This is a genomic window from Helicobacter suis (assembly GCF_902196125.1).
Lineage (GTDB): Bacteria > Campylobacterota > Campylobacteria > Campylobacterales > Helicobacteraceae > Helicobacter > Helicobacter suis_B.
Genome location: NZ_CABIKG010000016.1, coordinates 1 through 40,495 on the forward strand (window position 1 = coordinate 1; position 40,495 = coordinate 40,495).

Genomic DNA, 40,495 nt, shown 5'->3' on the forward strand with positions numbered 1-40,495 from the left:
AAACCTTGTTGATCTAAGTTGTGGCTACCTTTATTACTTGCGGTTTTGTTAGTGCTAATTGGGTGTTGTTCATGGAAAAAATCTACTCCGTCATAACAAGTTGAATTGGTGTTAAACAAACCAAATACCATCGCGTTATAATGATCAATGATCAGATCGGCCATGCCCGCTACTTGTGCGCCCACAATACCTAAGCTATCGTATTTGATAATATCGCGATCCACTTTTATTGTGCTTTCCCAATTCTTTTTAGTAATGGTATAGCCATAGCCCTCAATGCTTTTTAATGTTCGCTCTCCAGTCCATTCACGCATACTAGGCAAAGTTGCAAGCCAGCGGTATTCTACCGTCATAGTGCCTGCCTGCACCTGTAATGCCACTTGTTCATACAACTTAGGTTTACTCTCAAGCGCGCGGGCAAACACGCCATTAAGGCTTTTACTCACTTGAGCTAACACTTGGGGGGTTAATTCCATGTTTTTCCTTTTATTGAAATTTAAGCCTAGTTTAGCGCGGCTTAAATTTGTGTTTTGCTTTTCTGTGCATAGTAGATTAAGCTATGATCCTCTAAATAGCCGCTATATTTAAGATTAAAGGTTACAAATCCACTTTTTATATCTGCCTCTAGGCTATTAATAGAAAAATAAGTACGCTTATTAATTAAGATCGCCATGTCCCACTCATACAGCGCGCTAACTATGCCTAAAGCATCTACAATCACCACACTAAAATAGGCATTATCTATATAAGGCATAGTTAATGGGTTAAGATCGCTAGTTACTTTATAAGTCGTATCCCACTGCACTTGGCGTACTTCTTTGGCTTGGCTTTCTAATAACAAAATCTCTTTAGAAAGTTGGTTAAATTGCCTTAAAAAGTCTAGCCGATAAGGCTTTAGCGTGTTTTTATTTAAAATCATGTGAGCTCCTCTAATTCTAAATCAAGATTAGCATGCGCTCTATCTAAAAAGTTAGCATCAATGGCGCGCAAGAGTCCGAAAAACTGCAAAGACTCATAAGCGTTTGAAAGAATAAAAATACTAGGCACACTTTTAAGATTAATGAGTAATTCAAGGGTTTTATCTAATTCTTTTAAGTCTAGTAAAAGCGAATATTTATAGGTTTTGCGCCTAAGTCCGGGTATAATATTGATATTGCCTTGATCGTCATTTTCAATCTTGCTAAAATCCTCTAAAGAGATAGAGCCTTTATACAAAGTTTGGCCAATTTCAACCATTTCACCGCAAAAAATCACACCCACAGAAATAAGGGAAGTATTTCCCTGATTGTTACAAAATTGTACATTCCACTTAATTACGCCGGTTTGTGGGATTATGATTCGCTCTAATAAACGCGCCCCAGTGGCAAAAAAATAGCTCTCTAAATTATCAAGTTCAACATCATAAGTATAAAAAATTTCATTATAAAAGCAATGATCGCCCTCAAACCCGCGCACAATAATATAATCACATTCAAAATTAGCCATGTAAAGCCAGCCATTGCTCAAAAATTCTATTTCAATGTTGCTTTTAGAGATGCCAGCTGTATTAATCGCGCTATCAAAGGGCGCCATGACATTATCCGCCCCAATTTGTTTAAAATCTGTAGCAAAATCCGGCGGGTTACTAATTTTTTCACACTCATAGATCACATTATCCACCCAAACCCGATCGCCGATGTTATAATCTTTTTCTTTATCATAGCGCGGGGTCTCATCTATTAATGTGTTTTTAAGAATTTCAATTTTTGATCTAATTAATACTTGCATTTGCACTCATTCTTAAGTCTAGCTCTTTTAGTCATATTCTTTACTGACAAGTCCTCAACTACTACCAACTCAAACTTTTCAGAAAGTTCGCTGATAATTTTGTGGTATCTATCCTCCTTTTGAGATTTAGATTTAGTAAAAATAGCGTTCAAAGAATTTTGGCATTTGTAAAAATTCCTCCCTAGTTTTATTTTAGCTTGCTTGGATTTTAAAAGTCTTTTGCTCTGTTTCCTTTGTAGTCTTTTAAAGGCAGCGTCGTACTTAGCAGTGCTGAAAGCCTTAGAATGTGTGGGGATAAGAGTCCCATTACTCAAGGCAATTGTCTTTATATTTAAATCCAAACCTATGGCTTTATCTTGGTGGCTCAAAGTCTTTAAGGGAGTAATGTCTTTCTGGTATTCTATGTTAAAACTCACAAAATAGCGCTCATTCAAACAAGAGAAGGTAATCTGTTTGATAGAACAATCTTTAGGCAAATCCCTAGACCAACGCACCTTGAAATCTTGATACATCAATCTTAAAATGCTTATTTTTGTCTTTGATAGAGTAGCCTTGATTATTCCAATTAAAACTTTGTTTGGCAATCTTGGAGTTTTTGAATCTAGGAAAGCCTCTATCCTTAAGAGTTAAAGCACTCAAGAGTGCTCTTTGGGCATTGATACGACTCTGTTGTGCCACTACACTAGAGAAACTCAAATCTCTTTGTTTTGGATGAAACCTGATTTTTGTGTCTAAGATACTAGAGTTTAACCATTGTCTTTGGCTTTTTTCTAGAGTCTTGTTAGTGTTGTATTGTTCTTGTTGTAAGTTTAAGCAGATATTATAGGCCTGGTTGTAAATGAAAAAATGGTGTTTAAGGAGTGTCTTTTGCTCTTGTGAGGGGCGATTTACACTTGCAGGCCTATAATAGCGTTAGCTAAAATCTCACTGCTCAACTTAGATTGACTGCCAGAAGTTCTAAACAACATTGTAGTATTGATTAAAAGTAATCTAACTGGACATGGTAGAATTTTATCCATTGCTTTAAGCTAAAATACCTTAGAATTTATTTCTGTTACAAAAGGGCGAAGAGATAGACAATCTACCCCACTCTATATTAGGGCTATACATGGATTCTAAGGAGCAAGACCTCCTCAAAGAGCAACTTTTCCACGAATTGTATTTAAAAATCCAAGAGAATCAAGCCAAATTAGAACAAGAAATGGCTAGTAAGATTGAAAGTTTGGCTTTATCACACCTAGATTTAAATAGTATATTTCGGATTGAAAGGCGTAATAGCGCTATGGCCTATAAACTTGTGGTGCTATTAAGTCTAATTAGTTTAGCTCTAACCGTTGCATTAATTATTCTCTTGCCGCTAAAACAAACCCAGCACCATTTTATTGACTTTGCTAACCAAGATAAACACTATGCCATTATCCAAAGAGCCGATGCTAATTTAGCTAGTAATGAAGCTTTAGTGCGCTCACTAGTAGGCCAATACATTTTAAACCGTGAATCCATTAACCACATTGACGATCAGAGTCGCTATGAGGTGGTTCGTTTACAAAGTAACGCGCAAGTTTGGCATGTTTTTGAAAGCCTAGTTGCCTCTAAAAATAGCATTTACACCGCCCCTAAAATGGATCGCGATATTCATATTATCAATATTGCCTTGCTTAAACGCTCTAAGAATCAAAACATCGCCCATGTACAAATTGTGGCTAAACTCTTTGATGCGGGGCAATTAATCCAGCAAAAGCGCTATAACATCGTGCTTAGCTTTACTTTCTTGCCCCCACCCTCTTTTGATACGACTATGATGCCTAAAAACCCGACTGGTTTTCAAGTTAGCCGCTACAGCGTAACTGAAATGCAAGACCTTAAAACCCTCAAACCCTAAAAATCTACGCTAATTCCTCTTTTAATAAAGTATTAACCATAGCCGGATTAGCATTTTTTAGATTTTTAAGCACCTGCCCAACAAAAAACCCTAAAAGTTTTTCTTTACCGCCTTTATAATCCTTCACCTTATCCGGGTTAGCCTCTAAAACCGTCTTAATGGTCTTTAAAATCACCTCTTGATCGCCCATTTGGGCTAATCCGCGCTGCGCAATAATCTGCTCAATATCTGCTATACAAGCCCTTTTTAGTTGCATAAGCGCATCTAAAATTTCCTTACCAGCCTTGCCTGAAATGTGCTTACTATCAATTAAGCGCACCAAATGGGCTAAAACTTGAGATTCTATAGGGCTATCTTGCAAACTCTGCTCGCCTTGCAAACGGCCTAAAAGTTCTACACTTAGCCAAGTAAAACTCCCCTTAGCGCTAGCCCCCTGCTCTAACATCGCCTCAAAATAACTAGCCATTTCTAAACTACTCACTAAAATATCAGCCTCCTCAGCTTTAAGCCCTAAATCTCTGATATAGCGCTCTTTTTTGGCTTCGGGGAGTTCTTTAATGTTTTGTGCCTCTTTTAAAAGTTCTGCTGGGATAAAAAGGGGCTTGAGATCGGGATCGGGGAAGTAACGATAATCTGCTGAGCCCTCTTTATTGCGCATGGATTGGGTGATGCCTTTGGCTGTATCAAATAAACGGGTTTCCTGCACCACCTCTTTTTCATAAGTCCCGCGCTCAAAGGCCTCTATCTGGCGCGCCACCTCATAATCAATGGCCTTTTGGATAAATTTAAAGCTATTGAGATTTTTAATCTCTACGCGCGTATAGAGTTTTTCCTCACCCTTAGGGCGAATAGAGACATTAGCATCGCATCTAAAATTACCCTCTTGCATATTGCCATCACAAATATCTAAAAAACACACAATACTATGCAATTTTTTAAGATAGCTAATTGCCTCGCTACTGCTGCGCATATCCGGGCAACTCACAATTTCTAAAAGCGGGGTACCTGCGCGGTTTAAGTCTACTTGTGAATACTGTGGGCTATGGATATTCTTCCCCGCATCTTCTTCTAAATGCGCCCGCTGTATAGCAATGCGTTTAATGCCTGCCTCTGTTTGAATATCTAAATACCCACAACTTACAATGGGCAATTCAAACTGAGAAATCTGATAAGCCTTAGGCAAATCAGGATAAAAATAGTTTTTACGCGCAAAAACACTATTTTGATTAATCGTTGCATTAATTGCTGTGCCAAAGGCGATGGCCTTTCTTACCGCCTCAATATTTAACACAGGCAAAGCCCCGGGCAGCCCTAAACACACGGGGCAGGTGTTGCTATTAGGGGCGTCTTTAAAGCTAGTAGGGCAGGAGCAAAATATTTTACTCTTGGTATTAAGCTGGGCGTGTACTTCTAACCCGATAATGGTTTCAAACATGGATTTCCTTATTTTAAAGATAAAGACATTTTACCACGCGCTATTTAACTTACTTTTAGGCGCACAACATGGCATAATGCGCTTATGCTATTTTCCATTTTTGCGGTTTTAATGCATGTCTATTAAAGAGGCGGTTGTTTTGCTTAACATGGGCGGGCCTAATAATCTAGCTGAGGTTAAGCTTTTCCTTAAAAACATGTTTGCCGATCCCTATATCCTCTCTTTTAAAAACCCTCTTTTGCGCAAAATTCTAGGGAGTTTTATTGTCAAAAACCGTCTACAAAAAGCCCAAGATATTTACAAACACATCGGTAATAAATCCCCCATTAACGATCTTAGCGCTAGGCTTACAAATTGTCTTAATACTTTAGATACAAACCGCCACTATACCTATGCTATGCGCTACACCCCTCCCTTTACCTCTATGGTTTTTAACGAATTAATCCAACAAGGTTTTAATTCTTTAGTGCTTTTTTCTATGTATCCTCAATATTCCACCACCACCACACAATCCTCTTTGCAAGAGGCTTTAAAAGCCCTAGAAACTTTGCATTTTTATCCTAATTTGCGCATTATTAATCGCTTTTATACCCACCCGCTTTATAACAAGGCCATTATTCAAAGCATCGCTAGGACCTTGCAAAATAGATCTGCAAAAGATTTTGTTTTAATTTTCTCTGTACATGGCTTGCCTGAGAGTGTGATCAAAGAGGGCGATCCTTACCAAGCCGAATGTTTACACCATGTAAGCCTTTTAAAGCGCTTGCTACTGCCCTTTAAATTTAAACATATTGAAATTGCCTACCAATCTAAAGTAGGGCCTTTAAAGTGGCTTGAACCTAGCACTGAGAGCATGATAGAACAACACCGGCGTAATAAAATTCTTATTTATCCTTTAGCCTTTAGCATTGATAATTCTGAAACCCTTTTTGAGTTACAGATTCAATATAAATTAGAGGCGCTGCGCTTGGCCGTGCCTGAATATTTAGTTTGTCCCTGTTTAAATGATGATTCTCTCTTTGCTAAGGCGATTTTAGAACTTGTACAAAACGCCCCGCCCCTAAGCCAAGATTTTAAGACAAAAGGCTACAATGTCTGCTTTAATCCACACCAAGAGGCTTTTAAATGCGTATAATTCTTTATTTTACTTTACCGCTTTTGTTATTTCATTTTAGTTTGGCTTCTGATGATTCGATTGATGAGAGCATGATTTCCTCAGGGGCGATCTCTCCAAAAAGTACGCTAGAGACAAGCAATAACTTAGATAAGCAAAGTTATGCCGGGCTAGAAGATGTTTTCCAAGATACCCGTATTATTAGCCCCCATGGCAAACATATGCTACTTATTTTTAGCAAAAATGGCTGTTCGTACTGCGAATTGCTCAAACAAGACTTAAAACACTATGCAGAGCTTAAAAACTACATCAAAACACACTTTAGCGCTTACTATATCAACACCAGCTATAGTAAAATGCATGATTTTAAAATCGGTACGCCTGAAAAACCCCGCGAATTAAAAGTACCCACCTCTGAGCTTGCCCAGATGTATGAGGTTAATTCCACGCCCACCATTGTTTTAGCCGACTCCACCGGTAAAACTATCTACGAACTCCCCGGTTACATGCCCCATGTCCAATTTTTAGCGGTTTTAGAATTTGTGGGCAATAATCTTTATCAGGGCATTAACGATGATAAAGTCTTTATCCAAAAACTACGCGCCTATATCCTCAAAAAAACAAGAGAATCTAAACATGCAAGTTAGACAAATCTTTGCATTCTTCTTTGGTTCTTTTTGGGTAGCCATTCCCCTTATTGTTGTATACGCCACCGCTTGTGCTATGGCCACCTTTATAGAAAATGATTATGGTACTCCTGCTAGCCGCGCTATTATTTATAACACTTGGTGGTTTAGCGCTTTGCATGTGTATTTGTTAATTGTGCTGATTGGCACGATGATCACTTCTAAAGCATGGCAAAGAAAGCGCTATATTAGTTTATTTTTCCATAGTTCGCTAGTGCTTATCATTTTAGGCGCGGGAGTAACGCGCTTTTTTGGCTTTGAGGCGACCATGCATATCCGTCAAGATCAAAGTAGTGATCGTATCCGAACAACGGATAGCTATTTAAATCTTAGTGTGCAAAGAAAAGATAGCCCCCCTTTGCATTTTTCGCTTAAAACTCCCCTCTCGCCCTTTTCTAAACATCTCCCTAATACTGAGGTTATGGTCTATGGTAAAACTCTACTCTTAGAACCCTTAAGTGTGCGCAAAATGACTCCAAATAAAAAAGATAACCGCGCCCTTTTAACAATTAAGCTAAGTTTTAATGGAGAAAGCCAAGTACTACACATCATAGGCGGGCATGAGATAGAAAGCCAAGATGCACAAGCAACTATTCAAGATTTACAAATTCGCCTTAATTGGGGTGTTTCAGAGCGTACACTACCCTTTAAATTGCATTTAAAACGCTTTGAATTAGAGCGCTACCCCGGTTCTATGAGCCCCTCTTCTTATGCCTCTGAAGTAGAGATTTTAGGCGTAAATGGCAAGGTGATTAAACCCTATAGAATTTTTATGAACCATGTTTTAGATTATGGCGGGTATCGTTTTTTCCAATCCTCCTACGATCAAGACGAAAAGGGCACTATTCTTTCAGTTAATCGCGATCCGGGTAAAAACATCACCTATGCAGGCTATGCCATGCTCATGCTAGGCGCGCTTTTGTTGCTTTTTAACAAAGATGGGCGTTTCCAAAAACTCTCGCGCTTTTTAAAGACCCAGCAAGTAGCCGGGATTTTATTAGCCCTTTTTCTAGGGTTTGGCTCTTATGCGCGTGCGCAGCAAGGCAAAATTGACATGCACGGGGGCAAGGAAGTTAAAACCCCTGTAGAAAACATGGCTAAGGTACAACCTAGTACAACGGCTCAAAGAAATACGCAGATTATTACGCGCATGAAAAATCTTAAAGCCCACTCTAAAGGCCAATTAGAAAGATTTGGCCGTTTGCAAATACAAGGCTTTGAGGGACGCATTAAACCCTTAGATACGCTTAGCATGGAACTTATCCATAAAATCACCCACCAAGATGGCTTTAAAGGCATGGATAATTTACAGGTGATGCTTGGCATGATGCTCTATCCAGATGATTATAAAAGCATTAAAATGATCTACACCTCCACGCCTAAATTGCGCACAATGATAGGTGTCCCTGCTAACCAAAGGCGGGTGGCTTTTTTAGATCTTTTTGGGCCCCATGGTTATAAACTCCAAAACTATGTAGAGGAAATCAACCAAAAAGCCCCTAAAGATCGCGATGAATTTGATAAAGATGTGTTAAAAGTTGATGAGCGCATTAATCTAGTCTACATGATTTTTAGCGGCTCAATTTTAAAGATTTTCCCCACCCATAAAGGCCAAATTTGGCTCGATCCAGAGGACGCGATTAAAAGTAACGATGCAACTTTAACCAAAGAGGCCACCCATTTTTTGCGCGCTTTATTTGTGGGCTTTGATGCGGGTGTGGATACGAATAAATGGCAAGCGGTTAATAAAACCTTAGAAGAGCTAGATGCCTATCAAAAAGCCCATAGCAATCTTTATTTGCCCGCCTCCAGAATTAACTCTGAAATCTTTTTAAACCACAGCAATTTTTTTCATTTCCTAATGGCCCCTTATTTATTGCTAGGTGTGTTTTTATTGGTTGTGGTTTTAGTCGCCACCTTTAAAAATAAACCTGTAAATATTTGGCTACACCGCGGTTTTTACACTGTGCTTTTGCTTTGCACACTAGCGCATACAGTTGGTTTATTATTAAGGTGGTATGTGAGTGGGCATTCCCCTTGGAGTAATGCTTATGAGTCTATGCTTTATATTTCATGGGCATCTACTTTGGCAGGTTTGATCTTGCGCTCTAATTTAGCCCTATGTGCTTCTAGCTTTTTAGCCGGCACAGCGCTATTTGTAGCCCATTTAGGTTTTATGGACCCCCAAATTAGTAATCTTGTACCCGTGCTTAAATCCTATTGGCTTAATATCCATGTCTCTATCATCACGGCTAGTTATGGCTTTTTAGGTTTATGCTTTATTTTAGGGTTACTCACTTTGCTTTTATTCTTGCTTAGAAGCCCTAAGAGATCACACATTGATCAAACCATTCTCTCCCTTAGTGCGATTAATGAAATGGGAATGATCATGGGGCTTTTAATGCTAACTGTGGGTAATTTTTTAGGCGGGGTGTGGGCTAATGAATCTTGGGGGCGCTATTGGGGTTGGGACCCTAAGGAAACTTGGGCGCTTATTTCTATTGCGGTTTATGCGGTGATCTTGCACTTGCGCTTTTTGCGCTTTGATTACATGCCCTATGTCTTTGCGAGTGCTAGCGTACTAGGCTTTTACTCTATTTTAATGACTTATTTTGGGGTTAATTACTACCTCTCAGGCATGCACAGCTATGCAGCAGGCGATCCTTTACCCATTCCTGCTTTTCTTTACCCCTTTGTGGCCTCTACTTTTGCGCTTGTAATTTTGGCTGGATTTAAACGAAAACTAGTCATGGCTAAGATTTAGTCTTGACTTTTAGCTATTTTCACACTACAATAGCCTTTTTCTCATTTTAAGCTTTAGTTCTCCCTAGCGAGGCTTGTAGTTGTTCAATCATCAGAAGAAGATAAGGATTTTAATGGCAGATCACCCTAAGCAAAAGACCCATACCCCTGTGAGTGGTTATCGCATTGAGGAGTTGCGCGCAAAACCCACAGAAAAACTGTTAGAAATTGCCAACGAACTAAGAGTAGAAAACCCGCAGGAATTCAAACGACAAGATTTGATGTTTGAAATCCTTAAAAATCAAGTGAGTCAGGGGGGTTATATTCTCTTCACAGGCATTTTAGAAACAGCGAACGAGGGTTATGGATTTTTGCGCGGGCTAGATGGGAGTTTTTCAGATAACCAAAACGATACTTATGTAAGCCACTCCCAAATTAAACGCTTTGCGTTGAGAAACGGCGATATTGTAACCGGCCAAGTACGCGCCCCAAGAGATCAAGAAAAATACTATGCCTTGCTTAAAATTGAAGCGGTTAATTACCTCCCCTTAGATGAAATTAGAAACCGCCCGCTTTTTGACAACCTCACCCCGCTTTTCCCCACAGAACAGCTTAAATTAGAGTATGAACCTAATAAGGTAACCGGACGCATTCTTGATCTGTTTAGCCCAATGGGTAAGGGACAGCGCGCGCTTATTGTAGCCCCGCCAAGAACGGGCAAAACCGAACTCATGAAAGAACTTGCCCATGGGATTGCACATAACCACCCTGAGGTTGAACTCTTGATTTTACTAGTAGATGAGCGCCCCGAGGAAGTAACCGACATGCAAAGAAGTGTGAAGGGGCAGGTGTTTAGCTCTACTTTTGATTTGCCCTCAGCTAATCATATCCGCATTGCTGAATTAGTGCTAGAGCGGGCTAAGCGCAAAGTAGAAATGGGAAAAGATGTGGTGATTTTATTAGATTCTATTACAAGGCTTGCACGGGCTTATAATGCTATCACACCCTCAAGCGGGAAAGTTTTAAGCGGGGGCGTAGATGCCAATGCCTTACATAAACCCAAGCGCTTTTTTGGGGCGGCACGCAATATTGAAGAGGGGGGGAGTTTAACTATCATCGCTACAGCTCTTATTGAAACAGGATCGCGCATGGACGAGGTGATCTTTGAGGAATTTAAAGGTACGGGTAATAGCGAAATTGTACTAGCCAGAAGCATTTCAGATAGGCGTATTTATCCGGCCTTTGATGTGCTTAAATCCGGCACGCGTAAGGATAATATTTTGTTAGGCAAAGATACGCTTACTAAGGTTTGGGTGCTTAGAAATGTGATGCAACAAATGGATGATGTAGAGGCGCTTAATTTCATTTACTCTAAAATGCAAACCACTAAGGATAATCAAGAATTTTTAAGGCTCATGCAGGAAGGGTCTTGAGGATCGGGGTTTTTGATAGCGGGGTGGGCGGGCTAAGTGTCCTTGAGAGCCTGCTTAAAGCCCGCCTTTTTGATCACATTATTTATTATGGCGATACGGCACGCGTACCCTATGGCCCTAAAGATCCGGCCACTATCCAAAAATTTTCTTTAGAAGCTTTAGATTTTTTCAAACCTTATCAAATTGACATGCTTATCGTGGCTTGTAATAGCGTGAGTGCGTGGGCTTTGCCACAGATGCGCAATCAAAGTACAATCCCTATTGTAGGGGTGATAGAGGCTGGGGTGTTATCCGTTCTTAAAAAAACTTCTCAAAACCAGCCCATTTTAATATTAGGAACTAAAGCCACTATTGCCTCAAATCGCTATGAAAAAGAATTAGGTACACATGGTTATAAAAATGTGCAAAGTTTAGCCACAGGGTTATTTGTGCCCTTAATTGAAGAGGGGGTTTTAGAAGGCCCGCTTTTAGAGGCTTGCATGCTGTATTATTTTAAGGATTTAAAGCGCGCGCCTTGTGTGGTGGTTTTGGGCTGTACGCATTTTCCTTGGATTGTTTCAAGTTTGAAGGGTTATTTTTTAAAGCGCTTTGAAAACCCTTGTGAGTTTGTTCACTCCGGCGAGGCCATTGTAGAGTATTTGCAAGAAAAATATAAACTCATATCAAGAAATCAAGAAAGTAATTTAGAACTCTTTGCAAGCGGAGATGTTAGTCTTTTAAAACAATTAGCCCATTCTTTAAAATCAAAACAAATAGGCGTAGGAAGCCAGCCAGTAGTAAAAATCCATGCTTAAGAATTTATTATTAACCGCGTTAATTTTGCCAAAAGGAATCTTCACCCCTAACTCTACGCGGTGTTGTTTGTCTATGGTGCTACCAAACCCCACATCTAAAACCCCATTATAGCCCATGAAACTACGGTTATCTGTAGAGCTCACTAAAGTATGTGCCCCTTGAAAATAGCCTAGCCCCACCCCTATATAAGTGCCAAAGGCGTATTTAGATTTGTGGTAAAAATCATTGACCATATCTACATGTAAGCCTACAAAAGAGGAAACTAGCGTATTAAAGGCGGTGGGTTTAATAGCCATGAGATATTCAATTTGACCTCTTAAGGAAATATAGGGGTTAAAATTGCGCTGATAGCCCCCCTTAAGCCCCCAGACAAAGGAATTAATCCAAGATTCTTCATTGGTGCGATAGGTAGCAAAGCCCGTTGTAGCCCCGATAAAAATTTGATTTTTAATTAAGGGCTCTGGCTTGTTTTTACTAGCTGCTATTAAAGCGCTAGCTAGCAATAAAGCGCTAAACAGCCCTCTCATTTGCTACCTGTGGAATTGGAGGGTTATCCTCTTTGGATTTGGATTTAGCCCCTAAAGATTTAATTGGCTTGTTATCCTGATAGAATTTTTTAAGCTTATCATCAATGGGCGCAATGAGCCGGTAGAAAATAGGCACTACAAGCAAGCTAAGTAAAGTTGAGACAATAAGCCCGCCACTCATAGCAATGCCAATAGGGGCTTTCATCGCCGAACCTTGTCCTGTAGCTAAAGCTAAGGGCAACATGCCAAAAACCATAGCAATGGTGGTCATCAAAATAGGGCGCAAACGCGATTCGCCTGCTAAAATAACAGCCTGCTCAATGCCATACCCTTCTTTGCGCTTTTCTTTGGCAATATCAATAATTAAAGTGGCATTTTTACCCACCATTCCGATAAGCAAAATCAAGCCCATTAAAGAGAACATGCTCATAGGTTGGTGGACTAAACCAAGCGCAAAGAAAGCCCCTGAAAAGCTAAGCGGCATGGTGATCATAATGATCAAAGGCTCAAGAATAGACTCATAGAGTGCGGCTAAGATCATGTAAATGAGAATAAAGGCTGTAGAAATAGCCGTTCCAAAGGCAACGCTGTTTTCTTGGACTCTTTCTGATTGTCCTGTAAAAGCAAAGAAAACATTTTTTACAAGCCACTTATCTTTATGCGCCCTAACTTGGTTTAAAAGATCGCCCAAACTCGCCCCCCCAGCAGGTCTAGCTAAAACGGTAACACTGCGCTGGCGGTTGTAGCGGGTGATATTAGCTGGGACTTTACGCGTAATGATTTGAACTAGCCCATCTAAAAACATCAATTTACCATCTTTATTTTTAACCTGAATGCGCTTGATGTCCTCTTCGCTCATCTTTTTATTAGAGGGTACGCGGATAATGATGTCATATTCCATGCCATGCTCTTTAAAATAACTCACACGGTTAGACCCTGAAAAAGCATTGTTAATTACTGAGGCAATACTTTGGGCAGTTACGCCGTATTTAATCGTGGCTGCACGCAAAACCCGTAACTGAAACTGGGTTTGATAATCTGAGGTGTTGGTGTGATAACCGGCTACTTTGCCCTTAAGTTCCGGGCTTTCTAATAAGAATTTTCGTAGGTTTTCCACGGTTTGATCCACAAGTTTTTGATCAGAGGAATAAATATAAACCTGAAAAGCAGCGTTATCCCCACCCCCAATAAGGGGAACTTCACTTGCATTAATAGAAACTAAATCTTTGGCTTCAGGTAGGGCGCGTAGTTTGTTGCGCATCTCTTCCATGATCACAAATTGGTTACGCTTGTGGTGTTCTTTAAGTTGGACATAAAATTTACCCTTAAAGGTGCTTTGGATATTCCCATAACCTATTTGCATAGAATCAAACTCTACATCTGGATCGGCATCAATGACTCGTTGTAAGGCTTTCATTTTTTGCAACATATGCTGTAAACTAATATCTGTATCTGCTTTCACCCAGATATAAAACCTACCCCGATCCTCTTGGAGTATAAATTCCATTCCTAGTTTGCTAGCTACGCGTACAGAACTAACAAAAATCCCGGCCACTAGTAACAAAATAATGAGCTTGTGGTTTAAAATCCAACCTAAAAGTTTGGCGTAGAGTTTGTCCATTTTTTGGAAGAAGGGCTCAGTGAAGTTATAAAACGCGGATTGTTTGGAATTAACTAAAATAGAGCTAAGCATAGGAATAACCGTAACCACTACGATATAAGAAATCGCAATAGCTAGCGCCACTGTAATCCCAAAGCTTTTAAAAAAGCGCCCCGACATGCCTGTCATACTACCCACAGGGATAAACACGGATAAGAGCATAGCCGAGATAGCGATAATAGCAAAGGCAATTTCATGCACGCCTTCATAGCTAGCCGTCTTTTTATCCATGCCTGATTCAAGCTTTTTATGGATATTTTCAATCACCACGATCGCATCATCAATAATAATCCCAATAGAAAGGGTAAGAGCAACCATAGTGAGCATGTTTAAAGAAAAGCCCATCCAGTTAACAAGGGCAAAAGTTCCCATGATGGAAATAGGGATACTCATCGCTGAAACAAAGGTAATTGAAAAGCTACGCAAAAACATAAACACCACAGAAACGGCTAAAATCCCGCCTAAAATCAAGTCAAATTTAACATCTTCAATAGAGTGGCGGGTGTAGCTTGTGGTGTCTAAAAAGGGGCGTATATTATAGCCTGGGCTAGCTGCGCGCATGGCATCCATTTCTTTATAAATGGCATCTACAATTTTAATTTCATTAGCCCCAGCGATTTTTTGCACTTCTAATACAATGCCGGGTTCATTCCCATAACTAGCGTAAGTAATATCTGTATCAATGCCCTTTTCAATAGTAGCAATATCGCCAAGCCGGACATTGCTTCCAATCTGGATATTGGCAATATCGCTAAGTTTGTAACTATTACCATCTACTAAAATCGCATAATTCCTAGTCTTACTAATGATCTTGCCCCCGTCCATTTCAAGGTTTTGGGTATTAAGGGTGTTGTAAAGATCATTAAAAGTTAGCCCGTATTTGTTCAAAAGGGTTGGATCGGCATAGATACGGATTTGTTTTTCCTGATAGCCATTAAGCTGGACATTTCCCACGCCCTCAACCTTTTGTAGCATGGGTTTGATCACATTTTTAGCATGATCGTTAAGTTCGGCTAAGCTTTGGGTTTTGCTGCTTAAAAAGATTGAAAGAATGGCCTGCCCGCTAGTATCTACTTTATCAACGGTGGGTTTTCTAATATTAGTATCATTAAAAGTAACAGAGGAAACCTTGTTAATCACATCATTAACCGCCACTGTGATAGGTTTTTCAAGCACAAATTCAATCGTAACCACACTGACATTAAGCGCGCTATTAGAAGTTACCTTTTTGATTCCATCAATCTCCATTACGGCTTCTTCAATCTTATCTGTTACCTTACTCTCAACAATGTCTGCGCTTGCCCCGGGGTATTGGGTTTTAACCACCACAATAGGATAATCCACATTGGGAAAGAGCGCTACGCTAATTTTCTTTAAGGCCATAGTCCCAAAGAAAACAATCATGAGCGCAAACATCAAAGTTGTAATGGGTCTTTCAATTGCTATTTTATACATGGCTACTGGATAAACCCATCCCCAAAAGTGCCCGGTACAAGAGAACTATTAGCCGGCAAAAGCGCCTCAGCGCTTACTTTGCGGGTACTTGCATCAATGGTAGGGTAAATTTTAGTGATGCGTACGCGTCTTTTCTCAGGTTTGCCATCAATGCTATAAATAAAAGTATCTCCTACTTTTACTTCGGGTAAGTATTTAGAGTCAAATTGCAAGACAATTTTAGATCGATGGCTAACTAGTCTAAATAACACCGTGCTATTAGCACTCATTCCATCGCCTAACTCAATATTTTTACTCGCAATCACCCCATCAAAGGGCGCTCTTAAAATTGTCTTTTCTACAATTGAATCAGCATAATTGCGATCAAAGCCTAATTTCTTATAATTAGAATAATAACTATCTAAGGTGTTTCTATCAATGGCTCTTCCAATTTTTTGGTAGCGCTCATATTGCTTTTGGGCAAAGTCATACTGCTGGATAATGGAAGCAACCTGCGATCTTTTATCCCTATTGTATAAAGTTAAGAGAATATCCCCTTTTTTGACCTTACTACCCACATCTACATAGATCGCATCTACAATCCCTGCAGAATCTAAAGTTAAGTTAGCATCTTGGAGGGCAAGTACATCAAAAACGGCATACACTTCTTTAGCACTAAGCCCTATCACCAATGAAAAGATCATTAAAAGTATTTTCATCTTTCTCCCTTAGCGTACATAATTTTGGATTTCATGCCCACTATAAAAAATATAGTTGGCCTTTTGCATTTCGTAGTTATTTAGCGATTGGTTATAAACCACTTCTGCATCAAAACGAGTCCTTAAAGCCCTAAGATAGGTGGTAAAATCCACCAAATTAGCCGCATACCTTCTTTTAATGCTATCATAAGAAATAGTGGCTGATTTTAAACTAGCCTCTGAGCTGCGGATTCGATCCATAGCCATGTATATAGATCTGCGATAAAGCTCCTCATCTTTTTGTTGCTCCATTTTTTTATACATGAGGGTTTTTTCCTGTGATAGTTGGTTTAAGCGCACATATTGTTTTTGTAAACTCAACCCAATATCGCTTAAAATATTCAAACCCACCACAATCCCTACAGTGTTTTGTTGTTGTGGGAACAAGTTTCCAAATCTATTATCCTTACCACGGGCAAATGCCGGTTTTTGGATATAGTATTGCCAGTCATCATTAATATCCACCGTAGGGTAGTAGTTGAGTGCCTTATTTTGATAACTAATTGCTGTAATTTGTTCTCTAAGGGCGCGTAGATCTGCTCGTTCTCTGAGTGCAAAAGAGGGTTGGAGAATAGTAGTACGGCGCAAAGAGTGGATTTTACTATTAGTCAAGTATTCTAAAGTCAAGCGGTTTTGCTCAATAGAAAACTGTATATTAGTAATATCATTCTCGCTTAATGCGCTTTGTGCTTTAGCACTCTCTAATTCATCAATGGCTACCAAACCCTGATCGTATAACCGTCTAATGCGTTTAAGATTAGACTGTAACTCGGCTAATCTTTCTTTATAGGCCACTAGTTGTGCCATGTTGTTAAAATATTGGTAATACTGCTGTACCACTTGTAAATAAATGCTTTGCTTGGTGTATTCCATATTAGCACTACTAGAACGGTAAGAAGCCGCTTGTTGTTTAACGCCATTAACATCGCTAAAACCATTAAACAAATTTAAGGTTAGATTTGTGTTGAGTAACTGCATGCTATAGTTAGGATAAAAAGGCGTGTTTCTGTCGCGGTGGTTAAAGGTGTAATTGCTGCTTAAAGTTGGCAAAAACTTAGCCTTAGCAATGGCGTGGTTTTTAAGCGCTTGTGCTACCTGTAACCTTGCGGCTTGGAGTGAGTAGTTGTTATTAGCATTTTTAATTAAATCTGCCAAACTTAGCGCATTCCCCTCTGTAGAAGCAAAATTATGATCTTCTAACCTTTCTAATCGTTTTAAATTAAGGTTAAAATCTTCTTCAGGCTGGGGTTGATACCTTTGGAGCTCTAAAGCCTGCAAGTGCAAACAAGTCAAGCAAGCTAAAAGAGCCCCCCATGCTCTCTTTTTATATGAATGTAAACTCATCGCAAACTCCATATTTTGTTGTTATCTAAATTGCTGTAATTATTAAATAATGTGGTGTCCTTGGCGGGATTTGAACCCACGGCCTTACGATTAGGAATCATACGCTCTATCCAACTGAGCTACAAGGACCCTTCATAAGACTAACCAAATGGCCTAAAGTTGTAGAAAGCACAACTCTAGGGGATAAAACTTAAAGTTACTTCTTCTTACTAGACTTTGTACCTTTGCTAGATTTTTCAGAAGATACGATGTCTTTTAAGACCTTGCCGGGCTTAAATTTAGGCACCATTTTATCTTTAGTCATGTAAGTTTTATCACTCCCGGGTACTTTCCCACTCTTGCCCTTTTGTAAAGCCACTTCAAATTTACCAAACCCCACTAATTCCACACTTTCATGGGTGCTAAGGGCTTTTTGTACGGCCCTAACAAACCCATCTAGGGCAAACTCTGCATCTTTTCTGCTATCAAAGGACCCTGCCTCTTTCATCAATTCTACAAACTCTGCTTTTTTCATTGATAATCCTTTCAAGTTGTTCTGTATTGGCTATAAGGAGGACGCATTATACTACAAAAACCCAAAAAACCCATAAATCTAGCCAATCCACACTCCATTAAAACTTATTAAAAAATAGGCATAGGCTTAAGAGCCCTACAAGCTACCTATTTGTATGATAATTTTTAGTTAAATTATAAGGGGCGTTATTGTTACAAATAGCTATCAATGGGACAGGTAGGATTGGTTTGTGTGCAAGCCGTATTGTGGGTAGCAGGGAGGATATAAAACTAGTAGCCCTTAATTCTACCTGTGATACCCCTACTTTAATCCACCTTTTGCGTTTTGACTCTTTGCACAGACCCTCCCTCCCTATAGAAATGCTAGATACAGATTATATACGCATTGGAAACAGCCAACGGGTGCGTGTCTTCCATGAAAGAGATCCGGCTAAACTTAACTTTAACCCCGCAACTTTAGTTTTAGAATGCACAGGGCAATTTAACGATTTAGAACTCTCTAAAATCCACCTTAAAAATGGAGTAAGACAAGTTATTATCTCTGCCCCAGCTAAAAATACGCCTACTTTTGTTTATGGAGTGAATCACACAAATTATACCGGCCAATCTGTGATCTCTAATGCCTCTTGTACCACTAATGCCCTAGCTCCTTTACTCCATGTTTTAGATAATCAATTTGGTTTAGAACATGCCCTTATGACAACTATTCATAGCTACACTAACGATCAAAATCTCTTAGATTCTAAACATAAAGACCTACGCCGTGCCCGCGCTGCAGCGCTTAATATTATTCCTACCACTACAGGTGTGAGCAAGGCCATTGCTTTAATTTTGCCCCATCTTAAAGATAAGATCAGTGGTTTAGCTTTGCGCGTACCTACCCCAGATGTTAGCCTTGTAGATTTAAGTTTTGATACCCGTTTAGATTTAAATTTAAATACCCTCCATACTTGTTTACAAGAGGCTAGCCAAACCTACCTACAAGGTATCTTAGGCATTGATTTAGACAAACGGGTTTCTAGCGATTTTATCGGATCGCCCTTTAGTGCTATCTACATTTTAGATCAAAGCCTAGTTTTAGGTAAGCGCCATGCCAAAATCCTCGCTTGGTATGATAATGAAATGGGCTATAGCCATAGGTTAGTGGATTTAGCTCTATATATTCATTCTAAAGGAAGCGCATGCTAGCTGGTATTAAAAAAATGCAAGAGGTATTAGGAATCCAAGATGTGGATTTACAAGATAAAAGGGTGCTTATCCGTGTAGATTTTAATGTCCCCTTAGATAAAAACCTAAATATCACAGAAGATACTAGAATGCGCGAGAGTATCCCTACGATTAACTATTGCATGGATAATGGGGCAAAATCAGTTGTTTTAGTAGGGCATCTAGGACGCCCTGAGGCTAAGATAGAGGGGCAAAGAGAGGAGAGATTTTCCTTTAGCCACCTGCTTAAACGACTTGAACGGCTTTTAAATAAGGAAGTGTTATTTGCCAATTCGCCCAAAGAGGCTAAACAACTTTTAGATACCCAAGATCGTCCCATTATTCTAGTGGAGAATCTGCGTTTTTATAAAGGCGAGAAAAATAACGATCCAGCCTTTGCTAAGGAATTAGCCGCTTTGTGTGATATTTATGTCAACGATGCCTTTGGTACAAGTCATCGCAAACACGCTAGTACTTATGGCATCGCTGCCTTTGTACCCCTTAAAGTAGCCGGCTTTTTACTTAAAAAAGAGATTAATTCCTTTGCTAAGGCTTTGGCTAACCCTTTAAGACCCGTGCTTTTAATTGTTGGCGGGGCTAAGGTGAGCTCTAAACTTACCCTTTTACATAACATTTTAGAGCGGGTGGATAAAATTATCATCGGTGGGGCGATGAGTAATACCTTTTTAAAGGCGCTAGGGTATGATATGCAGGCCTCTTTAGTGGAGGAGGATTTAATTGAAGAGGCTTTAGGGGTTTTAAAGAAGGCTAAAGAGCGAGGTGTTCGGGTTTATTTGCCTGTAGATGTGGTGAGTAGTACGCATTTAGAACACACCGATCAAGTACAAATCACCCCCGCGCAAGATATTGCACTTAATCATATGACTGTAGATATTGGCCCGGCTACTTCTAAACTCTTTTCTTTAGTGATCCAACAAAGCCAAACCATTATTTGGAATGGCCCACTTGGGGTTTATGAAGTGCCCCTTTTTAGCCGCGGATCGTTTCAAATCGCCCATAGTATTTCTAATACCTATGCCTACTCTTTAATAGGCGGGGGCGATACTATTGATGTGTTAACCCGTGCGGGGTATAAAGATAGCGTGAGTTTTATCTCTACTGGCGGGGGGGCGAGTTTGGAACTTTTAGAGGGCAAAATTTTAGTTGCCTTTGAGGTGCTTGATCGCAAATAGGAGGCAGGCATGGTCAATGTTTTTGCCAAAAACAACCATTTAGTCCAAATCCATGTTTTTAATAGTTTTGCTACCTTCCCTTTAGAAGAAGGTAGCATTTTATGGTTTGAATTGATCAACCCTACTGCTGCAGAATTAGACTGTATTGCTAAAAATTACTCTCTTGATATAAGCAACCGTGAAGAATTAGAAAAAAGTACGATGACTAAGTACTTTGAAAACAGTACTTCCATTACAATCAATACTTTTTTTATCCATAAAGACGATCCTTTAGCCTTCCACACAGAGGCCATCACTTACTTAATCGCAAATAATATTTTATTTACAATTTATGATGGCGATTGTAATTTGCCCATTTTTGAGGATATGCAAAAACGAATCTTAGCCAGTCCTAAAAAATTCCAAGATGGGTTTGATGTCTTGGCTAAAATCTTAGAACTTTATTTTGAACAGGGGGCAGATTGTTTAGAAGAGATAAACCGCGAAATTAGTACTTTGCGTAAGCACATTGTCTTAGAGCAAGAAGAACTTAACCACGGAGAAATTTTAATCACTCTCTCATTTTTGCAAGAATTTAACATGGAATTGCGCGATTCACTCTTTGATAAACGGCGCATCATCACCACTTTACTTAAAAGCAATAAAGTAGATAGCGAGACTAAAAAAGATTTTATGATCATTCTTAAGGATTTTAGCTCTCTAGTGGATTTTAGCACAGCTAATCTCAACGCTTTAGATAATATCCAAAATCTTTTCACTTCACAGGTTAATGTGGAACAAAATAAAATCATTAAGCTTTTCACTGTGGCTACGATGGCGATGATGCCCCCTACTCTGATTGGTACGATTTATGGAATGAATTTTGAGGTGATGCCAGAACTTCGCTGGGAATTTGGCTATCCTATGGCGATTGTGGCGATGGTGATCTCTACAATTTTGCCCATTCTTTATTTTAAAAAGAAGGGTTGGTTATAGTGATTGTACAATCAAAAGAGCCAACACCACACAACCTAAAATAAAGGCGCTAACAATTCCCTTTAAATTCTTGTATTTTAAAACCATTAAAAGCCCGCTGGCATAAAATAAACACAAAAACACCCCAAAGGCAAAACCCAGAATCACAAGAGGTTTACCTGCCCTACCCTTGTGTATTTGCATAAGTACCCCTAAAAAATTACGCTTAATGCTTGTAATGGTGCTGGTATTGCCCTGAGAACTTAAATTAATCTCATAACTAGCTGTACCAATCACTAAAGCCCCTCTGCGCTTTCTAGGCTCAATCTTAGAGGGTAGGGGGATTTTATTTTGTTTAAGAAAATTAAGCAAAAAATCTAATTCTTCTTTAGCAGAAACAAAGGGCACTTGCCATTTTTTAATCTCTGCCCCACTCTCTGATTTAACATTTAAAAAGAAAGCAAGCCCACTGATAACAAATAGCAAAGCCATAGGCAAGAAAAATACACTAGCATGCATATGAAAAAGACGCGCCCATTTGGTACTCATAAAATAATATGGCTCACAAACTTAGAAAAATTATCCATCACAAGCCCGCCTTTTCTAAAGCCAAGCCCGCAAGGTTCAAAAGCATAAAAAACATTGGGTTGGTAATATTCCTCCCCAGCTTTATTTAGCTCGTAGTACTCTTGATACACGGGTTTATGGTTGCCATAAACCCCCTCAGTTTTGTGCAGTACTTGTAAATTTGCATCTAAGATTTCTACATTGCTCCCCTCTCTGCCAAAGGCAACTTTTTTAACCTGCTTTTTACGCAAGGGTTCATAGCTAGCCTCTAGTAGCAAAGGGTGGTTAGGGTAGCGATCCCAAAGCAGTTTTAAAAAACGCTTGCTTTGGAAGAGCAAAGTATAAGCGGGGTTTAAAAAAATTGCCTTTTGATTTTCCATGATACTTTGCATAAGCATGGCTAACTCCGGCTCATCAATGGCGATATTTTCCCAAGGCACTAATTTAAACAAATACTCATAATTCACCCCCTCAAAAAACACCCCTTCAGTGGCGTTAAATTGCACCAAGTCTATATAAGTAAAGTGGGTTTGAAACCCGGCACTTCTAGCTGCATCTTCTAAAAACTTAACGGTGCGTTCCTCCTCACTGCTCCCCTTAATGCTAGAAAAAAGGATTTTCCAGCCCTCATACATGGATTCAAAACCGCTAGTATCCTCGCTTAAAGTAACCAGCCGCTTAAAATTTTGCACCAAAGCTTCATGGATATTATTAAACTGCAAATCCTCGTTATAGCCATTGTGTTTGAGTAAAGCCCATTGTACCACCGCGCTTTCATATAGCATAGTCGGGGTATCAGCGTTAAACTCAAGCAACTTAATAGGTTTGCCATCTAATCCTCCTGCTAGATCAAAGCGCCCATAAATATGCCAGTGAATATCCTCCTCCCAGCTTTGTCTAATCATAGGCACAATGCTATTTGGAATGTCTAGCTCAAAAAAGCGCTCTTGATCCATTACCATTTGGGCCGTTTCTACAAACATGTTATAGAGTTCCTCACAGGCTTCATAGTAAGCATCTGCTTCCTTTTGGCTAATACTGATAAGATCATTACTAATATAAGGGCTTTTATCCGGATCTGTGTGCCAATCAAGCCCAATTTCTTCTAACACTTCTTGACTAAGAGGTTCTAAAGTTTTAATGCGCATAGATGTCCTTTCTTTTAAGAAATAGCGCTAGGGCTATGTGAGCCAAAAAAGCCGCTGCGATTTTGTGAGGGGCTGGTATTATGCGTACTTTGAGGCGCAGTAGAGGGCGTAGCAGCGGGACTATGCGGGCTAGAGCTAGTAGGGGTGCTAGTAGGGCTTTGGTTAAAAAACCCGCTACGATTTGTAGAAGCTGGGATTGCATTTGAGCCCCTCCCAAAACTATTTTGGCTTCTTTGGTAGGCCTGTGGAGAGGTGTAATTTCTCTGTGCATTTTGGTTATAATTAGGGTTATTAAATAGCTTATTACCAATATAACTCCCTAAAATAGCCCCCGCAGCAGAGCCTAAAATCGCCGCGCCTATACCAAGCCCTGAGCCCCCGCCTTCGCTAGGGGGTTTGGTTAGCTGGCTATTGCCCTTATCAATCTTAACCTCCTCCTCTTTGATAAACTTTTGAATCTCCTCATCGCTAAGCATTCTCTCCTTACCTTGCAAATCCCGCACCACTACGCGCGTTTTATCACTAGGATACTCCTCAGCCACCTTATAACTTTTATCGGGTTGTTCTTGTAATATCACAAACGCGCCCTTTTTAATGGGCGTGGTGTTACTTGTTTTCTCAGTTGGCTTTTCTTTTTCTTGGTTATGATCCGAGCCCTTACAGCCCGCTAAAGCCACAACAACTACAGCGCTTAGCCCCCCCACAATAGCATAATCTGAAATTTTTCTAAAGGGTTTTTGCATGCAATATCCTTAGTTAAATAAAAATTTCATGATAGCATGTTTTATAAAACTAAGGAATTTTTAATGATCTTAGGCATAGATGAAGCGGGGCGGGGGTGTTTGTGTGGGGCTTTGTTTGTAGCAGGTGTGGCTTGTACTAAAGAGCTAGCCGCTTTTTTTAATAAGCAAGGGCTTAAAGAGAGCAAACAGCTAAAGCGAGAAAAGCGCTTTGAGTTTGCGCAAAAAATTAAAGAGCACCCAGAGATTTTAAGCCTTGTAGTGGCTAAAAGCGCGTTAGAAATTGATCATAAAGGTTTAAGTGTGTGCATGCAAGAGGCTATTGCGCAGATTGTTTTACAATTCCCCCATATTTTACATGTCCAACTAGATGGCAACACGCTTTTTCATCTGCAATTTAGCCATTTAAGATGCTTTGAGCCAATCATTAAGGGCGATTGTCAAATTACCCAAATTGCTATGGCCTCTATTTTGGCTAAAGCAGCTAAAGATAAGGAAATGCTAGCTTTAGATAAAGCTTATCCGGCCTATGGCTTTATACGGCATTGTGGTTATGGTACTCAAGAACACCGTAAAGCTATTGCGCATTTGGGTTATCTAAAAGAGCACCGCAAGAGTTTTAAACTAAAGCCATTTGTAGATAGAAACCAAAATAGAGAGGATATAAACAAAGATGAGCAATCCTCTATGCCAAATGGCAGGCACTAAAGAAACAAGCCTAACTCCAAGCATAACCCCTAAAACACTGCCTAATCCTACTAAAAGCCCCCAGCGCATGTTTTGTAGCTGTAATAGCCCCTGATGGGTTAAAGAAATAACCCCGCTAATAGAGGAGAAAACCACAAAAAATAAACTCAAAGGTACGCTTTGTTTGGGGCTTAGATTTAAATAGCGAGAAAGAAGCGGGACCATTAACACCCCCCCGCCAATACCAAGACTGATAGCAAAAATCCCGGTGAATGCTCCAATCCAAAGGAGGTTAAATTTATCTTTGCTGGTTAGATCCCCTCGTATTTGTCCCTCTTGAGAATTTTGAGACGATCCTAAAACAAAGCGCAAGAGTGAATAAAGAGTAACTAGGATAAAAAGACCTAAAAGGATTTTATGTGGTATATATTTTAAAATCAAACCGCTAAAACCAGCGCCAATTAGTCCGCCAAACCCAGCATAAAGCCCAACAGACATGTTTAAAAGCCCTTTTTTAAAATTAGCCACACTCCCCACTACAGAGGAAAGAGCCATCTGTAAGATAGAAATCCCTACAGCACTTGCATACGAGTGGCCTAAAAAGAGCATGGTTGGCACAATCACCATTCCTCCGCCAATGCCAAAAAATCCGGCTAATATGCCTGTAAAAACCCCTAAGAGCAAAAATAAAAGAGAGGTGATAACTTCCATATTTATAAGTCCTTTGTTTTGTTGTACTTTTTGCTACTTGCATGCTAAAATGCTCTATCTTAATCAAAAGCTAATCAATGATTAATCGTAAAGTTTTCATGCACTTTGATTTTTTGCTTTTGTTTTTTATCCTCCCTCTTATGGGCTTGTCTTTTTTTCTAGTTTATGAAATCAATACAGCCCTAAGCCTGAAACAAGCTATTTACTTCGTGGTGGCTTTTATTGTGTTTTGGGCGATTTTTTTTATCCCCTTTAGACAGCTTGATCGCCTATTTTATCTCTTTTACTGGTTTTGTATTTTCTTATTACTACTTGTAAATATAGTTGGCTCTGTCAAGCTAGGGGCACAGCGTTGGCTAACCATTCCAATTATTTCTTTATCCTTACAACCCAGTGAACCGGTAAAAATTGCTATTTTACTGCTTTTAGCCCATTTAATTAGTACAAATCCTATCCCTCCGGGGGGCTATGGGTGGAAAACATTTGGCAAATTAAGTTTGTATATTTTATTGCCCGTCATTTTAATTTTAAAACAACCGGATTTGGGTACAGCTCTTGTGATTTTAATAATGGGTTTTGGGGTGCTCTTTTTAGTAGGGGTTCACCCTAAAATTTGGATCACCCTAGCTCTTTTTTTCACTATCGCCTCCCCGCTAATTTATAGCTCCTTACATGATTATCAAAAAAAGCGCCTCCATGATTTCATCGCTGAAAAACCCAATTACCATGTGCGCCAATCTATTATTGCCATTGGTTCGGGTGGGTTATTTGGCAAATCTAAAGAACAATCCACCCAAGCTAAACTTAAATTTCTGCCCATTGCCACTAGCGATTTTATTTTTGCCTACTTTGTAGAAAGATTTGGCTTTTTAGGCGCTTTGATACTTCTAGCCTTTTATATGGGTTTTATCTTGCATTTTTTATCCTATTTTAATAGCGATCCTAAAGATCGATTTTTACAAACCATTACCGGAGGGATTGCCATTTTACTCTTTGTCTATACAAGTATAGATATTGCCATGACTTTAGGTTTAGCCCCCGTAGTAGGCCTACCCCTCCCGCTTTTAAGCTATGGGGGGAGTAGTTTTATTACCTTTATTGCCCTCTTTGCGATCTTTGAAAATCTGCTTGCTTTTAAATTTGGTTTTGGTTATAATCGCCCTCTTAGGCGTGGATTCTTAGCTCAGTTGGTCAGAGCATTCGGCTCATAACCGATTGGTCGTAGGTTCGAACCCTACAGAATCCACCACTTTTGAGTATAATTTTCCTATGGAAATAGCAGCCAGCATTTTAAGCGCGGATTTTATGGATTTAAAGCAGAGTATCACACGCGTATATGGCGTGGATCTCTTGCATGTAGATGTGATGGACGGGCATTTTGTACCTAATCTTACCTTTGGGCCTTGTGTGCTTAAAAATTTAGATCAATATTTTAACATTCCGCTAGACATTCACCTTATGGTAGATGATCCTTTATTTTGCATTGATCTTTATAAAAGCTTAAATCCAAGCTATATTACTATTCATTTAGAAAGCACCCCCCATATCCATAAAACGATTCATTACATTAAAAATTTAGGTTTTAAAGCCGGGATAAGCCTAAATCCAGCCACCCCTTTATGCGGACTAGAATATATCCTAGATGATCTAGATTTAGTGCTGTTCATGGGTGTTAATCCGGGCTTTGGTGGGCAAAAATTTCTCCCCCTTGTGCTTAAAAAAATCACCCACTTTAAACAGCGCTTTCCCCACTATACCGGCAAAATAGAAGTAGATGGGGGGATTAATGCTACTAATGCAAAAGACTTATGGGCTTGTGGAGCTAATATACTGGTGGTTGGGAGTTATTTATTTGGCCATGAAGACCCCGCCTTAGCTTTAAAAGAATTGCATAAAACATGAATTCTTATTAATATGGATAATTACCCCCTTAAACCATGTTTTTTAGAACCTTACTACCAATCGCTTTATTGCTTTGTAGATATTGAAACCACAGGGTCTAAGCCTGAAAACTCTAGCATGATTGAAATTGCTGCTTTACTCTATGCTCCGCCTAAAAATCCAATGCATAAGGGGCAAATTATCCGGAGTTTTTCTAGCCTAATCCACTGCTTAGAAATCCCCCCAAAAATTACAGAACTCACCGGTCTTAGCACAGACGATCTTAAAGAAGCGCCCCCTTTAGAAGTTGTATTACAAGATTTTAAGCTTTTTATTCAAGATTATATTTTTGTCGCCCACAATGCAGATTTTGATTTTCATTTTATTAGTTCATGTTGTGCGCAAGTTTTAAATAGCGCGCTTTGTAATGCCAAACTTTGTACGCTTAATTTAGCTAAAAAATGTATCCCTAGCCCTAGACATGGCCTCCAATTTCTCAACACATTTTTAGGGTTAGATATTCCTATTTCTCATAGAGCCTATGCCGATGCACTTGCCTCGTTGCGTGTTTTTGAACACTGTTTACGCGTATTGCCCCAAGAAATTTATACAACCCAAGATCTTTTAGATTATGGCGCTTAAAAAGGTCTAACTCTTTTATTTTTTAATATCCATTTCCTTAGCAACGCGATCGCTAGCCTCTTTAATTTTATCCATCAAAACCTTGCTTTGCTGGGAAAGCTCCACTGTTTTATCCGAAGCCTCCATTCCAGCGGTGATATGCCCAACTACTTGGGAAGTGATCTCACGAATAGAGCCAATGATAGCCCCAATCTCAGTTACAGATTTTCCCGTGCGCTCGGCAAGTTTTCTGACCTCATCAGCCACCACTGCAAACCCGCGTCCATGTTCACCCGCTCTAGCCGCTTCAATGGCAGCATTAAGGGCAAGTAGATTAATTTGATCGGCAATATCTTTAATGGTCTGGGTGATTGAAGAAATTGACTCAGATTGTGATGCAAGATTATCTACTAAATTTGTACTACTTCTCATAGTATCAGCCACACTTTGGATATTAGTTAAGGTCTTTTCTACCATTTCACTCCCATCGCTAGTGAGTTGTTGGTTTTCCTTGATGAGGTTAAAAGTCATGGCTAATTTATTTTTAGTGCTATCCTCTTTACTAGTTACATCGTGGGCGATTTTAATGATCTTATACACCCTGCCATCTTTATCAAAAACAGGGTTATAAGTGGCTTCTAAGTACACTTTTTTACCGCTTTTAGTTATGCGCTCAAAGGTGGATTTTAAAAATTCCCCTCTACGCAACCTATCTTGATTGGCTTTATAGCTAGGTTGTTTGACATATTCAGGATCGCAAAACATAGCGTGGTATTTTCCCTTAATTTCATCAAGAGTATAGCCCATGACTTTTAAGAAATTTTCATTAGCATTAATCACATTCAGATCCGTGTCAAACTCAATAATGGCCATTGAACGATCAACCGCATCATAGATAGCTTTTAAATCATTGTGTTCTAAAAGTACATCAGTAACATCTTCAGCAAACTTTAAAATCTTATAAAGTTTACCCTGTACATCTACTACCGGCGTATAACTTGCCTCTAAATAGATGGCTTTACCGCTCTTAGTTAAGCGCTCAAAAATGCCTTGTATGTATTGCCCCGATCTAAGAGTATTCCAAAACTTGAGATATTCAGGGGATTTTACATATTCCGGATAGCAAAAAATTTCATGGGATTTTCCCTTAACTTCTTCTAAGGAATAACCCATTAATTTTAAAAAGTTAGCATTGGCATTTATCACATGGTGATCTAAATCAAATTCAATCATGGCAGAAGAATCATTAATAGCTTTATAAACCGATCTTAATTCAAATAATTCGTCCTTAGCAACACAGTCGCATTCAGGCTTTCCCTCTGGTTTTTTCCTAAAAAACATTAAACTCCCTTATTTAAAATTTGAAAGCATGCGCTCATTTTACTACCAAAGGGGGTTAATATAAACACGAAGGCTAAAACGGGGGGGGGGGGGGAATAACCATTTTAATTTAAACTCACCTTGATTTTATCCTTATTCTCTGCTTACAAAATGCTAGTTCTAACATCTATCTAAAATTTGCATCTTAAATTAGAGTAGCTTAAGCCTTTATCAAGATTTAAGTACTTTGATACAAAACATAAGCTATCATGGTTTTTATTTTTAAACAAAGGGAGATCATGCAATCCCATAAAAGACTTTTTAAAACTATATCAACCCGTTTAGATCATCTAACTTCTTTAAATGCCCATAACGAGAGAAATATCCATGCAGAACTTGCCAAAAAAGGGCTTAATCGGCGCGATTTTATGAAATGGGCAGGGGCGATGACGGCTACTTTAGCCTTGCCTGCAAGCTTTATCCCTCTAACGGCTAGAGCTGTGGAAGTGGCCAATCGCATGCCTGTTATTTGGTTGCACATGGCTGAGTGTACCGGCTGTAGCGAGAGTTTACTTAGAAGTGAAGACCCTAGCATTGATAGTATTATCTTTGATTATATCAATTTAGAATACCACGAAACAATTATGGTGGCTAGTGGTTATCAAGCTAATAAGAGTTTAGAACAAGCTGTTACTAAGCACAAAGGCAATTATATTTTAATGGTAGAGGGAGGCATTCCACAAGGCACTGAGTACTTTTTAACTGTGGGAGCACAGGGGCGTACAGGGGCTGAGGAGTGTCGCAGGGCTGCAAAGTATGCTAAGGCTATTTTAGCTATTGGGACATGCTCAAGCTTTGGAGGCGTGCAGGCAGCCTATCCTAACCCCTCTAATGCACAGCCTCTTAGTAAAATCATTGATAAACCTATTATTAATGTACCCGGTTGCCCGCCAAGTGAAAAAAACATTGTAGGTTGCGTGCTTTATTTGATCATGTTTGGGACTGCTCCGCGCCTAGATGCTTATAACCGCCCCACTTGGGCTTATGGACGCCGTATCCATGATTTATGCGAACGGCGGGGGCATTTTGATGCGGGTGAGTTTGTACAACACTTTGGCGATGAAAACGCTAAAAATGGCTTTTGTCTTTATAAAATGGGTTGTAAAGGACCTTATACCTTTAATAACTGCTCTAAACTGCGCTTTAATTCCCACACCAACTGGCCTATTGGCGCTGGGCATGGGTGCATTGGTTGCTCTGAGCCTAATTTTTGGGATACTATGAGTCCTTTTGAAGAGCCTATCTCTAATCGCCTTATCACCCCGCTTACTAGCGCCTTTGGTGGAGTAGGGGCAGATAAGGTAGCTGATAGTGTAGGAATAATTGCTCTAAGTGCAGCTGGTATTGGTATTGCTATGCATGCGCTTCTCTCTAACTTTTCTAAGAACAAGCCAGCAGATTAATGCAAGCGCTTTTTAAAACAACTTACAAACTAGGCTTAATGGCCTCTATTCTTCCCCTCTTAGGAGCTTCTATGCCACACATTAAAATCACCATTCACGAGCAAAGCTTACGCGCCACTTTAGAGGATAACCCCACTACCCGTGCTTTAATTGCCAAAATGCCCTTTACAGTGTGCATGCAAAATTTATATGGCCGTGAACTAGTCCATCGCTTAGGGGCTAGGGCTTTGCCCACGGGGAAGTTGCGCCATGACGCTTACAAGGTAGGCGATTTGATCTATTGGCCACCCCGGGGGAGTTTAGTGATTTTATACAAACAAAATGGCGAGATTTTTGAGCGCCAACAACTAGGGCACATTGCACAAGATGTATCCAAACTAGGCCAATTTGAAAGTGTTGAGGCCACTTTTAGTATAGAAAAATAAGGAGGAAGTGTGGATTTTTTAAAAGCAATAGGCGGGGGTTTTTTAATAGCCACACTAGCCTTTATAAACCTAGTACAGGCAATCCCTAGCGATGCACATAATTTTTATGTGAGTTCAAAGTTACAGCATAAAAATATCGCTTTTAAAAACGCCTATGGTATGGAGTTAAGCGGTACGCTCTTTTTACCTAAAAAAATGCAAGAGGGCAAAAAATACCCGGCTATTATTGTAGGCCACCCCTTTGGAGCCGTGCGTGAGCAAGCTGCTAATCTTTATGCCCAAAAAATAGCGGAAGCGGGCTTTATCACCCTCACTTTTGATCAATCCTTTTGGGGGGAGAGTGCTGGAGAGCCCCGTGGTGCAGTTTTACCAGATGTGTATGTAGAAAATTTTAGCGCAGCCTTAGATTATTTGATCACTCTTCCTTTTATAGATTCTAATAACATTGGCGTACTTGGTATTTGTGCTAGCGGGGGGTTTGCTCTAGCTGCAGCTAAGATTGATCCGCGTATCAAAGCTGTCGCTACTTCTAGTATGTATGATATGGGCGCTTTTTTCCGCACGGGTTTAAAAAACAACCGCAATAAAAATATCCTCAAAAAAGACTTGCTTAGAGCCGCACAAACCCGCACACAGGCAATCAAAGAGGGTAAACCTATTTATGGACCCGGACAAAATGACGCTATCTTTTTAGAGGCCAAAGAGTCTAATGCCTTTTATAAAACCAAAAGAGGACAGGTGGCTAGCAATAACCGCCGCACAACACCTGCAACCTATGCCAAGTTTTTAAATTTCTATCCCTTTAATGATTTAGACCTCATCTCCCCACGGCCTATTTTATTTGTTGTAGGAGAAATAGCCCCCTCGCGTAGTTTTACAGAGAGTGCCTACAAATTAGCCAGCCAACCCAAAGAGTTAGTGGTGATCAAAGGGGCAAACCGCACAGATCTTTACGATCGCACAAATATGATTCCTTGGAATAAATTTATCCAGTTTTTCCATAAAAATTTGAAATAAGGAGGCTTAAATGGCTAAAAAAATCATCGTCGATCCCATCACCCGTATTGAGGGGCATTTGCGTATTGAGGTGGTGGTAGACGATCACAATGTGATCACCGATGCCTTCTCTTCCTCTACGCTTTTTAGAGGCCTTGAAACCATCATTAAAAATCGCGATCCACGCGATGCGGGTTTTATCGCCCAGCGCATTTGCGGGGTTTGTACTTACTCACACTATAAGGCTGGAGTGAGTGCGGTAGAGGACGCCCTAGGCATTGTGCCCCCTTTGAATGCACAATTAGTTAGAAGCATGATGAATATCGCGCTATTACTCCATGATCATGTGGTGCATTTTTATACCCTGCATGGCCTAGATTGGTGCGATCTACTCAGCGCTCTAAAAGCCGATCCTAAAAAAGCTAGCCAAATAGCTTTCCACTATAGCGATTATCCACTAGGAACAGGGGCTAATGAGCTTAAAGAGGTGCAAAAACGGGTGGGGGATTTTGCTAAACAGGGCGCACTTGGGCCCTTTAATAATGGCTATTATGGGCATGCTACTTATCACTTTAGCCCCGAGCAAAACCTCATTGTACTTTCTCACTATTTAAAACTTTTGGCTATCCAAAGAGAAGCGGCTAAAATGACGGCTATTTTTGGGGCCAAACAACCCCACCCGCAAAGTTTAACCGTAGGCGGAATCACCTCTGTAATGGATGTGCTTGATCCTACAAGGCTAGGTGAGTGGAAAAGCAAGTTTGAAACGGTGAGAGATTTTGTAGAGCGGGCTTATTATGCAGATATTGTCATGGCAGCGGGTAGTTTTAATAAAGAGCAAAGCGTGCTAAAGGGTTGTGGGCTTAAAAATTTCATCGCCCATGAGGAAATCCTTTTAAGCAAAGGCAAATATCTTTTAAGCTCGGGGGTGGTACTTAATGGCGATCTAAACACGCTACATAAAATTGATGAAAAATTGATCAAAGAGGAGGTTACCCATTCGTGGTATAAATATGAGAGTAAGGAGATCCAATTACACCCCTATGATGGCCAAACCAACCCGCACTACACCGGCTTTAAAGACGGGCAAAGTGTGGGCATAGACGGTAAAATGATAAATAGTAAGGTGTTAGATACACAAAATAAATACTCTTGGATCAAATCCCCCCGCTATAACGGCTTGCCTATGGAGGTGGGGCCTTTGGCCTCTTTAGCAGTAGGGTTAGCAGCTAAAAACCCCCACACCACTAAAGTCGCCCAGCAGTTTTTAAAAGACACCCATCTTCCTATAGAGGCTATTTTTAGCACACTAGGGCGCACAGCCGCGCGCTGTTTGGAATCTAAAATTTTGGTAGAAAATGGCCTACAAACTCTTGACTCTTTAGTAGAAAATCTCAAATCCGATCAAAGCACCTGTGCGCCCTATTACATTGATAAAAACAAGGAATATCAAGGGCGCTACATCGGGCAAGTGCCAAGAGGCATGCTAAGCCACTGGGTAAGGATTAAAAACGGGGTGGTGGCTAATTATCAAGCAGTTGTACCCTCTACTTGGAATGGAGGCGCTAGAGATAGTAAGGGTCAAAAGGGACCCTATGAAATGAGCTTAATTGGCACTAAAATTGCTGATTTAACCCAGCCCTTAGAGATTATCCGTACCATTCACTCTTTTGACCCCTGCATTGCCTGCTCAGTGCACATGATAGATACGCAGGGTACAGATTTAGGCGATTTTAAAGTTGAACCTAGTTTTTTAAGGGGAGCCCATGGCAGAGTCTGAATACCACGCTGTAAGAGAATTTTCTGGTTTAGTGCGCTTGTTTCACTGGGGGCGGGCTTTGGCGATTTTTTTGCTTTTGCCCACAGGATTTTACATTGCCTACCCCTTTTTACAACCCGGTGCTAGTGTTTATCACAACATGTATTTTTTGCAGGCCTATATCCGTAGTTTCCATGAGGTGTTAGGCTTTTTCCTCATTGCTCTCTCTCTTTTTCGCTTTTATCTCTTTTTCTTTGATAAAAAAAGCCAAAATGAGCGCGCTTCTATCCGGTATGTGGGGCGTCTTAGCGCATGGGTTGATCAACTTAAGGTGTACTTTTGGATTGGTAAACCCAAACACGCTAAGAGTACTTATAACCCCTTGCAATTTGTGGCCTACTTTAGTTTGTGTGTGCTACTTGTGATCATTTCTTTAAGCGGCATTGTACTTTATTATAATGTCTATCATAATGGCTTAGGCGCGATACTTGGACATGGCTTTAAATGGTTTGAAGTGCTTTGTGGCGGGCTTTCTAATGTGCGCTATATCCACCATTTAGCCACATGGGGGATTTTGCTTTTTATCCCTATCCATGTCTACATGGTATTTTACAATTCAGTTAAATTCCCAAATGGGGGCGCGGATTCTATCATCTCTGGTATCCGCTATGTGAAAGATTGATCTGAAAATTTTAGTTCTTGGCATTGGCAATATTTTACTTGGCGATGAGGGGGTGGGGGTGCATTTATGCCATTTTTTAAAACATAACTACTCTTTTAATCCTCCCATTGATTGTCTTGATGGCGGTACGCTTGCCCAAGCGCTTATCCCCTTTATTGTGGAGTATGAGCGCGTACTACTTTTAGATTGTATAGGCGTGAAAGATGCGCAAGTAGGCGAGGTATTTTGCTTTGATTTTGAAAAAGTGCCTGCTAACATTTCTTGGGCGGGTAGTGCGCATGAAGTAGAAATGCTGCAAACTCTTAAACTCACCGCTCTTATGGGGGATCTACCCCCCACAACCATTATTGGCCTCATACCCTCGCTAGCTTTAGAAACCACCTTTGAACTCTCAAGTGCTCTACTTGAGGGAACACAGATCGCCCTACAAAAAGCTTTAGAAATTTTAAAAAGCTGGGGCGTTCATGCACAATTAAAACCCAAACCTTTAGGTTTGCAAGAGTTAGCCCACCTCTCTTATAAACTATGACCTTTGCCTTTAGCTTTGCTGTGCTTGACTCTTCACTTTTAGAAATTTTTAATCGCTTTTTAGCCTTCCACGCCTCTACACTCTGTCTTCCCTATGCCTCTATTTTGCAAGATAAAAACTATTCTTTTTATATCAAGGCTACAGAGAATGAAGCCCAAGATTTTGCCACTTTGCTTAGCCAAAGACTACCCGCCTCTTTAGGTTTTAGTTTTCTTAAAATAGAAGTATTAGATTTAGAATGCAAATGGCAGAGTCAAAAACCTATAGAGCCAAAAATAGATGTATTAAAATGGCAGGCTTTTTTAGAGGGGGAGGTTTGGGAGGATTTTATTTTACATTTAGCTTATAAAGACAAGCCTTTTACATTAAGCAATCTTAAGCCCACTCTTTTAAAAATCGCACACACTCTTAAGCAAGGCCAAGAGGTGTGTTTTTCTACTTGCAGAGGGCTTAAAGCCTTAAGCCTAAAACCAAGTAAGCGGGTTATGTTTGCTAATTTAGATAGTTTACTTAGCCTCACACGCATAGATAAAACAAGCGCACAGGCCCTAGCTAGCTATGAAAAGCCTAGTATGTGGGTTTGCCCTAAAGAGGTTTTTAAACAAGAGCTTTTATTAGCTCAAAGCGATCAAATCTTAGCTAGTTTGCCCTTTGATCCCTTGCTTGGCCTCTTAGGGAAGTTTTTACACGCATTAGAAATGCCCTATATTTTTATGCATGAGAGTGAAAAGAAAGCGCATTTAAACTACCAATGTTTAGACACCTACTCTAAAGATTTAACCATTACCCCCTCTAAAAAAGGTATTATTCTTTGGCATGGTTTCCATACTTTAAAGCATGCCATGCAAGCCTTAGAGCAAGAGCGCCATGTACTTATCCATCTTAGTTTTAAAGAGCCTAGTTGTTTTTGGATTAAAGAGGGGAATTATAAATATCTTTTGCATTTGCAGATAGATACCTCTATTCCTTCTATTTTAAAACGCATCCAACAAGAATCTAAGGGCGCTTCACTCTATAAAAACTACAAAAAAGAATTTAAAACCTTGTGTGAGACGCTCGAACAAACTCCCCCCTCAGAGCCTAGTAAAAACCTACTAGATCTTTTAGGGGTGCTTTCTCAGATTTTAGGTTTAAGCCCCTTGAATAATAGCGCGCTTGTTTTTGAACATGCTAGGGCCTTTTTACGCCATAAGGGCCCGCGTATTGATTTTAAGATAACAGAGCGCCATAAAAGGCTTTTTTTAGACGATTTAGCCCCCCTAAAAACAGCTATGAGCTTTCATTTAGCTGGAGTAGAAGATGCGACTCTGTGCTTTGGAGTATTAGATTCTTTAGCCGAGTTTTTGGGCAATTTTATTTATGATACTTATCTTAATTTTAGTATAAACCGGGTGTGTTTGTGTGGCGATGTGTTTTTAGAAAAGGTGTTTTTAGATTTATGTGTGGGTTATTTTCCTAAGGAATGTACTTACCTATGGCCTCCCTTTGAAAATCCATGTTAGAATAAATGCATGCAAAAGAATGATAAAATTTATGTCGCGGGGCATTTAGGGTTAGTGGGGCGCGCGTTGGTGGCATCTTTATTAGATCAAGGCTATACAAATTTAATTTTAAAAACCCATGCAGAATTAGATTTAACCAGACAAAGCGCAGTGGAGGCGTTTTTCAAACAAGAACACCCCGATGTGGTGATCTTAGCTGCTGCTAAAGTGGGGGGGATTTTAGCCAATAACACCTACAAGGCAGATTTTATTTATCAAAATTTAGCAATCCAAACCAATACAATTCATTACGCCTACCAATATGGGGTTAAAAAGCTCTTATTTTTGGGTTCAACTTGTATTTATCCCAAAGAAAGCCCCCAACCTATTAAAGAGGAATATTTACTCAGTAGCGCCTTAGAATCCACTAATGAAGCCTATGCTATCGCTAAAATTGCCGGGTTAAAGATGTGTGAGGCATACAATGCCCAGTATAAAACTAATTTTATTAGTGCCATGCCCACTAATCTTTATGGCCCCTTTGATAATTTTGATTTACAAAACGCCCATGTCTTACCTGCGCTATTAAGAAAAATGCATTTAGCGCGCCTTTTAGAGCAAGGGCATATAGATTTAGTACTACAAGATTTGCAAGTTTCTAGCCCTCAAGAAGGATTAGCCATTTTAGAAAAATATGCTATCAGTGCAGAGGCTGTAGGCATTTGGGGGAGTGGCAAACCCAGACGCGAATTTTTACACAGCAACGATTTAGCACACGCCTGTGTGTTTTTATTAGAGCACCAAAAAGCCGCCCCCACAAATAACCATGTTAATATTGGCACAGGAGAGGATATTAGCATTCAAGATTTAGCTATGATGATTAAAAAAATCGTCGGTTTTAAAGGCGCGTTAGTCTTTGATCACACCAAACCCGATGGCACTTTATACAAGTGTAGCGATGTGAGTAAAATCACGCATTTAGGATGGAAAGCCTCTATAGGATTAGAAGAGGGGCTTAAAGATCTTTATTTGTGGTATCAAAATAAACAAACCATTAAAAGTTAACTCTTTATCCATATAATCTAAATGAGCGGGCGGTCTTTCTGGTTTAACAATATTACACTTTATGGGGATATAAACCTTTTGATAGACTATGCGGGGGGTGCAACCTAGTAGTAGCGTTGCTAATAATGGCTTAAAGCATTGGATTAAATACTTTTTAAGTGAGTGTGGGCTATTGTCTACTTGCAGGTTCAAACGCGGTTAATCGCCTGCTCGGCCGTTAAAGGTTTGAATAAGATCGGCGTTTCTGATCTTGTCTTGTAAGTATTTCAATCTAGCTTTTGGAATGAAGGTTATAAGCCTTTTATCTGCATCTTGTGTTATGAGTAGTGCAAAGAATTTATTATCCTCATCTACAAATCTCTTAATTAATTCTGCTCTGTTACCCTTTGTGAGTTTAATATCCCACTCTCTTAAAGTCGGCTCTACCAAATTTAAGTAAGCTAATCTGCTTTGGGCATCTTTTTTAACCTGCAAGTGTTTAATAAAGTTCTCTTTATTCTCTACTCCCTCTAAACTCTTTAAAAAGCCTTTTACATCTAGTTCTTTAGGTATGGGTGTAGCATATGTACTTAGATCAAGATTTTTAATAAAGGCCTCTTTATCGGTGATAATTCTGTAAGGGCGTTCTTGACTTTTAAGGGGGGGAGTGGTAGGGTGTGGCGTGTGAGTTAGGGGTTCATCTGTAGAAGTCAGTACAGGATTAAATTTATCGCTATAAGCGGACAAGTTCGCGGTATCGCCCTTAACTTCTTCTGGTATTTCTCCATGTGTTTTTTTGTAGCTTGTGATAATCCAACGATTGTCTCCTTCACCTTTCCACCCTTTGGATAGCCCAACTAAATAGTATTCATCTTCGTGTTTAAGCCATATAGTTTTGATACCTGCTTGATCTGTTATTAAATTTCCTTTTTGTACAATCTCTTCTAAGGCATTGGCTAATTTTTGTTTAGGTGTATATCCTCTAAACCATGTGAAGTCATTAAGATGTTTTTTAACGATTTTGTTTAATCCATAGCCTTTTGCTCCGCCTTCCCCCCACACCAAATCTATATCGCCTAAATCCTCCCTATAAAATGCCCCGGCTACTTGTCCCTTCTTAGCCTGTATGAGTTTGGCTACTGCACCTTGTGGGTCGTGGTAAAACTGCTCAAAGTTTGTACCAAAGGCTTTATTAAAGGGTCTTAGTGTGGTGAGTTCAGGGTCATTACTAAAAATTAAACTCACTCGTTCATCTTGTAGCGTCTCTTTAAGGTTAAAATTTTGGCCTAAATGATTATAAAGGTTAAAGCCCTCATGGGTTGGTTCAATACTAAATCTTTCAATGCCTCTTGGGGTTTGTTGTATGAAGGTTAAAAACTTTTTATCGCCTGCATCTAGTTTTATAATTACATCGGGGTTTTCAAGAGCTCTTTTAAATTCTTTTAACTGCACTATCCCCCATCTATGTATTTCTCTTTGGCTAAATTGAATGTTGTAGCCTAGTGGTTCTAAAGCCCTTTGTACTTTAGGGTTAAATTTAGGTTTATAAAAGACTTCTGAGGGTTTTAAGTTTAGGCCTTCTTCCCCCCATAACTCATAAAATCTTAATTTGCTAGAGTGTGTTTTGTCAAAATCAGGCAAATATTTAGGGTCAATGTCTTTGGTGGCCTCATCTATTTCTTTTAATTTGTATTTTTGTTGTTCTTGACTTTTAAAGCCCTCTTGTGATACTCTCTTTTCAGGGTTTAAGCCACTGCTAGGGTGTAGTGGGGTATTAATCTGCAAGTCAGAGGGCTTCATAGCAGTTCCGCCCGATTTTAACATATCAGACGCGCTAGCAACTTCCCCACTTTTAAACCCTGCGTTATAAAGGATTTTTGAATTATCCACCTTGTTTTTAATAGCCGATAGTGCTTTTCTGGTATGTGTGCTAAACACCCACTCCCCATTATAATTCTTAGCCACACTCATAAAATACCTATTCTTATCAGGGTCTATAAATTCTTTGATAAATAGTAAGCCTTTGCTATCATCTAACACCATGTTAGGGTTTTCTAAAGTCGGCCTAATATAATCTATCAACCCGCTTTTATCCCGTTTCACTAGCTTATACAAACTCCCTTGGGTGAGTTTAATTTGCTCTCCATGTAGCACACCCTCTAAAGCCTCTTTAACTTCTGGGGCAAATTTAGGGATAAAAGGTTCATTGGTGTTTTTAAGGTTAAAGGCCTGCATCCATTTAGCATACGATACATTGACTATTTCTTGCTTTTCTAATTGCTTAATTTCTGCTTCACTTAAATTTGTATCTACACTAGCTAGCGCGCTTTTTTCTGCTGCACTTCTAGCTTGTGCTTGTTCTAGGGCTTGAATTTCTACGCTATCTTTAAGCGCATTCTTAGCCGCTAATGCCTTTTTCTCTAAAGCGGGCAATAAGTCTAATACTTTGCTAGTAAATTGGCTAGTTTCACCGCTAGCAATAGCTAAATGCACAAAATCAAAGATATTTGCCTTATTTAAGGGTTTGCCCTCTATGCCTTGCATCATCTTAGCCATATTAGGGGCGACTAATTCCTCTAAGCCTTTAGGGGCGTATTTTAAAAATTCATAAAAGCTACTGGCTGGGTTTTCTAACTGGGCAAATCTAGCTAAACTTGATCCTAGTAAGGAGCTAAGCAAATCATCATACACCGCTGGGCTTAAGCTCTTAATCATGGTATTAAGCCCTTGATCATCTGTAGTCTTAAGTAAAGTTTCTATTTGCTCATATAAGTTTGCAAAGTTCTTACCCCTTGTGTTTTTCAGCGCTCTAGCGCTTTGTTCAATGGCTTTACTCAAGTAAGGGCTTAAATGTAAACTTTCTAATCTAGGGTGATTCATAAGGTTATATAAGCCGCCTGCATTTTTCACAAACATATCTTTTAAACGGGTAAATTCTAATGGGTCTAAGTTCTTTTGGGCAAAGTCTAGGGCTTCAGATAAACTAGTTTGGTTATTG

Annotated in this window: 36 protein-coding genes, 2 tRNA genes and 1 pseudogene; 22 read left to right on the plus strand and 17 right to left on the minus strand. The window is 39.7% G+C overall.

Annotated elements, in window-relative coordinates; all coding sequences use genetic code 11:
- The 4 genes and pseudogenes from G6Q00_RS06720 to G6Q00_RS08815 form a co-directional block, all read right to left on the minus strand.
- On the minus strand, positions 1–476 hold a 476-nt coding region (locus tag G6Q00_RS06720), incomplete at its 3' end, for a Mu-like prophage major head subunit gpT family protein (protein ID WP_205426560.1).
- A gap of 41 nt (positions 477–517) precedes the next feature.
- Positions 518–919 (minus strand): hypothetical protein, encoded by a 402-nt coding sequence (locus G6Q00_RS06725; RefSeq protein ID WP_163532533.1) that lies wholly within the window; start codon positions 917–919, stop codon positions 518–520.
- Positions 916–1,767 (minus strand): hypothetical protein, encoded by an 852-nt coding sequence (locus G6Q00_RS06730; RefSeq protein ID WP_163532534.1) that lies wholly within the window; start codon positions 1,765–1,767, stop codon positions 916–918. Before G6Q00_RS06730 ends, G6Q00_RS06725 begins: the two co-directional genes overlap by 4 nt.
- A gap of 8 nt (positions 1,768–1,775) precedes the next feature.
- A pseudogene (locus G6Q00_RS08815) lies at positions 1,776–2,607 on the minus strand (RNA-guided endonuclease InsQ/TnpB family protein); the annotation flags it as partial.
- Between the two features lie 268 nt (positions 2,608–2,875).
- On the opposite strand from G6Q00_RS08815, the gene G6Q00_RS06740 reads away from it, so the two are divergent.
- On the plus strand, positions 2,876–3,649 hold the full coding sequence (locus tag G6Q00_RS06740) for a type IV secretion system protein (RefSeq protein WP_163532535.1): 774 nt from the start codon (positions 2,876–2,878) through the stop codon (positions 3,647–3,649).
- 4 nt (positions 3,650–3,653) lie between these two features.
- Here G6Q00_RS06740 and gatB read toward each other — a convergent pair whose 3' ends face one another.
- The gene (gatB, locus tag G6Q00_RS06745) at positions 3,654–5,084 is read right to left on the minus strand and encodes an Asp-tRNA(Asn)/Glu-tRNA(Gln) amidotransferase subunit GatB (RefSeq protein ID WP_205426561.1); all 1,431 of its coding nucleotides are present in this window, start codon (positions 5,082–5,084) and stop codon (positions 3,654–3,656) included.
- 115 nt (positions 5,085–5,199) lie between these two features.
- Here gatB and hemH point away from each other — a divergent pair, with 115 nt between their 5' ends.
- From hemH to murI, 5 genes are all read left to right on the plus strand, one after another.
- On the plus strand, positions 5,200–6,219 hold the full coding sequence (hemH, locus tag G6Q00_RS06750; protein ID WP_163532536.1) for a ferrochelatase: 1,020 nt from the start codon (positions 5,200–5,202) through the stop codon (positions 6,217–6,219).
- Positions 6,210–6,845 (plus strand): SoxW family protein, encoded by a 636-nt coding sequence (locus tag G6Q00_RS06755; RefSeq protein ID WP_163532537.1) that lies wholly within the window; start codon positions 6,210–6,212, stop codon positions 6,843–6,845. Before hemH ends, G6Q00_RS06755 begins: the two co-directional genes overlap by 10 nt.
- Complete coding sequence (ccsA, locus tag G6Q00_RS06760; protein WP_205426562.1) at positions 6,835–9,648, plus strand: cytochrome c biogenesis protein; 2,814 nt, start codon at positions 6,835–6,837, stop codon at positions 9,646–9,648. Before G6Q00_RS06755 ends, ccsA begins: the two co-directional genes overlap by 11 nt.
- 112 nt (positions 9,649–9,760) lie before the next feature.
- Positions 9,761–11,059: a transcription termination factor Rho gene (gene rho, locus G6Q00_RS06765; RefSeq protein WP_163532538.1), complete on the plus strand. Its 1,299-nt coding sequence runs from the start codon at positions 9,761–9,763 to the stop codon at positions 11,057–11,059.
- A complete protein-coding gene (gene murI / locus G6Q00_RS06770) occupies positions 11,056–11,853 on the plus strand; it encodes a glutamate racemase (RefSeq protein WP_205426563.1) in 798 nt (265 codons plus the stop codon). The genes rho and murI overlap by 4 nt, the downstream gene beginning before the upstream one ends.
- Here the strand turns inward: murI and G6Q00_RS06775 are convergent.
- The 6 genes from G6Q00_RS06775 to G6Q00_RS06800 all read right to left on the minus strand — a co-directional run bounded on the left by G6Q00_RS06775 (position 11,803) and on the right by G6Q00_RS06800 (position 18,091).
- Positions 11,803–12,381, minus strand: a complete 579-nt coding sequence (locus G6Q00_RS06775) for an outer membrane beta-barrel protein (RefSeq protein WP_163532539.1) — start codon at positions 12,379–12,381, stop codon at positions 11,803–11,805. The two genes, murI and G6Q00_RS06775, sit on opposite strands and share 51 nt — an antisense overlap.
- Positions 12,365–15,496, minus strand: coding sequence for an efflux RND transporter permease subunit (locus G6Q00_RS06780; RefSeq protein WP_163532540.1), 3,132 nt, complete (start codon positions 15,494–15,496; stop codon positions 12,365–12,367). The genes G6Q00_RS06775 and G6Q00_RS06780 overlap by 17 nt, the downstream gene beginning before the upstream one ends.
- A gap of 2 nt (positions 15,497–15,498) precedes the next feature.
- The gene (locus tag G6Q00_RS06785; protein WP_163532541.1) at positions 15,499–16,194 is read right to left on the minus strand and encodes an efflux RND transporter periplasmic adaptor subunit; all 696 of its coding nucleotides are present in this window, start codon (positions 16,192–16,194) and stop codon (positions 15,499–15,501) included.
- Between the two features lie 9 nt (positions 16,195–16,203).
- A complete protein-coding gene (locus G6Q00_RS06790; RefSeq protein ID WP_240329474.1) occupies positions 16,204–17,577 on the minus strand; it encodes a TolC family protein in 1,374 nt (457 codons plus the stop codon).
- A gap of 52 nt (positions 17,578–17,629) precedes the next feature.
- Positions 17,630–17,706 (minus strand) — tRNA-Arg (locus G6Q00_RS06795).
- Between the two features lie 67 nt (positions 17,707–17,773).
- Positions 17,774–18,091, minus strand: coding sequence for an HU family DNA-binding protein (locus G6Q00_RS06800; protein ID WP_006564422.1), 318 nt, complete (start codon positions 18,089–18,091; stop codon positions 17,774–17,776).
- Between the two features lie 188 nt (positions 18,092–18,279).
- Between G6Q00_RS06800 and G6Q00_RS06805 the strand changes: the two genes are divergently transcribed.
- Genes G6Q00_RS06805 through corA form a run of 3 tightly spaced genes read left to right on the plus strand, consistent with a single transcriptional unit; the run spans position 18,280 to position 21,464 of the window.
- The gene (locus G6Q00_RS06805; protein ID WP_163532542.1) at positions 18,280–19,278 is read left to right on the plus strand and encodes a type I glyceraldehyde-3-phosphate dehydrogenase; all 999 of its coding nucleotides are present in this window, start codon (positions 18,280–18,282) and stop codon (positions 19,276–19,278) included.
- A complete protein-coding gene (locus G6Q00_RS06810) occupies positions 19,272–20,489 on the plus strand; it encodes a phosphoglycerate kinase (protein ID WP_163532543.1) in 1,218 nt (405 codons plus the stop codon). Before G6Q00_RS06805 ends, G6Q00_RS06810 begins: the two co-directional genes overlap by 7 nt.
- Positions 20,490–20,498: 9 nt before the next feature.
- Positions 20,499–21,464, plus strand: a complete 966-nt coding sequence (gene corA / locus G6Q00_RS06815) for a magnesium/cobalt transporter CorA (RefSeq protein ID WP_163532544.1) — start codon at positions 20,499–20,501, stop codon at positions 21,462–21,464.
- Here the strand turns inward: corA and G6Q00_RS06820 are convergent.
- The 3 genes from G6Q00_RS06820 to G6Q00_RS06830 are packed head-to-tail and all read right to left on the minus strand — an operon-like array spanning position 21,459 to position 23,901.
- Positions 21,459–21,992: a PepSY domain-containing protein gene (locus G6Q00_RS06820; protein ID WP_163532545.1), complete on the minus strand. Its 534-nt coding sequence runs from the start codon at positions 21,990–21,992 to the stop codon at positions 21,459–21,461. The two genes, corA and G6Q00_RS06820, sit on opposite strands and share 6 nt — an antisense overlap.
- Positions 21,989–23,158, minus strand: coding sequence for a glutathionylspermidine synthase family protein (locus G6Q00_RS06825; RefSeq protein WP_163532546.1), 1,170 nt, complete (start codon positions 23,156–23,158; stop codon positions 21,989–21,991). The genes G6Q00_RS06820 and G6Q00_RS06825 overlap by 4 nt, the downstream gene beginning before the upstream one ends.
- Before the next feature lie 14 nt (positions 23,159–23,172).
- Positions 23,173–23,901 (minus strand): UPF0323 family lipoprotein, encoded by a 729-nt coding sequence (locus tag G6Q00_RS06830; protein WP_163532547.1) that lies wholly within the window; start codon positions 23,899–23,901, stop codon positions 23,173–23,175.
- Positions 23,902–23,964: 63 nt separating this feature from the next.
- On the opposite strand from G6Q00_RS06830, the gene G6Q00_RS06835 reads away from it, so the two are divergent.
- Entirely contained in the window at positions 23,965–24,606 is a 642-nt protein-coding gene (locus tag G6Q00_RS06835) for a ribonuclease HII (protein WP_163532548.1), read from the plus strand.
- On the opposite strand, the gene G6Q00_RS06840 is transcribed toward G6Q00_RS06835, so the two are convergent.
- Positions 24,523–25,296, minus strand: a complete 774-nt coding sequence (locus G6Q00_RS06840) for a sulfite exporter TauE/SafE family protein (RefSeq protein WP_163532549.1) — start codon at positions 25,294–25,296, stop codon at positions 24,523–24,525. The genes G6Q00_RS06835 and G6Q00_RS06840 overlap by 84 nt on opposite strands.
- Before the next feature lie 98 nt (positions 25,297–25,394).
- On the opposite strand from G6Q00_RS06840, the gene G6Q00_RS06845 reads away from it, so the two are divergent.
- The 4 genes from G6Q00_RS06845 to G6Q00_RS06860 all read left to right on the plus strand — a co-directional run bounded on the left by G6Q00_RS06845 (position 25,395) and on the right by G6Q00_RS06860 (position 27,819).
- The gene (locus G6Q00_RS06845) at positions 25,395–26,507 is read left to right on the plus strand and encodes an FtsW/RodA/SpoVE family cell cycle protein (RefSeq protein ID WP_163499579.1); all 1,113 of its coding nucleotides are present in this window, start codon (positions 25,395–25,397) and stop codon (positions 26,505–26,507) included.
- Positions 26,469–26,545, plus strand: a tRNA-Ile gene (locus tag G6Q00_RS06850). Before G6Q00_RS06845 ends, G6Q00_RS06850 begins: the two co-directional genes overlap by 39 nt.
- Complete coding sequence (gene rpe, locus G6Q00_RS06855) at positions 26,512–27,198, plus strand: ribulose-phosphate 3-epimerase (RefSeq protein WP_346265337.1); 687 nt, start codon at positions 26,512–26,514, stop codon at positions 27,196–27,198. The genes G6Q00_RS06850 and rpe overlap by 34 nt, the downstream gene beginning before the upstream one ends.
- A gap of 12 nt (positions 27,199–27,210) precedes the next feature.
- Positions 27,211–27,819 carry an exonuclease domain-containing protein gene (locus G6Q00_RS06860; protein WP_163532550.1) on the plus strand — a complete coding sequence of 203 codons (609 nt, stop codon included), beginning with the start codon at positions 27,211–27,213 and terminating at the stop codon, positions 27,817–27,819.
- Between the two features lie 15 nt (positions 27,820–27,834).
- On the opposite strand, the gene G6Q00_RS06865 is transcribed toward G6Q00_RS06860, so the two are convergent.
- Positions 27,835–29,139 carry a methyl-accepting chemotaxis protein gene (locus G6Q00_RS06865; protein ID WP_163499552.1) on the minus strand — a complete coding sequence of 435 codons (1,305 nt, stop codon included), beginning with the start codon at positions 29,137–29,139 and terminating at the stop codon, positions 27,835–27,837.
- Between the two features lie 278 nt (positions 29,140–29,417).
- On the opposite strand from G6Q00_RS06865, the gene G6Q00_RS06870 reads away from it, so the two are divergent.
- From G6Q00_RS06870 to G6Q00_RS06905, 8 genes are read left to right on the plus strand one after another with little or no spacing between them, the layout of a single operon-like run.
- A complete protein-coding gene (locus G6Q00_RS06870; protein ID WP_163532551.1) occupies positions 29,418–30,581 on the plus strand; it encodes a hydrogenase small subunit in 1,164 nt (387 codons plus the stop codon).
- A complete protein-coding gene (locus G6Q00_RS06875) occupies positions 30,581–31,006 on the plus strand; it encodes a cyclophilin-like fold protein (RefSeq protein WP_205426564.1) in 426 nt (141 codons plus the stop codon). The genes G6Q00_RS06870 and G6Q00_RS06875 overlap by 1 nt, the downstream gene beginning before the upstream one ends.
- 9 nt (positions 31,007–31,015) lie before the next feature.
- Positions 31,016–32,023 (plus strand): alpha/beta hydrolase, encoded by a 1,008-nt coding sequence (locus G6Q00_RS06880; RefSeq protein ID WP_205426565.1) that lies wholly within the window; start codon positions 31,016–31,018, stop codon positions 32,021–32,023.
- Positions 32,024–32,033: 10 nt separating this feature from the next.
- Positions 32,034–33,782: a nickel-dependent hydrogenase large subunit gene (locus G6Q00_RS06885; protein ID WP_163532552.1), complete on the plus strand. Its 1,749-nt coding sequence runs from the start codon at positions 32,034–32,036 to the stop codon at positions 33,780–33,782.
- Positions 33,769–34,443 (plus strand): Ni/Fe-hydrogenase, b-type cytochrome subunit, encoded by a 675-nt coding sequence (gene cybH / locus G6Q00_RS06890; protein ID WP_163532553.1) that lies wholly within the window; start codon positions 33,769–33,771, stop codon positions 34,441–34,443. The genes G6Q00_RS06885 and cybH overlap by 14 nt, the downstream gene beginning before the upstream one ends.
- Entirely contained in the window at positions 34,439–34,972 is a 534-nt protein-coding gene (locus G6Q00_RS06895) for a HyaD/HybD family hydrogenase maturation endopeptidase (RefSeq protein WP_163532563.1), read from the plus strand. The genes cybH and G6Q00_RS06895 overlap by 5 nt, the downstream gene beginning before the upstream one ends.
- A 20-nt stretch (positions 34,973–34,992) precedes the next feature.
- Entirely contained in the window at positions 34,993–36,474 is a 1,482-nt protein-coding gene (locus tag G6Q00_RS06900) for a hypothetical protein (protein WP_240331036.1), read from the plus strand.
- A gap of 9 nt (positions 36,475–36,483) precedes the next feature.
- A complete protein-coding gene (locus G6Q00_RS06905; protein ID WP_163532555.1) occupies positions 36,484–37,518 on the plus strand; it encodes a GDP-L-fucose synthase family protein in 1,035 nt (344 codons plus the stop codon).
- A 198-nt stretch (positions 37,519–37,716) separates the two neighbouring features.
- Here the strand turns inward: G6Q00_RS06905 and G6Q00_RS06910 are convergent.
- Positions 37,717–40,495 (minus strand): PBECR2 nuclease fold domain-containing protein (locus tag G6Q00_RS06910; RefSeq protein ID WP_275896772.1); only part of this gene is annotated, 2,779 nt, incomplete at its 5' end.

Excerpts from the sequence above, each read along its gene's own strand:
- G6Q00_RS06870 (WP_163532551.1), top strand. The coding sequence starts at position 29,418 with ATGCAATCCCATAAAAGACTTTTTAAAACTATATCAACCCGTTTAGAT.
- cybH (WP_163532553.1), top strand. The coding sequence starts at position 33,769 with ATGGCAGAGTCTGAATACCACGCTGTAAGAGAATTTTCTGGTTTAGTG.
- G6Q00_RS06885 (WP_163532552.1), top strand. The coding sequence starts at position 32,034 with ATGGCTAAAAAAATCATCGTCGATCCCATCACCCGTATTGAGGGGCAT.
- G6Q00_RS06775 (WP_163532539.1), bottom strand. The coding sequence starts at position 12,381 with ATGAGAGGGCTGTTTAGCGCTTTATTGCTAGCTAGCGCTTTAATAGCA.
- G6Q00_RS06740 (WP_163532535.1), top strand. The coding sequence starts at position 2,876 with ATGGATTCTAAGGAGCAAGACCTCCTCAAAGAGCAACTTTTCCACGAA.
- G6Q00_RS06830 (WP_163532547.1), bottom strand. The coding sequence starts at position 23,901 with ATGCAAAAACCCTTTAGAAAAATTTCAGATTATGCTATTGTGGGGGGG.
- G6Q00_RS06875 (WP_205426564.1), top strand. The coding sequence starts at position 30,581 with ATGCAAGCGCTTTTTAAAACAACTTACAAACTAGGCTTAATGGCCTCT.
- G6Q00_RS06820 (WP_163532545.1), bottom strand. The coding sequence starts at position 21,992 with ATGAGTACCAAATGGGCGCGTCTTTTTCATATGCATGCTAGTGTATTT.
- G6Q00_RS06865 (WP_163499552.1), bottom strand. The coding sequence starts at position 29,139 with ATGTTTTTTAGGAAAAAACCAGAGGGAAAGCCTGAATGCGACTGTGTT.
- G6Q00_RS06810 (WP_163532543.1), top strand. The coding sequence starts at position 19,272 with ATGCTAGCTGGTATTAAAAAAATGCAAGAGGTATTAGGAATCCAAGAT.
- G6Q00_RS06790 (WP_240329474.1), bottom strand. The coding sequence starts at position 17,577 with ATGAGTTTACATTCATATAAAAAGAGAGCATGGGGGGCTCTTTTAGCT.
- hemH (WP_163532536.1), top strand. The coding sequence starts at position 5,200 with ATGTCTATTAAAGAGGCGGTTGTTTTGCTTAACATGGGCGGGCCTAAT.
- G6Q00_RS06845 (WP_163499579.1), top strand. The coding sequence starts at position 25,395 with ATGCACTTTGATTTTTTGCTTTTGTTTTTTATCCTCCCTCTTATGGGC.
- G6Q00_RS06725 (WP_163532533.1), bottom strand. The coding sequence starts at position 919 with ATGATTTTAAATAAAAACACGCTAAAGCCTTATCGGCTAGACTTTTTA.
- G6Q00_RS06780 (WP_163532540.1), bottom strand. The coding sequence starts at position 15,496 with ATGTATAAAATAGCAATTGAAAGACCCATTACAACTTTGATGTTTGCG.
- rho (WP_163532538.1), top strand. The coding sequence starts at position 9,761 with ATGGCAGATCACCCTAAGCAAAAGACCCATACCCCTGTGAGTGGTTAT.
- G6Q00_RS06835 (WP_163532548.1), top strand. The coding sequence starts at position 23,965 with ATGATCTTAGGCATAGATGAAGCGGGGCGGGGGTGTTTGTGTGGGGCT.
- G6Q00_RS06860 (WP_163532550.1), top strand. The coding sequence starts at position 27,211 with ATGGATAATTACCCCCTTAAACCATGTTTTTTAGAACCTTACTACCAA.
- G6Q00_RS06840 (WP_163532549.1), bottom strand. The coding sequence starts at position 25,296 with ATGGAAGTTATCACCTCTCTTTTATTTTTGCTCTTAGGGGTTTTTACA.
- ccsA (WP_205426562.1), top strand. The coding sequence starts at position 6,835 with ATGCAAGTTAGACAAATCTTTGCATTCTTCTTTGGTTCTTTTTGGGTA.
- G6Q00_RS06730 (WP_163532534.1), bottom strand. The coding sequence starts at position 1,767 with ATGCAAGTATTAATTAGATCAAAAATTGAAATTCTTAAAAACACATTA.
- G6Q00_RS06905 (WP_163532555.1), top strand. The coding sequence starts at position 36,484 with ATGCAAAAGAATGATAAAATTTATGTCGCGGGGCATTTAGGGTTAGTG.
- G6Q00_RS06755 (WP_163532537.1), top strand. The coding sequence starts at position 6,210 with ATGCGTATAATTCTTTATTTTACTTTACCGCTTTTGTTATTTCATTTT.
- G6Q00_RS06825 (WP_163532546.1), bottom strand. The coding sequence starts at position 23,158 with ATGCGCATTAAAACTTTAGAACCTCTTAGTCAAGAAGTGTTAGAAGAA.
- G6Q00_RS06800 (WP_006564422.1), bottom strand. The coding sequence starts at position 18,091 with ATGAAAAAAGCAGAGTTTGTAGAATTGATGAAAGAGGCAGGGTCCTTT.
- corA (WP_163532544.1), top strand. The coding sequence starts at position 20,499 with ATGGTCAATGTTTTTGCCAAAAACAACCATTTAGTCCAAATCCATGTT.
- G6Q00_RS06785 (WP_163532541.1), bottom strand. The coding sequence starts at position 16,194 with ATGAAAATACTTTTAATGATCTTTTCATTGGTGATAGGGCTTAGTGCT.
- gatB (WP_205426561.1), bottom strand. The coding sequence starts at position 5,084 with ATGTTTGAAACCATTATCGGGTTAGAAGTACACGCCCAGCTTAATACC.